General features: G+C 71.4%; 45 protein-coding genes and 1 other RNA gene (2 of these 46 cut by a window edge). 35 read left to right on the forward strand and 11 right to left on the reverse strand.

The window, feature by feature from the left end:
- The 4 genes from AB0K80_RS07120 to AB0K80_RS07135 form a co-directional block, all read left to right on the forward strand.
- A protein-coding gene (locus AB0K80_RS07120) for a serine/threonine-protein kinase (protein WP_365666719.1) crosses the window boundary here: on the forward strand, positions 1 to 1363 show its 3' portion. 320 nt of this gene lie to the left of the window's left edge; 1363 of the gene's 1683 nt are visible here — the last part of the coding sequence; its start codon lies off the left edge, out of view; its stop codon occupies positions 1361 to 1363.
- A gap of 121 nt (positions 1364 to 1484) precedes the next feature.
- Positions 1485 to 2738, forward strand: coding sequence for a serine/threonine-protein kinase (locus AB0K80_RS07125; protein WP_365666721.1), 1254 nt, complete (start codon positions 1485 to 1487; stop codon positions 2736 to 2738).
- 738 nt (positions 2739 to 3476) lie between these two features.
- Positions 3477 to 4583: a peptide chain release factor 2 gene (gene prfB, locus AB0K80_RS07130; protein ID WP_365666723.1), complete on the forward strand. Its 1107-nt coding sequence runs from the start codon at positions 3477 to 3479 to the stop codon at positions 4581 to 4583.
- Positions 4584 to 4863: 280 nt separating this feature from the next.
- Positions 4864 to 5499: a hypothetical protein gene (locus AB0K80_RS07135; RefSeq protein ID WP_365666725.1), complete on the forward strand. Its 636-nt coding sequence runs from the start codon at positions 4864 to 4866 to the stop codon at positions 5497 to 5499.
- A 98-nt stretch (positions 5500 to 5597) separates the two neighbouring features.
- Here the strand turns inward: AB0K80_RS07135 and AB0K80_RS07140 are convergent, their stop codons facing one another.
- Positions 5598 to 5789, reverse strand: a complete 192-nt coding sequence (locus AB0K80_RS07140) for a hypothetical protein (RefSeq protein WP_365666726.1) — start codon at positions 5787 to 5789, stop codon at positions 5598 to 5600.
- Between the two features lie 260 nt (positions 5790 to 6049).
- Here AB0K80_RS07140 and ftsE point away from each other — a divergent pair, with 260 nt between their 5' ends.
- The 5 genes from ftsE to ssrA all read left to right on the forward strand — a co-directional run bounded on the left by ftsE (position 6050) and on the right by ssrA (position 9973).
- Positions 6050 to 6739, forward strand: coding sequence for a cell division ATP-binding protein FtsE (gene ftsE / locus AB0K80_RS07145; RefSeq protein ID WP_190202671.1), 690 nt, complete (start codon positions 6050 to 6052; stop codon positions 6737 to 6739).
- Between the two features lie 39 nt (positions 6740 to 6778).
- Positions 6779 to 7696 carry a permease-like cell division protein FtsX gene (gene ftsX, locus AB0K80_RS07150; RefSeq protein ID WP_365666729.1) on the forward strand — a complete coding sequence of 306 codons (918 nt, stop codon included), beginning with the start codon at positions 6779 to 6781 and terminating at the stop codon, positions 7694 to 7696.
- Between the two features lie 68 nt (positions 7697 to 7764).
- Positions 7765 to 8934, forward strand: coding sequence for a S41 family peptidase (locus tag AB0K80_RS07155; RefSeq protein ID WP_365666731.1), 1170 nt, complete (start codon positions 7765 to 7767; stop codon positions 8932 to 8934).
- A gap of 46 nt (positions 8935 to 8980) precedes the next feature.
- Positions 8981 to 9460, forward strand: a complete 480-nt coding sequence (gene smpB / locus AB0K80_RS07160; protein ID WP_365666733.1) for an SsrA-binding protein SmpB — start codon at positions 8981 to 8983, stop codon at positions 9458 to 9460.
- 111 nt (positions 9461 to 9571) lie between these two features.
- Positions 9572 to 9973: a transfer-messenger RNA gene (gene ssrA / locus AB0K80_RS07165) on the forward strand.
- A gap of 77 nt (positions 9974 to 10050) precedes the next feature.
- Here ssrA and AB0K80_RS07170 read toward each other — a convergent pair.
- From AB0K80_RS07170 to AB0K80_RS07195, 6 genes are all read right to left on the reverse strand, one after another.
- Entirely contained in the window at positions 10051 to 11058 is a 1008-nt protein-coding gene (locus AB0K80_RS07170) for a LacI family DNA-binding transcriptional regulator (protein ID WP_365666734.1), read from the reverse strand.
- Positions 11058 to 13307: an alpha-xylosidase gene (yicI, locus tag AB0K80_RS07175; RefSeq protein ID WP_365666736.1), complete on the reverse strand. Its 2250-nt coding sequence runs from the start codon at positions 13305 to 13307 to the stop codon at positions 11058 to 11060. Before yicI ends, AB0K80_RS07170 begins: the two co-directional genes overlap by 1 nt.
- Positions 13308 to 13317: 10 nt before the next feature.
- Entirely contained in the window at positions 13318 to 14139 is an 822-nt protein-coding gene (locus tag AB0K80_RS07180; protein WP_365666738.1) for a carbohydrate ABC transporter permease, read from the reverse strand.
- Positions 14136 to 15080: a sugar ABC transporter permease gene (locus AB0K80_RS07185; RefSeq protein ID WP_365666740.1), complete on the reverse strand. Its 945-nt coding sequence runs from the start codon at positions 15078 to 15080 to the stop codon at positions 14136 to 14138. The genes AB0K80_RS07180 and AB0K80_RS07185 overlap by 4 nt, the downstream gene beginning before the upstream one ends.
- Positions 15077 to 16369 carry an extracellular solute-binding protein gene (locus tag AB0K80_RS07190; protein WP_365666742.1) on the reverse strand — a complete coding sequence of 431 codons (1293 nt, stop codon included), beginning with the start codon at positions 16367 to 16369 and terminating at the stop codon, positions 15077 to 15079. Before AB0K80_RS07190 ends, AB0K80_RS07185 begins: the two co-directional genes overlap by 4 nt.
- A 121-nt stretch (positions 16370 to 16490) precedes the next feature.
- Positions 16491 to 17849, reverse strand: a complete 1359-nt coding sequence (locus AB0K80_RS07195) for an MFS transporter (protein WP_365666744.1) — start codon at positions 17847 to 17849, stop codon at positions 16491 to 16493.
- Positions 17850 to 17932: 83 nt separating this feature from the next.
- Between AB0K80_RS07195 and AB0K80_RS07200 the strand changes: the two genes are divergently transcribed.
- The 15 genes from AB0K80_RS07200 to AB0K80_RS07270 all read left to right on the forward strand — a co-directional run bounded on the left by AB0K80_RS07200 (position 17933) and on the right by AB0K80_RS07270 (position 39277).
- Positions 17933 to 18898 carry a LysR family transcriptional regulator gene (locus tag AB0K80_RS07200; RefSeq protein ID WP_365666745.1) on the forward strand — a complete coding sequence of 322 codons (966 nt, stop codon included), beginning with the start codon at positions 17933 to 17935 and terminating at the stop codon, positions 18896 to 18898.
- 240 nt (positions 18899 to 19138) lie between these two features.
- On the forward strand, positions 19139 to 21373 hold the full coding sequence (locus AB0K80_RS07205) for a transglycosylase domain-containing protein (protein ID WP_365666747.1): 2235 nt from the start codon (positions 19139 to 19141) through the stop codon (positions 21371 to 21373).
- Between the two features lie 69 nt (positions 21374 to 21442).
- Positions 21443 to 22756 (forward strand): hypothetical protein, encoded by a 1314-nt coding sequence (locus tag AB0K80_RS07210; RefSeq protein ID WP_365666749.1) that lies wholly within the window; start codon positions 21443 to 21445, stop codon positions 22754 to 22756.
- A gap of 115 nt (positions 22757 to 22871) precedes the next feature.
- Complete coding sequence (locus tag AB0K80_RS07215) at positions 22872 to 24050, forward strand: amidase domain-containing protein (RefSeq protein WP_365666751.1); 1179 nt, start codon at positions 22872 to 22874, stop codon at positions 24048 to 24050.
- Between the two features lie 1313 nt (positions 24051 to 25363).
- Positions 25364 to 26326: a hypothetical protein gene (locus tag AB0K80_RS07220; RefSeq protein WP_365666753.1), complete on the forward strand. Its 963-nt coding sequence runs from the start codon at positions 25364 to 25366 to the stop codon at positions 26324 to 26326.
- Complete coding sequence (locus AB0K80_RS07225) at positions 26326 to 28488, forward strand: glycosyltransferase (RefSeq protein ID WP_365666755.1); 2163 nt, start codon at positions 26326 to 26328, stop codon at positions 28486 to 28488. The genes AB0K80_RS07220 and AB0K80_RS07225 overlap by 1 nt, the downstream gene beginning before the upstream one ends.
- Positions 28485 to 28610 carry a hypothetical protein gene (locus AB0K80_RS07230; protein WP_365666756.1) on the forward strand — a complete coding sequence of 42 codons (126 nt, stop codon included), beginning with the start codon at positions 28485 to 28487 and terminating at the stop codon, positions 28608 to 28610. Before AB0K80_RS07225 ends, AB0K80_RS07230 begins: the two co-directional genes overlap by 4 nt.
- Positions 28611 to 28781: 171 nt before the next feature.
- Entirely contained in the window at positions 28782 to 30164 is a 1383-nt protein-coding gene (locus AB0K80_RS07235) for a nitrate/nitrite transporter (protein ID WP_365666758.1), read from the forward strand.
- A 164-nt stretch (positions 30165 to 30328) separates the two neighbouring features.
- Positions 30329 to 31480, forward strand: a complete 1152-nt coding sequence (locus AB0K80_RS07240; protein WP_365666760.1) for a uroporphyrinogen-III synthase — start codon at positions 30329 to 30331, stop codon at positions 31478 to 31480.
- 118 nt (positions 31481 to 31598) lie between these two features.
- Positions 31599 to 32192 (forward strand): CGNR zinc finger domain-containing protein, encoded by a 594-nt coding sequence (locus AB0K80_RS07245; protein ID WP_365666762.1) that lies wholly within the window; start codon positions 31599 to 31601, stop codon positions 32190 to 32192.
- A 568-nt stretch (positions 32193 to 32760) separates the two neighbouring features.
- Positions 32761 to 33282, forward strand: a complete 522-nt coding sequence (locus AB0K80_RS07250; RefSeq protein ID WP_221357382.1) for a sigma-70 family RNA polymerase sigma factor — start codon at positions 32761 to 32763, stop codon at positions 33280 to 33282.
- Complete coding sequence (locus AB0K80_RS07255) at positions 33282 to 34112, forward strand: zf-HC2 domain-containing protein (protein WP_365666764.1); 831 nt, start codon at positions 33282 to 33284, stop codon at positions 34110 to 34112. The genes AB0K80_RS07250 and AB0K80_RS07255 overlap by 1 nt, the downstream gene beginning before the upstream one ends.
- A gap of 64 nt (positions 34113 to 34176) precedes the next feature.
- Positions 34177 to 36495 (forward strand): UvrD-helicase domain-containing protein, encoded by a 2319-nt coding sequence (locus AB0K80_RS07260; protein WP_365666765.1) that lies wholly within the window; start codon positions 34177 to 34179, stop codon positions 36493 to 36495.
- A gap of 303 nt (positions 36496 to 36798) precedes the next feature.
- Entirely contained in the window at positions 36799 to 38226 is a 1428-nt protein-coding gene (locus AB0K80_RS07265) for an NAD-dependent malic enzyme (RefSeq protein ID WP_365666767.1), read from the forward strand.
- 769 nt (positions 38227 to 38995) lie between these two features.
- Positions 38996 to 39277: an HU family DNA-binding protein gene (locus tag AB0K80_RS07270; protein ID WP_003990598.1), complete on the forward strand. Its 282-nt coding sequence runs from the start codon at positions 38996 to 38998 to the stop codon at positions 39275 to 39277.
- Positions 39278 to 39433: 156 nt separating this feature from the next.
- Here the strand turns inward: AB0K80_RS07270 and murA are convergent, their stop codons facing one another.
- Positions 39434 to 40774 carry a UDP-N-acetylglucosamine 1-carboxyvinyltransferase gene (murA, locus tag AB0K80_RS07275; protein WP_365666769.1) on the reverse strand — a complete coding sequence of 447 codons (1341 nt, stop codon included), beginning with the start codon at positions 40772 to 40774 and terminating at the stop codon, positions 39434 to 39436.
- Positions 40775 to 41027: 253 nt separating this feature from the next.
- Between murA and AB0K80_RS07280 the strand changes: the two genes are divergently transcribed.
- The 7 genes from AB0K80_RS07280 to AB0K80_RS07310 all read left to right on the forward strand — a co-directional run bounded on the left by AB0K80_RS07280 (position 41028) and on the right by AB0K80_RS07310 (position 50479).
- Positions 41028 to 41600: a YqgE/AlgH family protein gene (locus AB0K80_RS07280; protein WP_365666771.1), complete on the forward strand. Its 573-nt coding sequence runs from the start codon at positions 41028 to 41030 to the stop codon at positions 41598 to 41600.
- 42 nt (positions 41601 to 41642) lie between these two features.
- Positions 41643 to 41921, forward strand: coding sequence for a DUF3039 domain-containing protein (locus tag AB0K80_RS07285; RefSeq protein WP_365666773.1), 279 nt, complete (start codon positions 41643 to 41645; stop codon positions 41919 to 41921).
- Between the two features lie 126 nt (positions 41922 to 42047).
- The gene (locus tag AB0K80_RS07290; RefSeq protein ID WP_365666775.1) at positions 42048 to 43697 is read left to right on the forward strand and encodes a beta-N-acetylhexosaminidase; all 1650 of its coding nucleotides are present in this window, start codon (positions 42048 to 42050) and stop codon (positions 43695 to 43697) included.
- Between the two features lie 254 nt (positions 43698 to 43951).
- Positions 43952 to 44845 (forward strand): FAD binding domain-containing protein, encoded by an 894-nt coding sequence (locus AB0K80_RS07295; protein WP_365666777.1) that lies wholly within the window; start codon positions 43952 to 43954, stop codon positions 44843 to 44845.
- A complete protein-coding gene (locus AB0K80_RS07300; protein ID WP_365666779.1) occupies positions 44842 to 46839 on the forward strand; it encodes a 2Fe-2S iron-sulfur cluster-binding protein in 1998 nt (665 codons plus the stop codon). The genes AB0K80_RS07295 and AB0K80_RS07300 overlap by 4 nt, the downstream gene beginning before the upstream one ends.
- On the forward strand, positions 46836 to 49145 hold the full coding sequence (locus AB0K80_RS07305) for a molybdopterin cofactor-binding domain-containing protein (protein ID WP_365666781.1): 2310 nt from the start codon (positions 46836 to 46838) through the stop codon (positions 49143 to 49145). The genes AB0K80_RS07300 and AB0K80_RS07305 overlap by 4 nt, the downstream gene beginning before the upstream one ends.
- Before the next feature lie 275 nt (positions 49146 to 49420).
- On the forward strand, positions 49421 to 50479 hold the full coding sequence (locus AB0K80_RS07310) for an SUKH-4 family immunity protein (protein ID WP_365666783.1): 1059 nt from the start codon (positions 49421 to 49423) through the stop codon (positions 50477 to 50479).
- A gap of 64 nt (positions 50480 to 50543) precedes the next feature.
- Here the strand turns inward: AB0K80_RS07310 and AB0K80_RS07315 are convergent, their stop codons facing one another.
- Positions 50544 to 51824, reverse strand: a complete 1281-nt coding sequence (locus AB0K80_RS07315) for a hypothetical protein (protein WP_365666785.1) — start codon at positions 51822 to 51824, stop codon at positions 50544 to 50546.
- A gap of 234 nt (positions 51825 to 52058) precedes the next feature.
- Here AB0K80_RS07315 and AB0K80_RS07320 point away from each other — a divergent pair, with 234 nt between their 5' ends.
- The 4 genes from AB0K80_RS07320 (at position 52059) to AB0K80_RS07335 (ending at position 55905) form a co-directional block, all read left to right on the forward strand.
- Positions 52059 to 52838, forward strand: a complete 780-nt coding sequence (locus tag AB0K80_RS07320) for a hypothetical protein (RefSeq protein ID WP_365666787.1) — start codon at positions 52059 to 52061, stop codon at positions 52836 to 52838.
- A gap of 488 nt (positions 52839 to 53326) precedes the next feature.
- The gene (locus AB0K80_RS07325) at positions 53327 to 54079 is read left to right on the forward strand and encodes a ParB/Srx family N-terminal domain-containing protein (RefSeq protein WP_365666789.1); all 753 of its coding nucleotides are present in this window, start codon (positions 53327 to 53329) and stop codon (positions 54077 to 54079) included.
- A gap of 333 nt (positions 54080 to 54412) precedes the next feature.
- Positions 54413 to 54685, forward strand: a complete 273-nt coding sequence (locus AB0K80_RS07330) for a hypothetical protein (RefSeq protein ID WP_365666791.1) — start codon at positions 54413 to 54415, stop codon at positions 54683 to 54685.
- 140 nt (positions 54686 to 54825) lie between these two features.
- The gene (locus AB0K80_RS07335; RefSeq protein ID WP_365666792.1) at positions 54826 to 55905 is read left to right on the forward strand and encodes a DUF3578 domain-containing protein; all 1080 of its coding nucleotides are present in this window, start codon (positions 54826 to 54828) and stop codon (positions 55903 to 55905) included.
- 305 nt (positions 55906 to 56210) lie between these two features.
- Here AB0K80_RS07335 and AB0K80_RS07340 read toward each other — a convergent pair whose 3' ends face one another.
- Complete coding sequence (locus tag AB0K80_RS07340) at positions 56211 to 57149, reverse strand: S-4TM family putative pore-forming effector (RefSeq protein ID WP_365666794.1); 939 nt, start codon at positions 57147 to 57149, stop codon at positions 56211 to 56213.
- A gap of 38 nt (positions 57150 to 57187) precedes the next feature.
- A protein-coding gene (locus AB0K80_RS07345; protein WP_365666796.1) for a nucleotidyltransferase crosses the window boundary here: on the reverse strand, positions 57188 to 57671 show its 3' portion. 326 nt of this gene lie beyond the right edge of the window; only the last 484 of its 810 coding nucleotides appear in the window; the start codon falls outside the window, past its right edge; it ends in the stop codon at positions 57188 to 57190.

The raw sequence follows: 57671 nt of genomic DNA on the forward strand, positions 1-57671 counted from the left end.
CCTGCGCGAGAACGGGCCCTTCACCCCCGTCGGCGCCGCGCTGCTCACCGCCCAGATCGCCGACGCGCTCGCCGCCAGCCACGCCGACGGCGTGGTGCACCGCGACCTGAAGCCGGCCAACGTGCTGCTGCGGCAGGACGGCGACCAGCTGCACCCGATGCTGACCGACTTCGGCATCGCACGCCTGGCCGACTCCCCGGGCCTGACCCGCACCCACGAGTTCGTCGGCACGCCCGCGTACGTCGCGCCCGAGTCGGCCGAAGGCCGCCCGCAGACCTCCGCGGTCGACATCTACGGCGCCGGCATCCTGCTCTACGAGCTGGTCACCGGCCGCCCGCCGTTCGCCGGCGGCTCCGCCCTGGAAGTGCTGCACCAGCACCTGAGCGCCGAGCCGCGCCGCCCGTCCACGGTGCCCGACCCGCTGTGGACGGTCATCGAGCGCTGCCTGCGCAAGAACCCCGACGAGCGGCCCAGCGCCGTCAGCCTCGCGCGCGCCCTGCGGGTCGTCGCCGAGGGCATCGGGGTGCACGCCACCTCCGCGCAGATCGCCGCCGCCGAGAACGTCGGCGCGCTCCTCGCGCCCGACCCGGCGCCGGCGCCCGTGCCCGGTACGCCGGGTGCTTCCGGGGACGCCGACCCGACGCAGGTCCTGCCGCACGGCGCGGGGGCGTACGACCCCAACGCCGCGACCAGCGTCCTGCCGCACACCTCAGGCGCCGCCGACCCCACCGCCGTGCTGCCCCACCGCGGCGCGGCCGACCCCACGGCCGTCATGCCGCCGGTGCCGCCCGGACAGCCGGGGCAGCCGGGTCAGCCGGGCCAGCAGGAGCCGCACCCCTGGCAGACCCAGCTGCGGGCGGCCCGCGACCGCAACGAGCAGACGCAGATCCAGTACCTCGACCCGAACGAGGACCCGCTGCGCCGCCGCCCCCAGCGCCAGGTCGCCCGGCCCCAGCAGCCGCCGCGCCGGCCGCAGCAGCCGCGCGGTCAGCAGCCCCCGCCGCCCGGTCCCGGCTACGGCCATCCGCAGCAGCAGCACCAGCCACAGCCGTACGCCCCGCCGCGGCCCCAGCAGCCGCAGCCGCAGCGGTACGCCCCGCCCCCGCCGCCGCCCGAGCCGCAACGGCCCGTGCGTGAGCCCCGGCAGCGGCAGCGCAGCGCCAACCCGATGCGGATCCCCGGGCTCGGCTGCCTGAAGGGCTGCCTGTTCACGCTCGTCATCCTGTTCGTCGCGGGCTGGCTGATCTGGGAACTGAGCCCGCTTCAGGAGTGGATCGGCACCGGCAAGGGCTACTGGCAGCAGATCAGCGACTGGTTCGGCCAGGTGAGCGACTGGATCGGGCAGTTGGGCTCGTCGAAGTAGCGGCAGCGGCTGTCGACTCTGGGGATTTGTCGACAACTGGCGGGTGATTTCCGCCTCCTCGGTGAAGGCCGGCTCGCCGGACGCGTAGTTTTGTCGGCAACACGCGTCGGTAGGAGCAGCCTTGGCACGGAAGATCGGCAGCCGGTACACCGCCCACCAGATCCTGGGGCGGGGCAGCGCCGGCACGGTGTGGCTGGGCGAGGGACCCGAGGGCCCGGTCGCCATCAAGCTGCTGCGCGAGGATCTCGCCTCGGACGAGGAACTCGTCGGGCGGTTCGTGCAGGAGCGCACGGCCCTGCTGGGGCTGGAGCACCCCCATGTCGTGTCCGTACGCGACCTCGTCGTCGACGGCAACGACCTGGCGCTGGTGATGGACCTCGTCCGCGGTACGGACCTGCGCACCCGGCTGGAACGGGACCGGCGGCTCGCCCCCGAGGCGGCGGCCGCCATCGTCGCGGACGTCGCGGAGGGGCTGGCGGCGGCGCACGCGGCCGGGGTCGTGCACCGGGACGTCAAGCCGGAGAACATCCTGCTGGACATGCAGGGCCCGCTCGGCCCCGGCGGCTCGCACCGGGCGCTGCTGACGGACTTCGGTGTGGCGAAACTCATCGACACCCCGCGCCGGACACGGGCCACGAAGATCATCGGCACGCCGGACTACCTCGCGCCGGAGATCGTGGAGGGCCTGCCGCCCCGGGCCTCCGTGGACATCTACGCGCTGGCCACGGTCCTGTACGAGCTGCTGGCCGGCTTCACCCCGTTCGGTGGCGGTCACCCCGGCGCGGTGCTGCGCCGCCACGTGACGGAGACGGTCGTTCCGCTGCCCGGCATCCCGGACGAGCTGTGGCAGCTGCTGGTGCAGTGCCTGGCCAAGGCGCCGGCCTCGCGGCTGCGGGCCTCGGAGCTGGCGGCGCGGCTGCGGGAGCTGCTGCCCCTTCTCGCGGGGATGCCGCCGCTGGACGTGGACGAGCCGGACGTGGAGCCCGCCGAGGAGGCCGCGGCCGACCGGCAGGAGACGCCCGCGGGGCCGGCGCCGGCCGGGCGGGCGGTACGGCGGCGCGGCGCGGTACCGCTGGTGCCGGGCGCCAAGCCGGCCGACTCCAACCGTGACACGCATACGTCGATGAGGGTGCCGGCGCCGGACGAGCTGGCCGGCGGCGCCCTGGGGACGGCCCGGGCGCCCCGGGCGGCGGGGGCGCCGCGCCCCGGCTCGGCCCGCAACCGGGCTGCGGCGCGGCGCCGCCGGGTGGCGCTGGGGGCGGGGGCGGTGGCCCTGGTCGCGGCGGTCGGCGTCGGCACCTGGCTGGCCACCTCCGGCGACGACGCCGGCGCGACCCCCCAGAACACCAGCACCTCGGCCCCACCGTCCCCCTGACCCCGGGCCGCTTTCCCACCCACCCGACACGGTCGGCCAGGAGCCCCGGCGGGGGCCCGCCCCCGCCCTTCCCCACCCGCCCACCCGACACGGTCGGCCGAAAGACCAACCCCCGGGGCTCCGCCCCGAACCCCGGCGGCTCCTCCACGCGGTCGGCCGGAAGGCCTGCGTCCGCTGTCCCGCCCCGAGCCGGGACGCTCCGCCCCCTGCGCCCCCGGCGGTCCGCTCGACGCGGTCGGCGGGAGGCGCGGGCCCCGGGGCTCCGCCCCGAACCCCGGCGGGGCTCCGCCCCGAACCCCGGCGGGGGCTTCGCCCCCTGCACCCCCAGCGGTCTGCTCGACGCGGTCGGCCGGGGGCCCAGGCCCCCGGGGCTCGGCCCCGTACCCCGGCGTCCCCTCCACGCGATCGGCCGGGAGGCCCGTGCCCGCTGCCCAGCCCCCAGCCGGGACACTCCGCCCCCTGCACCCCCGGCAGCCCGCTCGACGCGATCGGCCGGGAGGCCCGGCCCCGGGCCCCGCCGCGAAGCCCGTAGGGGGCGCCCAGCGGCCCCCTCCGCACGGTCAACCAGCAGGCCCGGACCCGCCGCCCCCGCCCCCACCCGGGACACCTCGCCCCTGGCACACCGCCCGCCCCCTCCTCACGCTCGGCCAAAAGGCCCGGGCCCCCGGCCCCCTCCTCGCACCCCGCCGGAGGCCCCGGCCCCGCACCCCCGCCTGGCGGAGCCGTTACGCTGGAGGCGTGGCAGTCGTCGATGTATCCGAAGAGCTCAAGTCCCTCTCCTCGACCATGGAGTCGATCGAGGCCGTTCTGGACCTCGACAAGATGAGGGCAGACATCGCCGTGCTCGAGGAGCAGGCGGCCGCGCCGTCCCTGTGGGACAACCCGGACGAGGCGCAGAAGATCACCAGCAAGCTCTCCCACCTCCAGGCGGAGGTGAGGAAGGCCGAGGCCCTGCGCTCGCGGATCGACGATCTCGCCGTGCTGTTCGAGATGGCCGAGGAGGAGGACGACCCGGACACCCGGGCCGAGGCCGAGGCCGAGCTCGTCGCCGTGAAGAAGGCGCTCGACGAGATGGAGGTGCGGACCCTCCTCAGCGGGGAGTACGACGCCCGTGAGGCGCTCGTCAACATCCGCGCCGAGGCCGGCGGCGTCGACGCCGCCGACTTCGCCGAGAAGCTCCAGCGGATGTACCTGCGGTGGGCCGAGCGGCACGGCTACAAGACCGAGGTCTACGAGACGTCGTACGCCGAAGAGGCCGGCATCAAGTCGACCACCTTCGCGGTGCAGGTGCCCTACGCCTACGGCACCCTCTCCGTCGAGCAGGGCACGCACCGCCTCGTGCGGATCTCGCCCTTCGACAACCAGGGGCGGCGCCAGACCTCCTTCGCGGGTGTCGAGGTGCTCCCCGTCGTCGAGCAGTCCGACCACGTCGAGATCGACGAGAGCGACCTGCGCATCGACGTCTACCGGTCCTCCGGGCCCGGCGGCCAGGGCGTCAACACCACCGACTCCGCCGTGCGGATCACCCACCTCCCCACCGGCATCGTCGTCTCCTGCCAGAACGAGCGGTCCCAGATCCAGAACAAGGCCACGGCGATGAACGTCCTGCAGGCCAAGCTGCTCGAGCGGCGCCGGCAGGAGGAGCAGGCCAAGATGGACGCCCTCAAGGGCGACGGCGGCAACTCCTGGGGCAACCAGATGCGTTCGTACGTGCTGCACCCCTACCAGATGGTCAAGGACCTGCGCACCGAGTACGAGGTCGGCAACCCGGAGGCCGTGTTCAACGGCGAGATCGACGGATTCCTCGAGGCTGGAATTCGCTGGCGCAAGCAGCAGCAGAAGTAACTTTGTCGACATCACAACTGCCGCCCCCCGGGCGGCAGTTGTCGTTATGTCTGGGTTTTACATCACACTCACGACCGCCAAGTTCCCGTAAAGCGCCCGTTCATGGACATGGCGCACGCAACGGCCTTGACGTTGCTTTGAAAAATGGGAAGGGTGAAGCGTGGCATGCGTTGTCTCTGGGGCGCATGTGAACCGGGGGGCTTCATCTGCAGCTACCTCCGTCGATCACGGCCCCGAACGCCGCCTCACTGACGATTCAGCTACTGGGGGTAGCAACCACATGACCAGCAAGACGCGTATTCGCGTCGCGCGCATCGCGGCCGGTGCCGTGATAGCCGCCGGTGCCTCGCTGACCGCGGCGGGTGCCGCATCCGCCACGGAGGCGGAGGACTGCCTGTTCGGCGTGCTGTGCGCCAAGGACGACCCGACCACCCCGCCGCCGGTGACGCCGCCGCCGCCCACCGAGCTCCCCACCGACCCGGTCACCCCGCCTCCGGCGACCCCGCCGACCGACGAGCCGACCGAGCCCACGGAGGAGCCCACCGAGCCCACCGAGGACCCGGTTCCCCCGTCCGCCGACCCCACCGCCCCGGGCAACGGCAACGGCCACGGCGGCAACGGGAACGGCCACGGGAACGGCAACGGTTCCGGCCACGGCAACGGTGGCGGCAACGCCGCCGACCCGGACGGCGGCTCCGGCGCCTCCACCCAGGAGCAGGGCTCCTCGGCCCTCACCGACACCGGCTCGGGCAGCACCCCGGCGCCCACCGCCCAGGGCGGCGGTGAGGAGCTCGCCGAGACCGGTGCCGCGCAGACCACGTTCCTGCTGGTCGGCGCCGCCACGATGATCGCCGGCGGAATCGGCTTCCGGGTGCTGCCGCGCATGATGGGCGGCCGCGGCGGGGCCGCTGCCTGACGGTAGCCGCCCGCGTACCCGGCGTACACGGCGAAGGGCCCGGAGCGTCACGCTCCGGGCCCTTCTCGTCGCCTCGGCCGAACCGGCCGCGAGGGGGCCTACGCGGTCTGGTGGGCCAGCAGGGCCACCGCCGCGATCAGCACGACCAGCAGTGCGATCAGCGTCATCGGGTTCAGCCCCGCGAAGAAGTTCTCCTGCTGCAGCCGCTCGCGGTTCGCACGGCACACGGGGCACCGGCCCTCGCTCACGGGCGCCGCGCAGTTCGCGCACACCAGCCGGTCGTACGTCATGCGCTCGCCCTCCTTGCACCGGTTTCCATGTAGCTCAACGCTCGCGGCGGCGCGAACGTTCCCCCTCCACTGTGCCAGGTTCCTCCGGAGGGTGCGCGGGGCGTCCGCGAAGGGGTGGCGGTGCCCGGTCGCGGACCGGACGTCAAAGGAACCCGTACAAAACGGCATATCCGCCGCGCAACCCCAACCGGTGACTGCGGTCCCATACCCGGTTCGCGTATGGTCACGCTCATCTACCCCCGGCTACCCGTGGTGCATCCGTGATCCGATTCGACAACGTCTCCAAGGTCTACCCCAAGCAGAACCGCCCCGCCCTCAGGGATGTCTCCCTGGAGGTCGAGAAGGGCGAGTTCGTGTTCCTCGTGGGGTCCTCCGGCTCCGGAAAGTCCACCTTCCTGCGGCTGATCCTCCGCGAGGAGCGGGCCAGCCACGGGCAGGTGCACGTTCTGGGCAAGGACCTCGCACGCCTGTCCAACTGGAAGGTGCCGCACATGCGCCGCCAGCTGGGGACGGTGTTCCAGGACTTCCGTCTGCTGCCGAACAAGACGGTCGCCGAGAACGTCGCCTTCGCGCAGGAGGTCATCGGCAAGTCGCGCGGCGAGATCCGCAAGTCCGTCCCCCAGGTGCTCGACCTCGTCGGCCTCGGCGGGAAGGAGGACCGGATGCCGGGCGAACTGTCCGGTGGTGAGCAGCAGCGCGTGGCCATCGCGCGGGCCTTCGTCAACCGGCCCAAGCTGCTCATCGCCGACGAGCCCACCGGCAACCTCGACCCGCAGACCTCCGTCGGCATCATGAAGCTGCTGGACCGCATCAACCGGACCGGCACGACCGTGGTGATGGCGACGCACGACCAGAACATCGTGGACCAGATGCGCAAGCGCGTCATCGAGCTGGAGAAGGGCCGCCTCGTCCGCGACCAGGCACGCGGCGTCTACGGCTACCAGCACTGACCCCCGTAGCAGTCCACGGAAAGGCCCGAAGAAGCCGCCATGCGCGCCCAGTTCGTCCTCTCGGAGATCGGCGTCGGTCTCCGCCGCAACCTGACGATGACCTTCGCGGTCATCGTCTCCGTAGCCCTGTCGCTCGCCCTGTTCGGCGGGTCGCTCCTGATGAGCGACCAGGTCAGCACGATGAAGGGCTACTGGTACGACAAGGTCAACGTCTCGATCTTCCTGTGCAACAAGTCCGACGCCGAGTCGGACCCCAACTGCGCCAAGGGCGCGGTGACCGACGACCAGAAGAAGCAGATCGAGGCCGACCTCAAGAAGATGCCGATCGTCCAGACGGTCACCTACGAGTCGCAGGACGAGGCGTACAAGCACTACAAGGAGCAGTTCGGCGACTCCCCGCTGGCCGCGTCCCTGACGCCGGACCAGATGCAGGAGTCGTACCGCATCAAGCTGAAGGACCCGGAGAAGTACCAGGTCGTCGCGACCGCCTTCGACGGGCGGGACGGCGTGCAGTCCGTGCAGGACCAGAAGGGCATCCTGGACAACCTGTTCGGGTTGCTCAACGGCATGAACTGGGCCGCGCGGGCGGTGATGGCGCTGATGCTCGTCGTCGCGCTGATGCTGATCGTCAACACCGTGCGCGTCTCGGCGTTCAGCCGCCGGCGTGAGACCGGGATCATGCGCCTGGTCGGCGCCTCGGGCTTCTACATCCAGGCGCCGTTCATCGCGGAGGCCGCGGTCGCCGGGCTCATCGGCGGCACGCTCGCGTGCGGCTTCCTGCTGCTCGCCCGGTACTTCATCATCGACCACGGCCTGGCGCTGTCCGAGAAGCTGAACCTGATCAACTTCATCGGCTGGGACGCCGTCCTGACGAAGCTGCCGCTCATCCTCGCCACGAGCCTGCTGATGCCCGCGCTGGCCGCGTTCTTCGCGCTGCGCAAGTACTTGAAGGTGTGACGCATGCCAAGAGGGGCCGTGCGGTCAACGGACCGTACGGCCCTTCCGCTTGTCCTAGACTCACCGGCATGTCAGGTCGTGACCTGTTCTGTCAGCCCCGCCGCATGCGCCGCGGGGCCGCCCTGACCTTGGTCTTCGCGAGCGTCCTCGGCGTCGGCGCCGCCACCGGCTCCCTGCCCGGCACGGACCGCGAGACCGCTACGGAGGCGGCCCGTCCGGCCGCTCCCGCCGGGCACCACGCGGACGTCGTCAGGGCGGCCGAGGAGGCGATGGCCGACGGCACGTCCTCCATGGAGGCCGCCCGGCGCGCCGTCAGCCGCAGCGGCGACCGGTGGGCCGCCGTCTACTCCCCGGGCGAGTACGAGGAGTTCGAACAGGCCCTCGACGGGCGGTACACCGGCGTCGGCCTGTGGGCGCGGCGCGAGCGCGACGGCCGTATCGAGGTGACGAAGGTGCGGGCCGGATCGCCCGCGGCCGAGGCCGGCATCCGCCCGGGCGACCGGCTGACGCGCGTGGACGGACACCGCGTCGACGGCCGGCCCGTCACCGAGGTCGTCTCCTTACTGCGCGGCGAGGCCACCGGAGCGGACGCCGGTACGACCGTCCGGCTCGGCCTGCAGCGCGGCACGCGCGTGTGGACCGAGACGCTGCGCCGGGCCCGCCTGTCCACCGACTCCGTCACGGTGCGGCACCTCGCCGGCGGGGCCACCGTCATCAAGGTCGCCGCGTTCACCAAGGGCACCGGCGACCAGGTCCGCGGCGCCGTACGGCGCGCCCCGCACGGCGCCGGGATCGTCTTGGACCTGCGCGGCAACTCCGGCGGCCTGGTCACCGAGGCCGTCACGGCCGCCTCCGCCTTCCTCGACGGCGGTCTGGTCGCCACCTACGACATCGACGGCGAGCAGCGCGCCCTGCACGCCGACGGCGGCGGCGACACCGCCAGGCCCCTGGTCACCGTCGTGGACGGGGGCACGATGAGCGCGGCCGAGCTCCTCACCGGCGCCCTGCAGGACCGCGGGCGGGCCGTGGTCGTCGGCTCCCGCACCTTCGGCAAGGGCTCGGTGCAGATGCCGAGCCGGCTGCCCGGCGGCTCCGTCGCCGAGCTCACGGTCGGGCACTACCGCACCCCGTCCGGCCGCAGCGTCGACGGCCAGGGCATCACTCCCGACCTCGAGGCGGACGAGGGCGCGCTGCGCCAGGCCGAGACGGTGCTGAGCGGCCTGGGCGAGGCGCGGTAATCGGCTTCCCGCCGACCCCCTGCGTAGTGCGAAAATGGGCGGCACTATGGCTAAGGAAAAAGGGCGCAAGCTGATCGCGCAGAACAAGAAGGCGCGGCACGACTACCACATCATCGACACCTACGAGGCCGGACTGGTCCTCACGGGCACCGAGGTGAAGTCGCTGCGCCAGGGGCGCGCGTCGCTGGTCGAGGGCTTCATCCAGGTGGACGGACACGAGGCGTGGCTGCACAACGTGCACGTGCCGGAGTACAGCCAGGGCACCTGGACCAACCACAGCGCCCGCCGCAAGCGGAAGCTGCTGCTGCACCGCGCCGAGATCGACAAGCTGGAGGCGAAGGCGCAGGAGTCCGGCCACACCATCGTGCCGCTGTCCCTGTACTTCAAGGACGGCCGCGCCAAGATCGAGATCGCGCTGGCCAAGGGCAAGAAGGAGTACGACAAGCGCCAGACGCTCCGCGAGAAGCAGGACCGGCGCGAGGCCGAGCGCGTGATGTCCGCCGTGCGCCGCAAGGCCCGGGCCTAGACCGCCGGGAATACGGTGGCATCCAGGGGCGTTGATCTCGTACGATGGCACCTGCACCGCTCAGGCGGTGCGCAGCACCCCTCGCGGGTGCGCACCTTGAGAAATCAACATGGGGATGATCGGTTTCGACAGCGGATGTCGAAGCAGGGGAAGCGTGTCGAGGAAGCGGCCATGATCTCGTAAACCACAGGCCGAAAAAAATAACTGCCAATTCCAAGGCAAAGCTCTCCCAGGGCGAGCTCGCCCTCGCTGCCTGATCTAAGGCCGCGAGCGCAGCTCCCCTACCAAAGGGAGTGTCAGTCCGGGGGTGTTCCCGACCCGGGTCCTGGCATCATCTAGGGAACTAAACCTCGATCCCGGTCACGGGGTGAAGAGGGAAACCACACAGTGACTGGGCCCGTCGGAGACTTGTCCGCGTGATCTCCGGGGCCGAGAAAAGCGAAGCGGACTGCACACGGAGAAGCCCTGGTTCTGCACCGTTGGACGCGGGTTCGATTCCCGCCATCTCCACGAAGACGACAGGCGACGTGTGCCCGCGGACAGCGCGGGCCGCGTCGCCTTCGTCGTTGTCGCGCGGCTTCTCACCCACGTCAGTGTGCCCGGGGTGCGGTGCTCGCCCGTTCCGTCAGGCGCGGCGGGAGCAGGGTCGTGTGCGGGACGGGGGTGCCCGCCAGCTTCTTCATCAGCAGTTCCACCGCCCGCTCACCCATCTCCGCCGCCGGCACGGCCACGGACGTGACCGGGACGCGCACGGATGCGGCGAGGTCGTCGGGGCACAGGGCGATCACCGACACGTCGCCGGGCACCCGCAGGCCGAGGGCCTCGAAGGCGTCGATGAGGGGTTCCAGCAGGGGTTCGTTGTGGACGACGACCCCGGTCAGGGCCGGCTGCTCCCGCAGCAGGTGCTCGGCGATGCGGCGGGCGGCCTCGGGGCCGGGCTCGCAGGGGTGTACGGCGCAGGCCAGCCGGTGCCGGTCGGCGGCGGCTGTGAAGCCCTGCACGAGGCGCTGCGCGAACGCGGTCTGCCGGACGTACACCTCCGGCGGGGAGCCGACCAGCGCCAGCACCCGGTGCCCGAGCCGCACCAGATGCTCCACGCACGCCTCTCCGGCCGCCCTGAAGTCCAGGTCGAGGCAGGTCAGCCCGTCCGGCTCGGCGGGAGCGCCGATCAGCACGCACGGCCGGTCCAGGGACCGCAGCAGCGGCAGACGGGGGTCCTGGAGTTCGACGTCCATGACGAGCAGCGCGTCCACCAGGGCCGTCTCCGCGATCCCGCGCAGCCTCTCCTCGCCGTCCTCCTGGGTGAGCAGCAGCACGTCATGGCCGTACCGGCGGGCCGTGGTCACCGCCGACACCGCGCACCGCATCGCCACCGGCACATGGATGCCGGCCCGTAACGGGAGCACGAGGCCCAGCACGTCCGACGTGCCGCTGGCCAGTGCCCGGGCACCGGCGTGCGGGCGGTAGCCCAGTTCGCGGACGGCCGCCTCGACACGGCGCCGGGTCTCCTCGGAGATGGGTCTCTTGCCGCTCAGCGCGTAGGACACGGTGCTGGGGGAGACCCCGGCGTGCCGTGCCACGTCCGTGATCTTCACCATCAGCCCAGCTCCAGGGAGAGGAAGCCGGTGCCGGCCGCGGCGCGCGCCTCGCGGTCGCCGGCTGCCAGGCCCCAGGGGCGCGACGGGTCGCCGCAGGAGGCGCGCAGGGTGTCGCCTTCCCGTACCACCGTGAAGGTGACGTCCTGGACCACTACCGTCACCTGGTCGCCGCGCTCGAGGCCGTACGCGCGCAGGGTGACGCCGTCGGCGTGGTCGTAGTCGGGGCGGTCGTCCACCGCGCCCACCGGGAGCACCGCACCGGGCCGGACCAGCAGCGGCACGCTCAGGAAACCGTGCTGCTCGCGGACCCAGCGGGGACCGGTGACCGTCTCGCCGGTCAGGAAGTGGGTCCAGGTGCCCTCGGGCACGTAGTAGGTGACGTCCCCCTCGTCGGAGAACACCGGCGCGACCAGCAGGTCCGGCCCGAGCATGTACTGCCGTTCCAGGTGCGCGCAGCCCGGGTCGTCCGGGAACTCCAGCACCATCGCCCGCATCATCGGCACGCCCTCGGCGTGGGCGGTGCGGGCGACGCCGTACAGGTAGGGCATGAGCCGCAGCTTCAGCTTCGTGAACAGCCGCAGGACGTCGACGGCCTCCTCGTCGAACAGCCAGGGGACCCGGTAGGAGGAGCTGCCGTGCAGGCGGCTGTGCGAGGACAGCAGGCCGAAGGCGACCCAGCGCTTGAACAGGGCGGGGGAGGGGGTGCCCTCGAAGCCGCCGATGTCGTGGCTCCAGTAGCCGAAGCCGGACAGGCCCAGCGAGAGGCCTCCCCGGAGCGACTCGGCCATCGACTCGTAGGTGGCCTCGCAGTCGCCGCCCCAGTGCACCGGGAACTTCTGGCTGCCGGCCGTGGCAGAGCGGGCGAAGACGACCGCCTCCTCCTCGCCCCGGTGCTTGCGCAGCACCTCGAAGACGGTCTGGTTGTACAGGTACGTGTAGTAGTTGTGCATGCGCTCCGGGTCGGAGCCGTCCGACCAGGCCACGTCGAGGGGGACCCGCTCGCCGAAGTCGGTCTTGAAGCAGTCCACGCCCTGCGCGAGCAGCGCCTGAAGCTTGGCCGCGTACCAGTCGCGGGCCGCCGGGGAGGTGAAGTCGACCAGGGCCATGCCCGGCTGCCACAGGTCCCACTGCCAGACACTGCCGTCCGGCCGCTTCAGCAGGTGCCCGAGCTCCTTGCCCTCCGCGAACAGCGGGGAGCGCTGGGCGATGTACGGGTTGATCCACACGCACACCCGCAGGCCCCGGGCGTGCAGCCGGGAGAGCATGCCCGCCGGGTCGGGGAACACGCGCGGGTCCCACTGGAAGTCGCACCAGTTGAACTCGCGCATCCAGAAGCAGTCGAAGTGGAAGACGGACAAGGGCAGTTCGCGCTGCCGCATGCCCTCGATGAAGGAGGTGACCGTCTCCTCGTCGTACGAGGTCGTGAAGGACGTCGACAGCCACAGGCCGAACGACCAGGGCGGCGGCAGCGCCGGGCGGCCGGTGAGGGCCGTGTACTTGCGCAGGATGTCCTTCGGGGTGGGGCCGTAGATGACGTAGTACGTGAGCTGCTGTGTCTCCGCGCTGAACTGCACCCGGGAGACCACCTCCGAGCCGACCTCGAAGGACACCTTGCCCGGGTGGTCGACGAAGACGCCGTAGCCCTGGTCGGTGAGGTAGAAGGGGGCGTTCTTGTAGGCCTGTTCGGTGGCCGTGCCGCCGTCGGCGTTCCAGATGTCGACGACCTGGCCGTTCTTCACCAGCGGGCCGAAGCGTTCGCCCAGGCCGTAGACGGACGTGCCGACGCCCAGGTTGAGCTGCTCGCGCAGGTAGTGCCCGCCCGAGGCGTCCCGCATGATGCCCATGCCCTTGGTGGAGCTGGAGGTGAGCGTGCGGCCGTGGGCCAGGAAGTCCACCTGCCAGGGGCCGGTGCGGGCGACCCGGACCGACAGCGCGCCGGAGGTCAGGGTCGCGTGCTCGTCGTCGTACGCCACCTGCGGCGGGACGTCCTCGCGGGTGAGCGCGAACCGCGGGCCGCGCGGCTGCTCGCCGTCGAAGTGGGTGAAGGTGACGCCGATGACGTCCGGCATCGGCGTGTGCGCGCTGATCGTCACGACCGGTCCCTTCAACAGGTCGCCGCGGTGGCGGATGGGCTGGGTCGGCGCGTGGATCTCCAGCGCGCCGTCCTGCGCGGTGACGTCGAGCACCTGGACCGGATAGGCCGCGGTGACGCCCTCGCGCAGCAGCCAGTAACCGTCCGTGAACTTCATGTCGGGGTCCTTACTTGACGGCGCCCACGGCGATACCGCGGGTCAGGGTCCGCTGGAAGACGAGGAAGAAGACGAGGGCGGGCAGCACGCCGAGCAGGGCCGCCGCGTTGGTCATGGTGGCGTCCATCAGGCGCTGGCCCTGCAGGACACCGAGCGCCACCGACACCGTCTGGTTGTCGTTGGAGATCAGCATGACCAGGGGGAGCAGGAACTCGTTCCAGGTCCAGATGAAGAAGAACACCAGCAGCACGCCGAGGGTGGGGCGGCTGACGGGGACCACGATCCGCCACAGCACCTGCCAGGCGTTCGCCCCGTCGATCCGGGCGGCCTCGATGATCTCTCGGGGGAACCGCCCCAGCACCGACGACAGCAGATAGGTGCCGAAGGCCGCCTGGAGCACCGTGAAGACGATGATCACACTGAGTCGGGTGTCGTAGAGGCCGGCCTCCTTGCTCAGGTAGTAGACCGGGTAGACCAGCGCCTCCTGCGGCAGCATGTTCGCCAGCACGAAGAACGCCAGCACCCAGGTGCGCCCCCTGATCCGGCCGATGCCGATGGCGTACGCGTTGAGGATCGACAGGACGGCCGCGCACACCGCCACCGCGCCGCTGATCAGCAGGGAGTTGACCAGCTTCCGGCCGTAGTCCACGCGCTGCCAGAAGTCCTTCAGCCCGTCCAGGTAGAGACCGTCGGGCAGGCTCAGCGGCCCGCTCCGGGCGTACTCGGCCGGGGACTTGACCGCGTTGACCGCCACGATGACGAACGGGACGACCATGAACAGCGCGGCCAGGCACAGGGCCACGAGCACCGGGTAACGGCGTACGGCGGTCATGCGCGCGTCCCCTCCTCGGTGTCCTCGGCCCTGGTCTGGAGCTTCAGCCCGACCAGGGACAGGGCGAGGATGACCACGGTCAGCACGGTGGAGATCGCCGCGCCGTAGCCGACCTGGGTCTTCTCGAAGAACGTGGTGAAGGAGAAGTAGGAGGGCACGTCGGTGGCGCCTCCCGGGCCGCCCTTGGTCAGCACGTACACCGCGCCGAACACCTTCAGGGCGGCGATCGTGCACCAGGTCAGTACGACGTAGGTCTCGGGCCGGATCTGCGGCAGCGTGATGTGCCGGAAGCGGCGCCACCAGCCCGCCCCGTCCAGTTCGGCCGCCTCGTACAGCTGCGGGTCGACGCGCTGCAGGCCCGCCATGAAGACGACCAGGGGGAAGCCGACCTGGACCCAGACCATCACGCCCATGACGCTGTAGAGGGCGAGGTCGGGGTCGCCGAGCCAGTCCTGCTGCCAGGACTTCAGTCCGACCGCCTCCAGCAGGGCGTTGAGGGAGCCGTTGTCGGGGGCGAGGATCCAGCTCCAGACGATGCCGGCGACCGCGATCGGCAGTACCTGCGGGAGGTAGAAGCAGGCGCGCAGGACCGCGACCCACCGGGTGCCGGCGTGCTTGCCGACGTAGTCGAACAGGGCCGCGGCCAGGACCAGGCCGATCGCCGTGGGGACGACGGCCATCGCCACCACCATGAACAGGCTGTGCCGGAAGGACGCCCAGAACTCGCCGTCGGCGAGCAGCTCCCGGTAGTTGGCCAGGCCCGTCCAACTCGGGCTGCCCACGCCCTGCCAGTCGGTGAAGCTCACCGAGGTGTTCATCACCAGCGGCACGACCACGACGGCCAGGAAGGCGAGGACGCCGGGCAGCAGGAACAGGGCGTAGGGGGCGCGGGGGCGGCGGGCCGGGGCCCGGCCGGGGGTCTTCTCGACGGTCACCGTCATCGCCGGGGGGCGCCCTTGTCGTAGGCCTCCTGGAGGGCGTCGAGGTACGCGTCCGGCTGCGTGCTGCCGGTGATCAGCTTCTGGGTCTCGGAGACCAGCACGTCGTAGAAGCCGGGGACGGGCCAGTCGGGGTAGAAGGCCAGGCCGTCCTGCTCCGAGAGGGCGTTGAAGTCGGCGATGAGCGCCTTGGCCCGCGGGTCGGTGATGGCCTTCGGGTCGGCGGCGACCGGGACACCGCCCTTGTTGCCGAGCAGGTTCTGGATCTTCTCCGACATGGTGATGTCGATGAAGTCGTAGGCCAGTTCCTTGTTCTCGGCGCCCTTGGGAACCACCCAGAGGTTGCCGCCGGAGCCGAGAGTCAGGTCCGATCCGGGCCACAGGAAGGTGCCCCAGTCGAACGTCGCCTCCGCCTTGACCCGGCCGAACCACCAGCTGCCGGAGAACATGATCGGCGCCTTGCCCTGCAGGAAGGAGACGCCGGCGTCCTCCGCCTTGGTGCTGGAGGAGGTCTTGGCGAGGTAGCCCTTCTTCACCCAGTCGGCGAAGGTCTCGGCGGCGTAGGTCCAGGCCGCGTCGTGGAAGTCGGTCTTGCCCTTGTACAGCTCGTAGGCGTCGACCCAGGAGCGGTCGGCCTTGGAGAGAGCCAGCTGGTAGAGGTACTGCTGGGCCATGTACTCGGCGCCCGCGTTGGCCAGCGGGGTGACGCCGTCCTTCACGAAGGCGTCCATGGCGGCGGTCAGTTCGGGAAGGGTCTTCGGCTCGGCGACGCCGTGCTTCCTGAACAGGTCCTTGTTGAAGTAGACCAGCGTGTACTCGGCGTAGTTCGGGACGCCGTACCACGCGCCCGAGCCCATTACGCCTTTGCTGTCGTACACGCTCGTGGTGCGCACAGCCGGGCTCAGCTTCCTGTCCCAGCCGCGCTTGGCGGCCTCGGCGGTCAGGTCGGTGAGCAGGCCCTGCCGGGAGAGCAGACCGGCCGTGGCGTTGCCCTTGTTGTACTCCATGAGGTCGGGGGCGTCACCGGAGTTGAGGACCATCGGCGCGGTCTTCTGGATCTGCTCGAAGCCCTTCTCCTCGAACTCGACCCGCACGCCCGGGTGCGTCCTCTCGAACTCCTTGACGGCCTCGTTCCAGGCCGCGCCCATCGCGCTGTCCGGGCCCTCGTAGTGCCAGAGCCGCAGCGTCCTGCCGTCGGAGGAGCCGCCGTCCGAGCCACCGCAGGAGGCCAGGAGCAGGGCCCCCGCGAGCGCCACCGCCGTCGCCATCACGTGCCGTCGTGCCGTCAACATCCTGTGCCTCCAAAAGGGAGCCGGACGGGCGGGTCAGGGCGCCCCGACAGCGTTGTCGAATGGTTCGACCCGCTGTCGAAGCGCTTCGACGGGCGACGCTATGTGGGGCCTGTTCGTGGCGTCAATGGGTTGTACCGGGATTGGTGAAGCGATTCGACGACCGGCCCAGGGCCAGACTCATCACCAGGGCTGCGGCGGCCGCCGTGACCGGCACCGCGTACCCGGCCGTGACCGGCCCGTGCTCCACCAGCCGGCCACCTGCCGCGCTGCCCGCGGCGACGCCGCAGAGCAGGCCGGTCACCGCGAGGGTCATGCCCTCGTTGAGCCGGTCCTCCCCGGTGCGCTGCTGGACCAGCGTCATGGTGGTGACCATCGTCGGGGCGATCGCCAGGCCCGCGAGCAGCAGCGCGCCCGCCAGGAGCGGCAGGGAGCCGGTGCGGGCGGCGAGCAGGGGCAGGGCGAGCAGGGCCGTCATGACCGCGAGGCACCGGGACAGGCGTACGGTGGCGGACCCGCCCGGCCGGAGCGCGCCGTACAGCACGCCCGCCGCGCAGGACCCGGCCGCCTGAAGGGCGAGCAGGACACCCGCCGCCGACCGGTGCCCCTGTGCGTCTGCGAACGCTACGGTGACGACGTCCGTCGCGCCGAACACGCCGCCGGTCGCGAGGCAGACGGCCAGCAGCGGGCCCAGCGCGCGGAACGGGGGCCCGGTGTGCGCCCGTGCCCGCACGGGGGGCTCCGTGGAGCGCTGCGCGGCGAAGAGCAGGACGCCGGTCATCAGCAGCAGCGCGCCGGCGAGCGTGCCCGCCTCCGGGAAGAACGTCCCGCACAGGAAGGCCGCGAGCACCGGTCCGAGCATGAAGCACAGCTCGTCCGCCGCCTGCTCGAAGGAGTTCGCGGTGTGCAGGGCCTCGGGGTCGTCCCGCAGCAGGTGGGCCCAGCGGGCGCGGGACATGCCGCCGGTGTTGGGGGTGGTGGCGGTGGCGGCGTAGGAGGCGAACAGGGTCCAGTCGGGGGCGTCGTACCGCACGCACAGCAGCAGCGCGAGGGAGCCGAGCGCGGCGACGGCCGCGGCGGGCACGGCGACGCGGGCCTGCCCGTACCGGTCGACCAGCCGCGCGACCCACGGCCCGGCCACCGCGGTCGCCGCCAGTCCCGTGCCGGTGACGGCGCCGGCGAGGGCGTACGAGCCCCGCGAGCCGGCGATCATCATCACCGCGCTCAGGCCGAACATGCCCATCGGGAGGCGGGCCGTCAGATTCCCGAGTGTGAAGGCGAGGGTGCCGGGGCGGGCGAACAGGCGGCGGTACGGGCCGGGCGGCTGCTTCCGTGACTGCCCGCGCGGCTGTTCCGGGGGCTTCCCGCGCCGCTGCTCGCGTGGCTCGGGGCGGGCGCGGGTGCGCGGGCGGAAGTCGGCGATGACGAGCGTGTCGGAGGTGAGGGTGTACAGCAGGGCGTCTTCGGCAGGGGGCTGCGGCATGCCCTCACCGTCGCCCCGGGCCGGTCGAGGGGTCCAACACCTGCTCCGTACCGATTCACGCACCCCTGTTGTAAGTTCACCGGGTGCCCGCCCCTCTCGACCCCCGCCTCCTGCGCGCCTTCGTCGCCGTCGCCGAGGAGTTGCACTTCACGCGCGCCGCGGCCCGCCTGTACGTCGCCCAGCAGGCGCTCAGCCGGGACGTCCGGCGCCTGGAACGGCAGCTGGGCACCGAACTGTTCGTACGGACCACCCGGCAGGTGACGCCGACCGCCGACGGTGAGCGGCTGCTGCCGTACGCCCGGCGGGTGCTCCAGGCGCTGGACGACCTGCTCGCCGCCTTCGGGCAGGCCCGCCCGCTGCTGGTGGACCTCAACTCGCCGGGCCTGGTCACCCCGCGCCGCGTGCTGCACCGGGCCCGGGAACTCGCCCCCGAGCAGGAGCTGATGGCCCGCTTCGAAAGCGGCCTGACCGGGGCCGCGGGGGAACTGCTCGCGGGCCGGCTGGACGCGTCGTTCGGGCGGTTCGCCGGGCTGCCCCCGGGGCTGCGGGCCGGCCTGGACCACCAGCCGGTGCGCTGCGAGCCGATGGCCGTCGTGCTGCCCGAGGACCACCGGCTGGCGTCCCTGGCCGAGGTGCCGCTGGACGCCCTGGCCGGTGAGGCCGTCTACGCCGGTGCGGGCAATGACCGGACCCCGGAGTGGACCGGCCTCGCGCGGCTGCTGTTCGAGGGGCGGGGCATCGAGGTCGCGCCGCCCGCTCCGCTGGCCGTCGGGGACGAGGAGTTCCAGCGGCTCATGGCCCGCACCCGCCACCCCGTCCTCGCCGTGGTGGACTTCCCGCCGCTGCCCGCCACTGTGGTGCGGCCCCTGGTCGATCCGGTGCCGCTGTCACCGGTGTCGCTGGTCTGGCGCAAGGGGCTGGCGCATCCCGCGTTGGACGCGCTGCGCCGGGCCGCGGCCCGGCTGACGGCCGAGGAGGGGTGGCTGCGGCGGCCCGCGGGGGCGTGGCTCCCGCCGGCCGACGCCGCCGTGCTGGGCCTGCGAGACTGACCCGCCACGCGCCGCGGCACACGCTGTTGTGGGTGAGTTCACGTGTGGAGGCGTTGTGAAGGGAACTGCTAATTTGTAGATTCGTTCGAGCTGCGGGGTCGGTAGTCGGTTTGCAGCCGCATCAACCACAAGGGTCTGACTCTTTTGTCCGTCAGCCCGCGCGATCGATGCCGGATGCTAGGGGGAGATGTCGTGGCGGAAACGGGGCGCGGAGGGGGGCCTTCGGAGTCGGACGCGACCATGCAGCTGAAGGTGCCCGGCTCAATACGGCCGGACGAGACCATGCAGTTGCGCGTCCCGCCACCGCACATATCCGGGTCCGCGAAAGAACATTCGAGGCATTCCGAAATAACCCCCCCGTCATCGGAGGAGGCGCCGAGTCGCGAACGCCAGGCCCCGGCCGGCCGGCCGCGGCAGCGCGGCAGCCGTAACCCCCGCAAGGCCCCCCGCCCCTCCCTCCGCTCCCGCCTCCTCGCCCTGCCGTACGTGGCCCCCGTGCTGGGCGTCCTCGCCGTGTGGACCGCCCGCCTGCTGCCCTACGTCCGCCGGATGCGGCCGCAGTACCCCCGGCCCGGACGCACCGGCTGGCGCCGGTGGATGCCCTCCTGGCGGCAGTGGCTCGGCGGCTCGCTCGCCGCCGTGGGCCTCGGCGGTCTCTCCCTCGTCGCCGCCTACGCGGCCACCGACATCCCGGACGACCTCAACTCGTACGCCACCCAGCAGGACAACGTGTTCTTCTGGTCCGACGGGACGCCGATGGCCCGCACCGGCTGGGTGCAGCGGCAGGCGATGCCGCTCAAGGACATCCCCGAGGACGTCCGGTGGGCGGTGCTGGCCGCGGAGAACGAGAGCTTCTACAGCGACCCCGGCATCTCCCTCAAGGGCGTCACCCGTGCCCTGTTCCGCACCCTCGGCCAAGGCGACACCCAGGGCGGCTCGACCATCACCCAGCAATACGTGAAGAACGTCTACCTCAACCAGGACCAGACGGTCACCCGCAAATTCACCGAGGCGCTCATCGCCCTCAAGCTCGACAACAAGATGAGCAAGGACGAGATCCTCGAGAGCTACCTCAACACCAGCTGGTTCGGCCGCGGCACGTACGGCATCCAGCGCGCCGCCCAGGCCTACTACGGCAAGGACGTCAGCGAACTCAACGCCAGCGAGGCCGCGTTCCTGGCCTCCCTGCTCAAGGGCGCCGGCCTGTACGACCCGACCCTCAACAGCGCCAACCGCGCCCGGGCCGTGGAACGCTGGTCCTGGACGCTCGACCGGATGGTCGAGATCGGCAAGCTCTCCAAGGCCGAGCGGGCCAGGTACCGCACGTTCCCCGAACCGCTGAAGCGCAACCCGCTGTACGACACCGGTGAGCAGAGCGACTACCTCGTCGAACTCGCCTCCCAGTACGCCAAGAAGGCCGCGAAGATCTCCGACCAGGACTTCGACCTCGGCGGCTACCAGATCTACACGACCTTCGACAAGAAGCGGGAGGCCCAGCTCGTCGAGGCCGTCACCAAGGCGCGCGACAAGGCCCTGAAGGACCACCCGAAGACCGCGAGGACCGCGCACTACGGGGCGGCCTCGGTGGCCGCCGACGGCCGGATACTCGCCGTCTACGGCGGCCCCGACCACCGCAAGCAGGGCTACAACGAGTCGAACGCCACCACCGTCCCGGCCGGCTCCGCGTTCCAGCCGTTCGTGTACGCGGCCGGCCTGGAACACGGCGTCCGCAAGACCCGCGACGGGGCGGCGACCCCGATCACCGGGGAGTCGGTCTACAACGGCGACGACGACGTGCCGGTGACCACGCCGGAGGGGCCGTACTGGGACCGCAGCGGCCGCAAGGTGACCACCGACAACGACGGGGACCGGTCCTACGGGCCGATCTCCCTGCACCGGGCGCTGAAACTGTCGGTGAACGCGCCGTTCATGCAGCTCGGCATGGACACCGGACTGGACAAGGTGCGCGCCACCGCCGTGGCCTCGGGCCTGCTGCCCTCCAGCATCGGCGACCAGGTGCCCGCGCTGGCGCTGGGCAGCTCCACGCCCAGCGCCATACGCATGGCCGGCGGCTACGCCACCTTCGCGGCGGCCGGCAAGCACACCGAGCCGTACTCGGTGCGCCGGATCACCCACAACGGCACCAAGGTCGCCCTGAACCTGCCCAGCCCGCGCCGGGCGGTCGGCGCCGACGTGGCCGAGGAGGTCACCTCCGCGCTCCGGGACGCCTTCCGCGCCGCGCACCCCACCGACGCGCCCGCCACCGCCGACGTGGCCGGGAAGGCCGGGACGACGCAGGACGACACCGCCGCCTGGTACGTCGGCACGCACAGAACCGTCTCCACGGCGGTCGTCGTCTACCGCATGGACCTGGCCGAGAGCCTCGAGCCACTGCCCCTGAAGGGGATCGCCGGCACCACGGCCGACAGCGTCCCCTACGGCATCTGGTCCCGCGCCGTGAGACCGCTCGGCTGAGCACCGAACGGCCACCGTGGCGCGGTACCCACCGCACCACCCCATCCCTCGCAGAATGAGCCGCCGCCCATGCCTCCGACCTCCGGCCACCACCGCAAAGCCCGCGCATCCCGTCGCCGACCAGCCGAGTCCCGGCTCTTCGTGCCCCTGGGAGCACTGACGGTGGCCGGCCTCCTCTTCGCCCTGCTGATACCCGTGGCCTACGACAGCCTGACCGGCTCGGACAGCACCACACCGACCGTGTCCGCCGGCGACACCAGCGGCGCGGGCTCGACGACCTCGCCCTCCAGGAAGCCCGAGGAGCCCGAGTGGGACGGCAAGACCGAGGTGCTCGGCGACGGCTCGACCTCGTACACCGGGCCGCGCAAGAACACGTTGAAGCCGAAGCCGCTCAAACCCGGTGAGAAACCCCCTCAGTTCGTCGTCTTCTCCTGGGACGGTGCCCTCGCGGGCGACGACCAGCTCTTCGCGCACTACCGGGAGCTGGCCAAGAAGTACGACGCCCACATGACGTTCTTCCTGACCGGGATCTACCTGCTGCCCAAGGACAAGGCGAAGCTGTACGCCCCGCCGCAGCACGACCGGGGGTCCGCGGCGATCAGCTACCCCACCGACGAGCACATCCGCACCACGCTGGAGCAGCTCGGCAAGGCGTGGAAGGAAGGGCACGAGATCGGCTCGCACTTCAACGGCCACTTCTGCGGCGTCCGCGGCGGCGGCTACTGGAGCGTCGACGAGTGGAAGAGCGAGATCAGGCAGTTCTACACGTTCCTGCAGAACTGGAAGACCAACACCGGCTACAAGGACCTGCCTCCCCTGCCGTTCGACCCCGAGCGCGAGATCACGGGCGGCCGCGCGCCCTGCCTGGAGGGGCAGAAGAACCTGCTCGAAGCCGTCAAGACCTTCGGCTGGCGCTACGACGCGAGTTCGCCCGGCGACTTCCAGGTCTGGCCGGCCAAGAAGAACGGCCTGTGGGACTTCCCCCTGCAGATGCTCCCGTACGAGGGGGGCAAGTACCAGGGGCTCTCCATGGACTTCAACTTCCTCTACAACCAGTCCGAGGGCGAGACCCAGGGCGATCCGGCGCAGTACCCCCGGTGGGAACAGCAGACCGTCGACGCGTACATGGCCGGCTTCCACCGCGTGTACTACGGCAGCCGGGCGCCCCTGTTCATCGGCAACCACTTCGAGAACTGGAACGGCGGCATCTACATGAAGGCCGTCGACCGGGTCGTCGAGAACGTGTGCACCAAGAAGGACGTCCGCTGCGTCTCCTTCCGGGAACTGGCCGACTGGATGGACGCGCAGAAACCCGCGACGCTGCAGCGGCTGCGCGCCCTCGACCCGGCCCAGTCGCCGGACTGGTCCACCGTGGTGCAATGACGTTTCCGTAACGTCCTGGGCCCGACGGGCACCCCTCTTCACAACAACCACACATGCCATGCGAGGATGCCCTGCCCCGGTATCTCTCCCCACCGGGACAAGAGGGGAATCCACAGTGAAATCAAGGAAATTGAGCCGTACGCGGCGTCGCGCGACCATACTCGGGGCGGCCGCCGCCTCGGTCGTCGCCGGAGCGGCGCTGCTGCCCAACTGGAACGCCGGCGCAGCCGTGGTCGACGACCCCACGGTGGACGCCAGGACCAAGGCCACCTTCCAGCGGCTGGCGGACGCGGTCTTCACCGACCGTACGGACGCGCTGGTCGAGGGCGGGCGGACCGGCCGGGAGAAGCCGCTGACCGACCGCTTCTCCGGGGACGTCCGGCTGTCCGGCGGCGTGGCCCGCAAGGAGGACGCCTCGGTGGCCGCGCTGCGTCAGCGCCGGGAAAAGCTCTCCGAGTTGGGCGAGACGTACAGCAAGGCCAGCACGTCCGTCACCCTGGACGCCACGCGCGTGACGGGCCGCACGGCCAAGGTCGCGGTCACGGAGACCACGACCCTCACGTACGCGGGGGCGAGCGGCGGCGAACCGAGGACCACCGGTTTCCAGGCCCACCACGAGCTGACGTTCAGCGCCGACCGGCGGGGTGACTGGCGGCTGACCGGGATCCGCGCCACGGACGAGGGCGACCTCGCGGTGAACCAGACCTCCAGGCCGGCCGCCGCACCGATGACCGCGAAGGTCACCAGCACCACGCCGTCGGCGCCCCGGGCGTCGACCTCGTTCCCGGGCCCGGCCAGTCCGAAGAACTTCACCGCCAGCGGGCTCGACTACAAGGCCATGGCGGCCTACGCGAAGCAGTACTGGTCCAACTACAACCCGGACTACCCGAACTACAACGGGCAGGGCGCGGGCGGCGACTGCACCAACTTCGTCAGCCAGGCCCTGAAGGCGGGCGGCTGGAAGCACGTGCCCGGATACGTGACCGACTACACCAAGTGGTTCGGCAACGCCGACATCCAGTCGCACTCGTTCGTCGGCGTCAACGAGTGGTCCTGGTTCGCCCAGAACTCCAAGCGGACGACCAGCCTCGCCAACGTCTACCAGCTCGACGTCGGTGATGTGCTCCAGGTCGACTTCGACCGGGACGGTTCCAAGGACCACACCATGATCGTCACCTCGCGCAGCAACGGCGTGCCGTACGTGACGTACCACTCCAACAACACCTACAGCAGGTCGGTGGCGAGCATCGTCGCGTCGTACCCGAACGCCTGGTACTACGCCTACCGCACCTGAGGACACACCGACCCCCGGGCCCGGTGATCTCACCGGGCCCGACGCTCGGCAGGGTACGGCTCCGGCCGTCCAGGCCCGACAGGCCGGTCCGACGCAGAGCCGCCCGGACACGTACCCCACCCGCCGCCGAGGCCGACCCCGCGAAGAACCGCCCCGCGTGAAGGCCCGGCCCCGTGCAGAGCTGGGGCCGGCACAGAGACCCGCCCTGGCGTAGAGGTCCGCCCGCGCGCAGAGCCGTATCCCCGCGGGGACCCGCCCGGTGCAGAGACCCCGCCCGCGCGTGAACCCATCCCCGCAGGGGACCCGCACTGCGTGAGTTCCGCTCCCGCGTGGGGCGCCGTGGCGTGAGTCCCGCTCCCGCGTGGTCGCCCCCCCCGCGCGTATCGGCTCACCCGCGCGCAGGGACCTATCCGCATGGGAACCCACCCCCGTGAAGGTCCGCCCTCGCGCGCAGCCGCATCCCTGAGTGGGGGCCCGCCCGGTGCAGACGCCCCGCCCGCGCATAGCCCCATCCCCGCATGGAGGGTCCGCCCTGGCGTAGGAACTCATCCCGCATGGGGCCCCGCCCCGCGCCGAGAGTCCGCCTGCGTACAGACCCGACCTCGCATGAGGGCTCGCCCTGGCGTCGGGTCTCAACCGCACGGGGCCTGCCCCCGCATGGGTCCCGCCCCGGGTAGAGGCCCGCCTGCGCGCAGAGCCGCATCGCTGCGTGGGAACCCGCTCGCGCGTGGGGCCCGCCCCGTGCGGAGAGTCCGCCCGCGCACAGACCCGACCTCGCATGAGGGCTCGCCCTGGCGTCGGGTCCCAACTGCACGGGGGCTGCCCCCGCACGCAGCCGTATCCCCGCATGGGCCCGCCCCGCGCGGCGGTCCGCCCGCGTGCGGAAACGCATCCCTGCATGGGCCCTCGGTCCGGAGACCCCGCCCCCGCGCACAACTCCCCGCGCAGACACGCATCCCGGCGTGCTGACGCCGTCGGCTGGCTGCCGCCCCCGACTGCCGTGCAAGCGGCCCGCGCACCTCTGCCTGCCCGGGTCTCCGGCTGCCCGCGGGTGTCCGTCAACGTGCCGTTCGTCCTGCCCTGTGACGGTCCAGCTCCCGCCCCTGGTCGGGGATTTCAGCCACAGCCCCGTGTGTGCGGTGTCTCACGACTGACACAAAAACCTGCACGGGATACACGCAATCTCCACGTGCGCTACATTCAGATATCCGAGCACACTGTGACAAACAGGGCGATCGAACAGGCTGGAGTTCCGGTTCGGCGGCGGATGCTCGGGTCGCATCGCACCCGTTACATCCCGTGGGGGGAAGCACGTGCACGTCAGCAAGTGGCGAGAAAACACCCAACCGGAATGGCCTCAGGCGGCATCCGCCACCGAGAAGCCTCTCGGTGAGAACGAGGAGGGGGCCTCAGGAGTCACGCAGCACTTCCCGGACGGCACGACCGACGCACCGCTGCTGCGCGCCATCCCCCGGCAGAAGGAGGCCGGGCCCGACAGTGGCGAGAGCCTCGCCGCCCGCGACCCCTGGCAGCAGCAGCCCGACGCCGGCCGGCCCGCCCAGGACCCGGACGAGGTGACCGTCCAGCTCGACCCCGTGCAGGCCGGCGCCGCTCCGGAAGGCACGTGCGACGGGCCCGTCTTCGTCGACGAGTCCGGCCGGCGCGGCCGCCGCTTCCGCAGGGCCGGCATGGCCGTCGGCCTGGCCTGCGCGGGCTACGCCGCCGTCATCGCCGCCACCGTGCTGTCGGGCAACTCCGACGCGCCCTGGCTCCCCGTCCCCGGGCAGCAGAAGGACGAGCCCGCCGGCCAGGTGGAGACCTCACCGCGGCCCGCCGAGCCGCTGCCGCCCGCCGGCGCTCCCGCCACCGCCCCGGGCGCGGGCGCGGGCAGCGCACCGACGGCCGACCAGGTCACGGCCCCGTCGCGCGGCTCCGGCGCCGGCACGCCCGGTGCCGCCACCCGCCCCGAGCGGCCGAAGGCCTCCGCCGACCCGACGGTCACGCCGACCCGGCAGGTGCCGAAGCCGCCGGGCACCGGTGTGGCCGTCCCGTCCCCGACGCAGCCGACGACCGAGCCCGCCACGCAGGCGCCCGACCCGACCCCGACGGACCAGCCCACGACCGGCCCGACCGAGTCCCCGGACGGCGGCGGGGCGGGCGGCACCGGCACGGTCGCCGACGGCCCGGCCACCGCCCAGCCCGTCGCCGACCACCCCGCCGAGCAGCCGGACCCGTCCTCCTCGCCCACCGCACCGTCCTCGGAGTACGTCGTCTGATGGCACCGCGCACTTCCCGGCGCCGCCGCCTGCCGTTGCGCATGCTGCTGCCGGCGCTCGTCCTGTTCGCCCTGATGGCGATGCTGATGCTGCGCGGCTACGTGCACAGCGAGATCCTGGCCGACCACCGGATCCGGCAGCCCACCTCCGCCGACCGGGTACCGAGGGAGATCCGCGAGGGCGGCCCGGTCATCGACACCCGCGGCGGCCGTGCCCAGACCCTGCGCGTGCCGGACCACCACGTCGTCCTCACCTTCGACGACGGCCCGGACCCGACCTGGACGCCGAAGGTCCTGGACGTGCTGAAGAAGCATCAGGCGCACGCGGTGTTCTTCGTCACCGGCACCATGACCTCCCGCTACCCGGACCTGGTCCGGCGCATGGTCGAGGAGGGTCACGAGGTAGGCCTGCACACCTTCAACCACCCCGACCTGTCCTACCAGTCGAAGAAGCGCATCGACTGGGAGCTGTCCCAGAACCAGCTCGCGATCACGGGCGCGGCCGGGGTCCGCAGCTCGCTGTTCCGGCCGCCGTACTCCGTCTTCGCCTCCGCGATGGACAACAGGTCCTGGCCGGTGACCGAGTACATCGGCGGCAAGGGCTACATCACCGTCGTCAACACCACCGACAGCGACGACTGGCGCAAGCCCGGGGTCGAGAGAATCATCCGCAAGTCCACACCCCGGGACGGCGAGGGCGCGATCGTCCTGATGCACGACTCCGGCGGCGACCGCCGCCAGACGGTGGCGGCGCTGGACCGGTTCCTGCCCGACCTCAAGGCCCGGGGCTACGAGTTCGACAACCTCACCGAGGCACTGGACGCCCCGAGCGCGCACACCCCGGTCACCGGCCCGGAGCTGTGGAAGGCCCGGGCGTGGATCATCCTGGTGCAGGCCTCCGACCAGGTCACCGACGTGCTGGCCGTGGGCCTGGCGATCGTCGGCAGCCTCGTCATCGCCCGCTTCCTGCTGATGCTGGTGCTTGCCTGGGCCCACGCCCGCCGGGTGCGCCGCCGCGACTTCCGCTGGGGTCCGCCGGTCACCGAACCGGTCTCGGTGCTGGTCCCGGCGTACAACGAGGCCAAGTGCATCGAGAACACCGTGCGTTCGCTCGCCGCCAGCGACCACCCCATCGAGGTCCTCGTCATCGACGACGGCTCCTCCGACGGCACGGCCCGTATCGTCGAGTCGATGGGGCTCCCCGACGTCAGGGTGATCCGGCAGCTCAACGCGGGCAAGCCGGCCGCGCTCAACCGCGGTGTGGCCAACGCCCGTCACGACCTGATCGTGATGATGGACGGCGACACGGTCTTCGAGCCGTCCACGGTCCGGGAGCTGGTGCAGCCGTTCGCCGACCCGCGTGTCGGCGCGGTCGCGGGCAACGCCAAGGTCGGCAACAAGAACCGCCTGATCGGCGCCTGGCAGCACATCGAGTACGTGATGGGCTTCAACCTCGACCGCCGTATGTACGACATCCTGCGCTGCATGCCGACGATCCCGGGCGCGGTCGGAGCGTTCCGCAGGTCCGCCCTGCAGCGGGTCGGCGGCATGAGCGAGGACACCCTCGCCGAGGACACCGACATCACGATGGCGCTGCACCGCGACGGCTGGCGGGTGGTGTACGCGGAGAACGCCCGGGCCTGGACCGAGGCCCCGGAGACGGTCAGGCAGCTGTGGTCACAGCGCTACCGCTGGTCGTACGGCACCATGCAGGCGATCTGGAAGCACCGCAGGGCGCTGGTCGAACGCGGGCCGTCGGGCCGCTTCGGCCGGGTCGGCCTGCCGCTGGTGTCCCTCTTCACGGTCGTGGGCCCGCTGCTGGCCCCCCTGATCGACGTGTTCCTCGTCTACGGCCTGGTCTTCGGCCCGGCGCGGAAGACGATGCTGGCCTGGCTGGGCGTCCTGACGATCCAGGCGGTCTGCGCCGCGTTCGCCTTCCGCCTCGACCGGGAACGCATGACCCACCTGCTCTCGCTGCCCCTCCAGCAGATCCTCTACCGGCAGCTCATGTACGTCGTCCTGCTCCAGTCCTGGATCACGGCCCTGACCGGTGGCCGCCTGCGCTGGCAGAAACTGCGGCGCACCGGGGTCGTCGAGGCCCCCGGCGGTGCGCTGCCGCGGCAGCGGGTCCGCAGCGGCGACGACCGCAGGCCGGTGGGGTGAGGCTCGTTCCGGACGCCTTCGCACTCCGCGCCGGCGGCGGGTCCTCCGACCTCGTCGCCGGGGTGGTGTGGCTGGTCCTCATGGCCCCCGGGGGCCGGCTGCCCCACGCCCCGCAGACCTGATCGGCGCGCCGCCCCGCGCGCGGAACCTCTCATCCCCTCTCTGCCCGAGGTGAGAGCAAAGTTCCTTTCCGGTCACCCGGTGCCACAGACCGGAAACGCGCCCTCCCTACCTTCGGGACTCATCACCGCTCATTCACTGAACCACCGAGCCCCGAGCACCGTGGAGGCGTCATGACAGCCCCGAGCACAGCCCCCGCACCCCCGAGCAGGGGCGGTCGCTGGATCCGGCACTGGGATCCGGAGAACGAGACCTTCTGGAACGAGACGGGCGAGAAGATCGCCCGGCGGAACCTCTTCTTCTCCGTGCTGTCGGAGCACATCGGGTTCTCGGTGTGGACCCTGTGGTCGGTGCTGGTGCTGTTCATGGGCCCGGAGTACGGGCTGACGCCGGCCGACAAGTTCATGCTGACGTCGATGGTCACGCTGGTCGGAGCCGTGGTCCGGGTGCCCTACACGTTCGCCGTCGCGATCTTCGGCGGGCGCAACTGGACGGTCATCTCCGCCAGCCTGCTGCTCATCCCGACCATCGCCGCGTTCACGGTGATGGAGCCGGGCACCTCCTTCTCCACGTTCCTGCTGATCGGCCTGCTGGCCGGCGTGGGCGGCGGCAACTTCGCCTCCTCGATGACCAACATCAACGCCTTCTTCCCGCTGCGCAAGAAGGGCTGGGCGCTCGGCCTCAACGCCGGCGGCGGCAACATCGGCGTGCCCGTCATCCAGCTGATCGCGCTGGCGATCATCGGCGCCGGCGGCGGGCCGCGCCTGCTGCTCGGCATCTACATCCCGCTCATCGTGGTCGCCGCCGCGCTCGCCTGGCTGTTCATGGACAACCTCGAGAACGTCAAGAACGACACCGGTGCCGCCAGGGACGCCGCGAAGGACGCCCACACCTGGATCATGTCCTTCCTCTACATCGGGACGTTCGGCTCGTTCATCGGCTACAGCTTCGCCTTCGGCCAGGTCCTGACGAACCAGTTCGGCCGTACGCCGCTCCAGGCCGCGTACGTCACCTTCATCGGCCCGCTGCTCGGCTCGCTGATCCGTCCCGTGGGCGGCTGGCTCGCCGACAGGTACGGCGGCGCGCGGATCAGCCTGTGGAACTACGTCGGCATGGGCGTGGCCACCGCGGTCCTGATCGGTGCCTCCATGCAGAAGTCGCTGGCCCTGTTCACCGTGGCGTTCGTGGTGCTGTTCGTGCTCAGCGGCCTCGGCAACGGTTCGACGTTCAAGATGATCCCCGGCATCTTCCAGGCCAAGGCCCGCGCCAAGGGCCTCACCGGTGAGGCGGCGGCCTCCTACGGACGCCGGCTGTCCGGCGCCTCCATGGGGCTCATCGGCGCGGTCGGCGCGCTCGGCGGGGTCGGGATCAACCTGGCCTTCCGGCAATCGTTCCTCTCCTACGGTTCCGGCACCGGCGCGTTCGTCGCCTTCCTCGCCTACTACGGCGTCTGCTTCACCGTCACCTGGGCCGTATACCTTCGCCGCTCGGCCGCCCGCAGCCAGGTGGTGGCCAGCGCGGAGGCGAAGCCGCAGCTCAGCTACGCCGAGGTGTGACGTAACACCGACGACACGAAGACGAACCGAGCCTGTCACGCACCGTTGACAGGCTCGGTCGGCGTGCCGGTACCGCCGTATGTGTCCGCCGTCGTGTGGCACTCGGGACGGCGGACGGCACGCAGGTACGACGACTCGAGTGCGGGACGAGAGCGACGACAGCCATGGACGAGCAAGAACAGCGACCAGACCACGGTCCCCTCGCGGGGTTCACCGTGGGCGTGACCGCCGCGCGCCGGGCCGACGAGCTGGGGGCGCTGTTGCAGCGGCGCGGCGCCGCCGTCCTGCACGCCCCGGCTCTGCGCATCGTGCCGCTCGCCGACGACAGCGAGCTGCTGGCCGCCACCAAGGAGATCCTCCGGCAGGTGCCGGACATCGTCGTCGCCACCACCGCGATCGGTTTCCGGGGGTGGGTCGAGGCCGCCGACGGCTGGGGGCTCGGCGAGGAGCTGCTGGCCCGGCTGCGCACGGTGCGGATCCTCGCCCGCGGGCCGAAGGTGAAGGGCGCGATCCGGGCGGCCGGGCTGACGGAGGAGTGGTCGCCGTCGTCCGAGTCGATGGCGGAGGTGCTCGACCGGATGCTGGAGGAGGGCGTCGAGGGCCGCCGTATCGCCATCCAGCTGCACGGCGAGCCGCTGCCCGGGTTCGTGGAGGCGCTGCGGGAGGGCGGGGCCGAGGTGGTGGGCGTGCCCGTCTACCGGTGGATGCCGCCGGAGGACCTCGGGCCGGTGGACCGGCTGCTGGACGCCGTGGTCGCGCGCGGGCTCGACGCGCTCACCTTCACCAGCGCGCCCGCCGCCGCCTCCCTGCTGTCCCGGGCCGAGGACCGCGGGCTGCTGCCCGAGGTGCTGGCCGCCCTCGGCCACGACGTGCTGCCCGCCTGCGTCGGGCCGGTCACCGCGCTGCCGTTGCAGGCCCGCGGGCTCGACACGGTCCAGCCCGAACGCTTCCGGCTCGGGCCGCTCGTCCAGCTGCTGTGCCAGGAACTGCCCGCCCGGGCGCGGTCGCTGCCGATCGCCGGGCACCGGGTGGAGATTCGGGGGCACGCGGTGCTGGTGGACGGCGCGCTCAAACCCGTCCCCCCGGCCGGGATGTCGCTGCTGCGCGCCCTGTCCCGGCGCCCCGGCTGGGTGGTGCCGCGCGCCGAGCTGCTGCGGGCGCTGCCGGGCGCCGGGCGGGACGAGCACGCGGTGGAGACCGCGATGGCCCGGCTGCGTACGGCTCTGGGGGCGCCGAAGCTGATCCAGACGGTGGTGAAGCGGGGGTACCGGCTGGCGCTGGATCCGGCGGCGGACAGCAAGTACGCCGACGCCTGAGGCCGCGGGGACGACAAGGGCGGGGCCCAAGGGGTTCCGGGCGGGTCGGCGGGGAGGCACTGTGGGGGGAGAACGTTTTTCCCCTCCCAGCCAGGTGACCCTAGGCGGTGACAGGCACATGGCACTGGGTACGGCCACGGCGCCCTGCGCGTTCCGGTTCGACGCCGGGCGCGTCTGTCTGGACCTCCTCGCGACCTCCCACCCCGTGGAACGGCTCGGCTCCGTCGAGCTGTTGTGCGCCTGGATCACCGGCTCCGGGCTGGTCCCGGCGGGCACCCCGCTGGCCCACGCCGACCCGACCTGGCTGGCCGGCTTCCGCGAACTGCGCGGCCAGGTCGACCGGTTGGTGCGCGGCCGGCCGGCGCCCGGGGCACGGCCGTACGACCTCGCGCTGAGCCGCGTCAACGAGTTCGCCCGCACCGCGCCCCCGGCCCCGCGCGCGGAGCGCGGCGACGACGGCAGCCTCGTACGGCGCCTGGACGCCCCTCCCGACCGCGCCGCCCTGCTCGGGGCCGTCGCCCGGGACGCCGTCGACCTGCTCACCGACCCCGCCGCCCGCTCCTGCCTGCGCCAGTGCGCGGGCGACAACTGCCCCATCGTGTACCTCGACACGTCCCGGGGCCGCAGAAGGCGCTGGTGCTCCAGCGAGGTGTGCGGCAACAGGGAACGCGTGGCCCGCCACCGCCGCCGCACGGCCGTGACCCGCGCGTAGCGGCCGCGCCGAACCGCCGCCCCGGTCCCGCGGTGCGCTGCGCGCTCGGGTGCTCGGGGTCGGGGCGCTGTCTGTGGGACGTGTACCGCGCCCGCCGTCAGGAGTGGGATGCGGCGTCGGCCGGCGCTGTGCGTCGCACGTCCGCGCGGCGGGCCCCCATCCCGCCCCGCAGAGATGGTCTTTGACACTCCGTCGGGCGCGCCGCGCGCTCTCGGGCGTGTTTGAATGTGCTCTACAGGCGTCGCATATGCGGCTTCTGTGGGGTCGTCAGGTTCCCGCCGTGGACGTGATTTCGATTACATCCCGTTTACCTACGGTCCCGTAGGGGCAGCCCCCGGGGTCGTGCCGCCTGTGTCGGAAATGTAAAGAACGCGCGGTGGGAATGTGCTCGCATGTCCCGCTCGTCACGTCATCCGGAAGAAAACTGTCGCCTCGCTTTGAACACGCGACGCCCCTTCTCCGTACCGGTGGACGAGCGACCGACTGGGGGAACCCCCGGACATCGGAGGTGGGCGTGCGCAAGGATTCCGTCGTGGCCAATGAACGTGCACCGAGGGCCCGACATCGCATGTCCCAGCCCTCGGAACCCGACGAGGAGCTGATGCGTGCGCTCTATCGCGAACACGCCGGACCTCTCCTGGCGTATGTCCTGCGCCTGGTCGCCGGAGACCGGCAGCGCGCCGAGGACGTCGTGCAGGAGACGCTCATCCGTGCCTGGAAGAACGCCGGTCAGCTCAACAGGGCGACCGGATCGGTACGCCCCTGGCTGGTGACGGTCGCCCGGCGCATCGTCATCGACGGCCACCGCAGCCGGCAGGCCCGGCCGCAGGAGGTCGATCCGTCGCCGCTGGAGGTCATCCCCGCGGAGGACGAGATCGACAAGGCGCTGTGGCTGATGACGTTGTCGGACGCACTCGAGGACCTCACCCCGGCCCACCGGGAGGTGCTCGTCGAGACGTACTTCAAGGGGCGCACGGTCAACGAGGCCGCCGAAACCCTGGGCATACCCAGCGGAACCGTTCGTTCCCGGGTCTTCTACGCTCTGCGTTCGATGAAGCTGGCTCTGGAGGAGCGGGGGGTGACGGCGTGATGAGCGGGTACGGGGGATATCAGGGATTCGGAACGGGCGGTACGGGTATGTCTGGTCCCATGCAGGGATCACCGGTACCGAACGAGCACGAGACCGTCGGTGCCTATGCCCTCGGTCTCCTCGACGACGCCGAGGCCACCGCCTTCGAGGCCCACCTCGCGACCTGCGAGTGGTGCGCCCAGCAGCTGGACGAGCTCGCCGGGATGGAGCCGATGCTCGCCGCGCTCGCGGACCTGCCCGGCACCGGCACCCCCGCGATCGGCGATTCGCTGTCGGCCAAGCCCAGCCCGCGCCTGGTGGAGAAGCTCGTCGACGAGGTCGCCGAGCGCCGCGCCCAGAAGCGCCGCCGCAGCTTCTACATGGTGGCCGCCGCCGGCGCGCTGATCATCGGCGGCCCGTTCGTCGCCGTGGCCACCAACTCAGGCGGTGACGGCGGGGGCCCGAAGACCGGCCAGACGCTGGCCGCCAGCCCCGCGAAGGACGCCTTCGAACACATCCCCGACAAGATCACGGCCACCGACCCGACGACCAAGGTCACCGCGAGCGTCGCCGTCCAGCCGAGGGACTGGGGCACCTTCGGGGTGCTGGAGCTGAAGAACGTCAAGGGACCGCTCAAGTGCTCCCTGATCGCCGTCGGCAAGAACGGCGAGCGCGAGACCCTGGCCTCCTGGTCCGTGCCCAAGTGGGGATACGGCATCCCGGACGCCCAGGTCGACAAGGCCAAGGAGCCCCTGTACGTGCAGGGCAGCGCCGCGTTCGAGCGCAACGACATCGACCACTTCGAGGTCGTGAGCTTCGACGGAAAGAAGCTGGTCGAGCTCGACGCGTAACTTCCGCCCACGGGTCCCCTTCGCGTACGGTTGACGGCTGCCCAGCACGTCAGAAGGGGGCCCGGTGGCCGCTCAGGCTCAACAGGAATCCGCGGTCGACTCGGTACACGACAGCGTGCACGCCGCGCACGACTCCGTTCGGGACCGGGAGATCAGCGCCGAACAGGAACACCTGGACCGGGTGTACCGCCGCCTCGAGGAGAAGATCCACGAGGCCGAGTTCCTCATGCACGACGCGGCCCGGCGCGGCCAGGTCGGCACGCCCGGCGCGCTCGCCGAGCGGGACGCGCAGGTCTTCCGCGCGGGCGTCCACCTCAGCCGGCTGAACAACGAGTTCGAGGACTTCCTCTTCGGCCGGATCGACCTGCTGCCCGGCAAGCACGGCAAGAAGGGGCCCGACGGGGCGTACACCGCCGTCGAGCCGGCGGAGGGCGCCGTACGCCCCGACAACACCGCCGACATCGCCGAGACCCTGCACATCGGCCGCATCGGCGTCCTCGACGAGGACTACGCCCCGCTGGTCATCGACTGGCGGGCGCCGGCCGCCGCGCCCTTCTACCGCTCCACCCCGGTCGACCCCGGCCGGGTCGTGCGGCGCCGGGTCATCCGCTCCAAGGGCCGCAAGGTGCTCGGCGTCGAGGACGACCTGATGCGCCCCGAGCTGAAGGCGTTCCTGCACGGTCACGAACTGCCCGTGATCGGCGACGGCGCCCTGATGGCCGCGCTCGGCCGGGCCCGCGGCCACACCATGCGGGACATCGTCGCCTCCATCCAGGCCGAGCAGGACCTGGTCATCCGCGCCCCCGCTGCCTCCGTCACGTACGTGGAGGGCGGCCCCGGCACCGGCAAGACCGCGGTCGCCCTGCACCGGGCGGCCTACCTGCTCTACCAGGACCGGCGCCGCTACGCGGGCGGCATCCTGATCGTCTCGCCGACCCCGCTGCTGGTCGCGTACACCGAGGGCGTGCTGCCCTCCCTCGGCGAGGAGGGCCAGGTCGCCATCCGTGCCATCGGCTCGCTGGTCGAGGGCGCCGAGGCGACCCTGTACGACTCCCCGTCCACGGCCCGCGCCAAGGGCTCCTCCCGGATGCTCAAGGTGCTGCGCAAGGCGGCCCGGGGCGCGCTGGAGCTCGGCGAGGCACCGGCCCGGCTGCGGGTCGTCGCCTTCGGCCGCCGCCTGGAGCTGGAGGCGGAGGAACTGGACCGGATCCGCCGTAGCGCGCTGGGCGGTACGGCCCCCGTGAACCTGCTGCGCCCGCGCGCCCGCAAGCTGCTGCTGGACGCCCTGTGGGAGAAGTCGGGCGCGGCCGGCCGGCACACCGACCCGGAGCTGGCCGCCGAACTGCGCTCCTCCTTCGACGAGGACATCACCTCCGAGGACGACTTCCTGGCCTTCCTCGACGCCTGGTGGCCGGAGCTGACCCCGCGGGACGTGCTGCGCGCCATGGCGGACGAGAGACGGCTGGGCCGCTGGGCCCGCCGCGTCCTCAACCCGGGGGAGGTCCGCAAGGTCGCCCGTTCCCTGAAGCGGGAGGGCTGGTCGGTGCACGACATCGCCCTGCTCGACGAGCTCCAGGCGATCCTCGGCACCCCGGCCCGCCCCCGCAGGAAGCGCGAGATCGACCCGCTCGACCAGCTCACCGGCCTGGAGGAACTGATGCCGGTGCGCGAGGAGACCCAGCGCGAGCGCGCCGAGCGCCTCGCGCAGGAGCGGGTGGAGTACGCCCACGTCATCGTCGACGAGGCGCAGGACCTTACGCCCATGCAGTGGCGCATGGTCGGCCGGCGCGGCCGGCACGCCACCTGGACGGTCGTCGGCGACCCGGCGCAGTCCTCCTGGTCCGACCCGGACGAGGCCGCCGAGGCCCGCGACGAGGCCCTCGGCACCCGCCCCCGCCGCCGCTTCCAGCTCACCGTCAACTACCGCAACCCCGCCGAGATCGCCGACCTGGCCGCCAAGGTGCTCGCCCTGGCCATGCCCGGCTCCCAGGCGCCCAGGGCGGTGCGCTCCACGGGCGTACAGCCGCGCTTCACGGTCGTACGGGACTCCCTCGCCGGCACCGTGCGCGCGGAGGCCGCCCGGCTGCTGGACCAGGTGGACGGCACGGTGGGCGTGGTCGTCGCCATGCGGCGCCGCGAGGAGGCCCGGCGGTGGCTCGACGGACTCGGCGACCGGGTGGTGGCGCTGGGCAGCCTGGAGGCCAAGGGCCTGGAGTACGACGCGACGGTCGTGGTCTCGCCCGCCGAGATCGCCGACGAGTCCCCGGCGGGCCTGCGGGTGCTGTACGTCGCCCTGACCCGGGCCACCCAGCAGCTGACGGTCGTCTCGGGGGAGCGGGACGAGCCGGACGCGCGGGGGGTGCCGGACCTGCTCAGGGACTGAGCGGACTGAGCGTGCGCCGGGGGAATGGCCTTACGGCATCCGTTTGTTAGCCTGGGTGTGGCACCGGCCCGATCCAAGCCCCCGGGCCCAACCTTCGTCGCTACGAGCGACCACTTGCCGCGAGGCGAGCATGGCGGGTCGGTGCCACTGAACGGTCGAGAGGTCCACGTCACGTTGTGACGTGGACCTCTTTCGTTGAGAACAAAACGTTCGCAATCCGGAGCGGCTAACAGCTACTCGGCGGTAGGTGCGACGATCGGACGGCACATCTTCGCGAAACCGTGAAAGCAGAGGAAGTCGGCCATGGCAACGGCGCCCAGCGTCTCCTACTCGATGACCGTCCGGCTGGAGGTGCCCGCGAGCGGAACCGCCGTCTCGCAGCTCACCACCGCCGTGGAGTCCTCCGGAGGCTCGGTGACCGGCCTTGACGTCACCGCGTCCGGCCACGAGAAGCTCCGTATCGACGTCACGATCGCGGCCACCTCGACCGCGCACGCCGACGAGATCGTGGAGAAGCTGCGTGGCATCGAGGGCGTCACGCTGGGCAAGGTCTCGGACCGTACGTTCCTCATGCACCTCGGCGGCAAGATCGAGATGCAGTCCAAGCACCCCATCCGCAACCGTGACGACCTGTCCATGGTCTACACGCCGGGTGTGGCGCGCGTCTGCATGGCGATCGCCGAGAACCCCGAGGACGCCCGCCGCCTGACCATCAAGCGCAACTCCGTCGCGGTCGTGACGGACGGCTCCGCCGTGCTGGGCCTGGGCAACATCGGCCCGAAGGCCGCGCTGCCGGTCATGGAGGGCAAGGCGGCTCTGTTCAAGCGGTTCGCCGGGATCGACGCCTGGCCGATCTGCCTGGACACCCAGGACACCGACGCGATCGTGGAGATCGTCAAGGCGATCGCCCCGGGCTTCGCGGGCATCAACCTCGAGGACATCTCCGCCCCGCGCTGCTTCGAGATCGAGGCCCGGCTGCGCGAGGCCCTCGACATCCCCGTCTTCCACGACGACCAGCACGGCACCGCGATCGTGGTGCTGGCGGCGCTGACCAACGCCCTGCGGGTCGTCGGCAAGGCCATCGAGGACGTCCGGGTCGTGATGTCCGGCGCCGGCGCGGCCGGTACGGCCATCCTGAAGCTGCTGCTCGCCGCGGGCGTGAAGAACGCCGTCGTCGCCGACATCCACGGTGTCGTGCACGCCGGCCGCGAGGACCTGGTCGACGCCGCCCCCGGCTCGGCGCTGCGCTGGATCGCCGACAACACCAACCCCGAGGGCCTGGCGGGCACCCTGAAGGAGGCCGTGCGCGGCGCCGACGTCTTCATCGGCGTCTCCGCCCCTAACGTCCTGGACGGCGAGGACGTCGCCGCCATGGCCGACGGCGCGATCGTGTTCGCGCTCGCGAACCCGGACCCCGAGGTGGACCCGGCGATCGCCCGCCAGACGGCCGCAGTGGTGGCCACGGGCCGTTCCGACTTCCCGAACCAGATCAACAACGTGCTGGTCTTCCCGGGCGTCTTCCGCGGCCTGCTGGACGCCCAGTCGCGCACGGTCAACACGGAGATGATGCTCGCGGCCGCGAAGGCCCTGGCCGACGTGGTGACCGAGGACGAGCTGAACCCGAACTACATCGTCCCGAGCGTCTTCAACGACAAGGTCGCGGGCGCGGTGGCCGGAGCGGTGAGGGACGCCGCGAAGGCGGCGGGCGCCTCGGCCACGGCCTCCGCCTGACGGGGGCTTCCCCTGCGGGGGCCGGTTCGTCCGGCGGTGGCGTCGGCTTGTCGGCCTGAGGCTGTCGGCGGTGGCGTCGGCTTGACGGGGCCCGGCCTGTCCAGCGGTGGCGCGGAGCTGCCGGCGCGGGCTTGCCGGCGGCGGCGTCGGCTTGTCGCCTGGGCTTGTCGGGCCGTGATGTCTGCCTGACGCGGGGGCCTGTCCTGCGGGGTCCGGTTTGTCGGCGGTGGCGGCGGCCGGGCGAACCGGCCGCGGCCGGGCGTGCCAGACGTACGCCTGCGGCAACGCCGCCGCCCTCGCCGCAGGCAGGCACAGTCGGCGCACGACGCCGGGGAAGAGGCCTCCGCACCGCTGTCAGGGCGGCCGCGGGGCGGCACGGGCCCGGCAGGGATGACCGGCGCCGGGGCGGCGACGTACGTGCTCCCCGCCCTCCGTGCGTCCGCCCAGGGCGGCTGCATCCCCCCTCGGGGCCGGCAGGGCGTGGACGTGAGGCTCGCCACGCCCGCGGGAAACCGGCGCGTCGCAAAACCGCCTGTCAGCGGCGGAGCCCTATCGTGGCGGCCAGGCTCAGGCCGTCTCTTCGTGTGACTCCCAAGGGTGTTCCCACGACTCCTGCGGGTGCCGGATTGGCTTTCCCGCCGCAGGTAGAGGCAGGATGCGTCCCTGGGCGCGAGGGTCTGACGACGGACCCGGGTCCGGGGACTCACCGAGGACCCTGGCAGCATCGGCTTCGACGCCTCAACGGCAAGATGAACACGGGAGTAACAACATGAACCGCAGTGAGCTGGTGGCCGCGCTGGCCGACCGCGCCGAGGTGACCCGCAAGGACGCCGACGCCGTGCTGGCCGCGTTCGCCGACGTGGTCGGCGACATCGTCTCCAAGGGGGACGAGAAGGTCACCATCCCCGGCTTCCTGACCTTCGAGCGCACCCACCGTGCCGCTCGCACCGCGCGCAACCCGCAGACCGGCGAGCCCATCCAGATCCCGGCCGGCTACAGCGTGAAGGTCTCCGCGGGCTCCAAGCTGAAGGAAGCGGCCAAGGGCAAGTAAGCGCTCCGGTGTGAGTGCCGCGGGGCGCTGCGGGCCGTCGGTGACGGGCCGCGCGGCTCCCCGCGCCCCTTTGGGCGCGTCCGCCTGGGCGCACACATGCGAAGGGGCGGTCACCCGAGTCCGGGTGACCGCCCCTTCGGTGCGCGTACGGCGCTGTCAGCCGAGCGCCTTGCCCGGCAGCTCGACCTTCGCGCCGAGCTCCACGAGCTTCTCCATGAAGTTCTCGTAGCCCCGGTTGATCAGGCCGATGCCGTGCACCCGGGAGGTGCCCTGGGCCGCCAGGGCGGCGATCAGGTACGAGAAACCGCCGCGCAGGTCGGGGATGACCAGGTCGGCGCCCTGCAGCTTGGTGGGGCCGGACACGACGGCCGAGTGCAGGAAGTTGCGCTGGCCGAAGCGGCAGTCGGAGCCGCCCAGGCACTCGCGGTAGAGCTGGATGTGGGCGCCCATCTGGTTCAGGGCGGAGGTGAAGCCCAGCCGGGACTCGTACACCGTCTCGTGGATGATCGACAGGCCCGTGGCCTGCGTGAGGGCGACGACCAGCGGCTGCTGCCAGTCGGTCTGGAAGCCCGGGTGCACGTCCGTCTCCAGCGCGATGGACTTCAGCTGGCCGCCGGGGTGCCAGAAGCGGATGCCCTCGTCGTCGATGCGGAAGGCACCGCCGACCTTGCGGTAGGTGTTGAGGAACGTCATCATCGAGCGCTGCTGGGCGCCGTGGACGTATATGTCGCCCTCGGTCGCCAGCGCCGCCGACGCCCAGGACGCGGCCTCCAGGCGGTCCGGGAGGGCGCGGTGGGTGTAGCCGTCGAGTGTGTCCACACCGGTGATGCGGATGGTGCGGTCGGTGTCCATCGCGATGATCGCGCCCATCTTCTGCAGGACGCAGATCAGGTCCTCGATCTCCGGCTCGACGGCCGCGTTCGACAGCTCGGTGACGCCCTCCGCGAGGACGGCCGTCAGCAGCACCTGCTCGGTCGCGCCGACGGACGGGTAGGGCAGCCGGATCTTCGTACCGCGCAGCCGCTGCGGCGCCTCCAGGTACTGCCCGTCCGCCCGCTTCTCGATCTTCGCGCCGAACTGCCGCAGCACGTCGAAGTGGAAGTCGATGGGCCGGCCGCCGATGTCGCAGCCGCCGAGACCGGGGATGAACGCGTGACCGAGGCGGTGCAGCAGAGGGCCGCAGAAGAGGATCGGGATCCGGGACGAACCGGCGTGGGCATCGATGTCGGCGACGTTCGCGCTCTCCACCCGGGTCGGGTCGAGCACCAGTTCGCCGGGCTCCTCGCCGGGGCGCACCGACACCCCGTGCAGCTGGAGCAGACCGCGTACGACGCGCACGTCACGGATGTCCGGAACGTTGCGCAGCCGACTTGGCGCACTGCCCAGCAGGGCGGCGACCATGGCCTTCGGTACGAGGTTCTTCGCACCGCGGACACGGATCTCGCCCTCCAGCGGGGTTCCGCCGTGGACAAGGAGGACATCGTCGTTGACGGTCATGAATCTCGCGTTCCGTGGAGTGGGGCAGGGGCCGAAGAGACAGAGTAATGGCCGCCGACCCCCCTCAAGTAAGCCTGAGGACGGGCCATCCACGTCATAGCTGTGTCACAACACGAACCGTTCCACAGCGGGCACATGGGGTCACGAACGCCGTGGCGCGCGAAGGGCGCCCCGCGCGTACTCCGACCTGCGTTCACTCCCGCGCCCCGGATTGCCTCCCCACAGGACGGGAAGATGCGGGATCATGTCTGGCATGACCGAGGTGTCCTCGCTCACAGGGCGGCTGCTCGTGGCCACGCCCGCCCTGGCGGACCCGAACTTCGACCGTGCGGTGGTGCTGCTCCTCGACCACGACGAGGAGGGCTCCCTCGGTGTCGTCCTCAACCGCCCGACCCCCGTGGGCGTGGGCGACATCCTGGAGGGCTGGGCGGACCTCGCCGGGGAGCCCGGCGTCGTCTTCCAGGGCGGCCCGGTCTCGCTGGACTCGGCCCTCGGAGTCGCCGTCGTCCCCGGCGGGGCCGCCGGTGAGGCCGCCCCGCTGGGCTGGCGCCGGGTGCACGGCGCGATCGGTCTGGTCGACCTGGAGGCCCCGCCCGAGCTGCTCGCCTCCGCCCTCGGCTCCCTGCGGATCTTCGCCGGGTACGCGGGCTGGGGCCCCGGTCAGCTGGAGGACGAGCTGGTCGACGGGGCGTGGTACGTCGTCGAGTCCGAGCCCGGCGACGTCTCCTCCCCGGCGCCCGAGAGACTGTGGCGCGAAGTGCTGCGCCGGCAGCGCAACGAACTGGCGATGGTGGCCACCTACCCGGACGACCCTTCGCTCAACTGAGGGGCTCAGCCGTCGCGGGTGGGCTTCAGTACTCTTGGGCGTATGAGCACTCTCGAGCCCGAGCGCGGGACTGGTACGGGGACCCTCGTAGAGCCGACGCCGCAGGTGTCCCACGGCGACGGCGACCACGAGCGCTTCGCCCACTACGTCCAGAAGGACAAGATCATGGCGAGCGCCCTCGACGGGACCCCCGTCGTGGCGCTGTGCGGCAAGGTGTGGGTGCCGGGCCGCGACCCGAAGAAGTACCCCGTGTGCCCCATGTGCAAGGAGATCTACGACTCCATGGGCTCCGGCGACGACGAGGGCGACGGCGACAAGTAGCCGCACCGGTCCGTCAGGCGCAGGCCCCCGGGCGCGCGGCCGGGCGTTCCGGGGGCTCGGTGCTGCTCACGCGGTGTCTTTCCGCGGCCGCGGGTCCCCGGACCGGCCCCGGGGTAGAGCACTCGGGTGACGTCATCCACGGACCTGATTCCCGCGCCCCGCACCGTCGAAGGCCCCGGGGGGCACGGTGTCCCGCTGACCGAGGACACCACCGTGTGGGCCGCGCCCGGCACCGGCGGCACCGAACGCTGGCTGCGCGGCACCCTGGGCCCCGCCCTGGGGCTGCCGCTGCGGCCCGGGCCCGAGGACGCCCCTGACGGCCTGCGGCTGCGCCTGGATGCCCGTCTGGAGCCCGAGGCGTACCGGCTCGCCGCCACCGCCGGCCGGGGCATCGAGATCACCGGCGGCAGCGCGGCCGGGGTGTTCTGGGGTGCCCAGACCCTGCGTCAGCTGCTCGGCCCGGACGCCTTCCGCAAGGCGCCCGTGCGGCCGGGCACGCGGTACGGCGTCGCGCACCAGGTGATCGAGGACGCACCCCGGTTCCGCTGGCGCGGGTTCCTGCTGGACGTCGCCCGGCACTTCACGCCCAAGGACGGTGTGCTGCGCTGCCTGGACCTGCTGGCGGCGCACAAACTCAACGTCCTGCACCTGCACTTGACGGACGACCAGGGCTGGCGCATCGAGATCGAGCGGTACCCGCGGCTGACGCAGGTGGCCTCCTGGCGGGCACGCACCAGAATCGGCCATGGGGCCTCGCCCCTGTGGGACGCCAGACCGCACGGCGGCTACTACACCCAGGACGACATCCGGGAGATCGTCGCCTACGCCGCCGAGCGGCATATCTCGGTGGTCCCCGAGATCGACGTGCCGGGACACTCGCAGGCGGCCATCGCCGCGTACCCGGAACTCGGCAACACCGACGTCATCGACACCACCGCCCTGTCCGTCTGGGACACCTGGGGAATCAATCCCAACGTACTCGCCCCCACTGACACCACCCTGCGCTTCTACGAGGGCGTGCTCGAGGAGGTGCTCGGGCTCTTCCCCGCGGACGCCGCCGCGTTCTCGGCGTTCGTGCACATCGGCGGCGACGAGTGCCCCAAGGAGCAGTGGAGGCGGTCGGCGGTCGCCCAGGCGCGCATCGCGGAACTCGGGCTGGGCGGCGAGGACGAACTGCAGGCCTGGTTCATCGGCCACTTCGACCGGTGGCTCGCCGCGCGCGGCCGCCGGCTGATCGGCTGGGACGAGATCCTCGAGGGCGGCCTGGCCGACGGTGCCGCCGTGTCCTCCTGGCGCGGCTACGCCGGCGGGGTCGCCGCCGCCCGGGCCGGGCACGACGTCGTCATGTGCCCCGAGCAGCAGGTGTACCTGGACCATCGTCAGGCCCCGGGCGACGACGAGCCGGTGCCGATCGGGTACGTGCGCACCCTGGAGGACGTCTACCGGTTCGAGCCCGTGCCGCCGGAGCTGACGCCCGAGGAGGCCCGGCACGTGCTGGGCACCCAGGCCAACATGTGGACCGAGGTGACGGAGGACCACGCGCGCGTGGACTACCAGACGTTCCCCCGGCTCGCCGCGTTCGCCGAGGTGGCCTGGAGCGACCTGCCCGCCCCCGCCGAGCGGGACTACGCCGGCTTCGAGCGGCGGATGGCCGCCCACTACCGGCGACTTGACGCCCTGGGCGTCGCCTACCGGCCGCCGGCCGGGCCGTTGCCCTGGCAGCGGCGCCCGGGCGTCCTGGGGCGCCCCGTCGACGGCCCCCCGCCCCACCGCTAGCACGCGCGCGTGCCGTGGCCCGAACACATCACGGATAAAGCACGCAAGGGTCACCGAAGAGTGCCAATCGCATCGCACCGGTGAAGCGTGCGAAAAGGGACCATCTCCTGGGTGAGGTGGGCGAATGCCTCCTAGCGGACCCGTGTCCTCGGCCGTCGCGAAGATGTGCCAGAGTTGCCACGTCCGCCCTGTCAGCACGTACCGTACGGCAACACAGGTGGGACCAGGTGGGGCAGCGGGAAGGGGCAGCCGGTTTGACCACGCACGCACCGCAGGCGGCGCAGGCCGTGACGCTGCCCACGACGCTGGACGAGGCCGTGGGCGCACTGGCCGCCATGCCCGCCGCCGTGCCCGTCGCGGGCGGCACCGACCTGATGGCGGCCGTCAACTCCGGGCAGCTCAGGCCCGCCGCCCTGGTGGGTCTCAACAGGATCAGCGAGATCCGCGGCTGGCAGTACCAGGACGGCCACGCGCTGCTCGGCGCGGGCCTCACGCACGCGCGTATGGGGCGCCCCGACTTCGCCGCCCTCATCCCGGCGCTCGCCGCCGCCGCGCGCGCCGCGGGCCCGCCGCACATCCGCAACGCGGGCACCCTGGGCGGCAACATCGCCTCGGCCGCCCCCACGGGTGACGCGCTGCCGGTCCTGGCGGCACTGGAGGCGACGCTGATCATCGCGGGCCCGGGCGGAGCCCGCCGGGAGATCCCGGTGTCGCACCTGCTGGCCGGGATGGACATGCTGCGCGCCGGTGAACTCATCGGCTACGTGCGCGTGCCGCTGCTGCACGCCCCGCAGGTCTTCCTGAAGGCCACCGGCCGCACCGGCCCGGGGCGCGCGGTCGCCTCCGTCGCGCTGGTCCTGGACCCCGCCCGGCGCGGTGTCCGCTGCGCGGTGGGCGCCATAGCGCCGATGCCGCTGCGGCCCCTGGAGGCCGAGCACTGGGTCGCCCAGCTCATCGACTGGGACAACAACCGCGCGATCGTGCCCGAGGCGCTCAACGCCTTCGGCGAGTACGTCGCGGCGGCGTGCATCCCCGACCCGGTCCCGGCCGAGGACGGCTCCGTGACCCCGCTTCCGCCCGCCGTACTGCACCTGCGGCGCACCGTCGCCGCGCTGGCCCGACGAGCACTGGGGAGGGCGCTGTCGTGACCGACGACCAGCACGGAGAGGGCACGCCCCAGGGCGGCGGTCGCTGGGACCCGCTGCCCCAGGGCGACTACGACGACGGCGCCACCGCCTTCGTCAAGCTCCCCGAGGGAGGCGTCGACGCCCTGCTGGCCGGCGGCGACAGTCCGCTCGCCGCGCCCGGCCACGGCTATGTGCCCCCGCAGATAACGGTCACGCCGGGCACCGCCGGCACCGACCCGGCCGCGACCGGCACCTGGCCGGTGCCCGGCGCCCCCGTCGACGGGGCCCAGTGGCACGACCCCCAGGCCGCGCACCAGCAGCGGCACGCGGGACAGCACGGCGGGCACGAGCAGCACCACTACGGCGAGCACGGGGACCCTCAGCAGCACCGGGACCCTCAGCAGCACGGCGGCCACCCGCAGCACGGGGACCAGCAGCAGCACGGTGGTCACCCGCAGCACGCCGGTCACGGCGACCACCAGCAGCACGACCCGGCCGCGGCGCAGCAGCACGCCGCGCACGACCGGTTCACGTACCACCCGGGTGCCACCGGGCAGTGGACCTTCGAGGACGCCACGGCGCCGCAGGCACCGGCGCCCGGCCACGACGTGACCGGGCAGTGGTCCATTCCCGTCGCCGACGGCGATCTGCCGGACGAGTCGGGCGAGTTCACCACCTCCTCGCTGGTCGAGCAGTGGGGCGGCACCCCGCCGGCCACCCTGCCGGGCGGCGCGCCCGCGCCCTGGGCCACGCAGGCCCCGGGGGAGCCCTGGGGCCAGCAGGCGGCGCAGCAGGCCGCCGGCGCCCACGCGACCGAGCACGAGCAGGGGTTGGCCGGCCCCGAGCACGCGGCGGCCTCCTACGCTCCCGAGCCCGCCGCGGAGGCCGGCCACGGCCACGAGGGCTACCCGCACGAGCCGTCCCCGACCGCCGGGCACGGTCCGGAGCACCCGACGGCCCCTCAGGCCCCCGGAGAGCCGGACCCCGACGGCCCGGACGGGACGCCGACGGCTCCCCCCGAGTCGTACGCGGAGCCCGCGGGCGCCGAGGCGGCCGGACCGGAGCCGCAGGTGCACGCGGAGGCCCCGCACAGCGCCCAGGAGGCCGCTGAAGCCCCGCAGGCCGCCGAGGAGGCCCCTGAAGCCCCTGAGGGCTCACAGCCCGTCCAGGGCGGCGGTGAGGCCCACGAGGACGCCGAAGGGGCCGCGGAGGCCGCTGAGGCCCCCGCTGAGCCGCCCGCCGACCCGGAGCCGGCCAGGGAGCCGGAGCCCGCGCCGGAGGCCGCCGGCGCACCCGCGACGGACGCCGCCCCCGACGACCAGGTCCCCGGCGAGGCGGCCGAGACGGCCGCGCCCCCGCAGGACGAGCCCCCCGCGCCGTCCGGCGAGGAGCACCCCCTGGCGTCGTACGTGCTGCGCGTCAACGGCGCCGACCGGCCCGTCACCGACGCGTGGATCGGCGAGTCGCTGCTGTACGTGCTGCGGGAGCGGCTCGGGCTCGCGGGTGCCAAGGACGGCTGCTCGCAGGGCGAGTGCGGCGCCTGCAACGTGCAGGTCGACGGCCGGCTCGTCGCCTCCTGCCTGGTCCCGGCCGTGACCGCGGCGGGCAGCGAGGTCCGTACCGTCGAGGGCCTGGCCGTCGACGGGCAGCCCTCGGACGTGCAGCGGGCGCTCGCCCGGTGCGGCGCGGTGCAGTGCGGCTTCTGCGTGCCCGGCATGGCGATGACCGTGCACGACCTGCTGGAGGGCAATCCGGCGCCGACCGAGCTGGAGACCCGCCAGGCCCTGTGCGGCAACCTGTGCCGCTGCTCCGGCTACCGGGGGGTCGTGCAGGCCGTCAAGGAGGTCGTCGCCGAACGCGAGGCGCACACCGGCGCCGACGCGGCTGAGCGGGCCGACGGCGAGGCCCGTATCCCTCACCAGGCGGGCCCGGGCGCCGGCGGCGTCCACCCCGAGGGGTTCCCGCCCCCTGGAGCGCATGACCAGCCCTACGGCCAGGACGGAGGCCACGCGTGAGCAACGAAGCAGCCACCGCGCAGGCCGTGGAGGCCGCCGCCCCGGAGCCCGAGCCGATCCCGCACGGCCTCGGCTCCTCCCTGCCGGCCTCCGACGCGCGCGCGAAGACGGAGGGCACCTTCCCGTACGCCGCCGACCTGTGGGCCGAGGGCCTGCTGTGGGGGGCGGTGCTGCGCTCGCCGCACGCGCGTGCGCGCATCCTGTCCATCGACACCTCCCACGCGCGCGAGATGCCCGGTGTCCGGGCCGTCGTCACGCACGAGGACGTCCCCGGCAACCCGCTGCACGGCCGTGGCAGGGCCGACCGCCCCGTCTTCGCCTCCGAGGTCGTGCGATACCACGGCGAACCCATCGCCGCCGTCGCCGCCGACCACCCCGACACCGCGCGGATGGCCGCCGCCGCCGTCATCGTCGAGTACGAGGTGCTCGACCCGGTCATCGACCCGGAGCAGGCCTTCGAGGCCGAACCGCTGCACCCCGACGGCAACCTGATCCGGCACATCCCGCTGCGCCACGGCGACCCGGAGGCGCACGGCGAGGTCGTCGTCGAGGGCCTGTACCGCATCGGCCGCCAGGACCCGGCGCCCATCGGCGCCGAGGCGGGTCTCGCGGTGCCCCGTCCCGACGGCGGCGTGGAGCTGTACACCGCCTCCACCGACCCGCACGCCGACCGGGACACCCTCGCCGCCTGCTACGGCCTGGAGCCCGAACGGGTGAAGATCGTCGTCACCGGCGTTCCCGGCGCCACCGCCGACCGCGAGGACCAGGGCTTCCAGCTCCCGCTCGGCCTGCTCGCCCTCACGACCGGCTGCCCGGTGAAACTCACCGCGACGCGCGAGGAGTCCTTCCTCGGCCACGCCCACCGCCACCCGACCCTGTTGCGCTACCGCCACCACGCGGACGCCGAGGGCAAGCTCGTCAAGGTCGAGGCACAGATCCTGCTGGACGCGGGCGCGTACGCCGACACCTCCTCCGACGCCCTGGCCGCCGCGGTCGCCTTCGCCTGCGGCCCGTACGTCGTCCCCAACGCCTTCATCGAGGGCTGGGCCGTACGCACCAACAATCCGCCCTCCGGCCACGTACGCGGTGAGGGCGCCATGCAGGTGTGCGCCGCGTACGAGGCGCAGATGGACAAGCTGGCGAAGAAGCTGGGCCTGGATCCGGCCGAACTGCGCCTGCGGAACGTGATGGCCACCGGGGACGTGCTCCCGACGGGCCAGACGGTGACGTGCCCGGCCCCGGTCGCGGAGCTGCTCCAGGCCGTGCGGGACCACCCCCTGCCCCCGCTGCCCAAGGACACCCCCGAGGAGGAGTGGCTGCTGCCCGGCGGCCCCGAGGGCGCGGGCGAACCGGGCGCGGTGCGCCGGGGCGTGGGCTACGGCCTGGGCATGGTGCACATGCTCGGCGCGGAGGGCGCCGACGAGGTGTCCACGGCGACCGTGAAGGTCCAGGACGGCGTGGCGACGGTGCTGTGCGCGGCCGTCGAGACCGGCCAGGGCTTCACCACCCTCGCCCGGCAGATCGTCCAGGAGACACTGGGCGTCGACGAGGTGCACGTGGCGCCCGTGGACACCGACCAGCCCCCGGCCGGCGCGGGCTGCCGCGGCCGGCACACCTGGGTGTCGGGCGGCGCGGTGGAGCGCGCGGCGAAGATGGTCCGCACCCAGCTCCTGCAGCCCCTGGCGCACAAGTTCGGGATGTCCACGGAGCTGCTCCAGATCACCGACGGCAAGATCACCTCGTACGACGGTGTGCTCTCCACGACCGTCACCGAGGCGCTGGACGGCAAGGAACTGTGGGCGACGGCCCAGTGCCGGCCGCACCCCACCGAGCCGTTGGACGAGTCCGGCCAGGGCGACGCCTTCGTGGGCATCTCCTTCTGCGCGATCCGCGCGGTCGTCGACGTCGACATCGAGATCGGCTCCGTACGCGTCGTGGAACTCGCCGTCGCCCAGGACGTGGGGCGGGTGCTGAACCCGGCCCAGCTGGAGGCCCGGATCGAGGCGGGTGTCACCCAGGGGGTGGGCATCGCGCTCACCGAGAACCTGCGCACCCCGCGCGGCCTGATCCGCCACCCCGACCTGACGGGCTACGCGCTGCCGACCGCCCTCGACGCGCCGGACATCCGGATCGTCAAACTCGTCGAGGAGCGGGACGTGGTCGCGCCCTTCGGGGCGAAGGCGGTCAGCGCGGTGCCGGTGGTGACCTCCCCGGCGGCCATCGCCTCCGCGGTACGCGCGGCCACCGGCCGCCCCGTGAACCGCCTCCCGATCCGGCCGCAGGCCGCGGTGGTCACCGGTCAGTGACCGGCGTCTGACGGAGGGGGCCGTCCTCGTCACTCGATCACCTGCCGGGTGAGGCAACGCGCAGGGGTGGTTCCGGCGTCTAGGGGTGTGGGGCGTCAGGCCGAGCCGAGCGGCCCCGGTTCCGGGGGCGTTGTCAGTGGTGGCGCGTAGTGTTCTGAGCAGTGGGGGACGGTTGCCGGGCCCGGGGACGGGCGGGCCTGTCCTGCCCGGACGGGGGATGCCCGCACGGGGGCTGTGAGGCACGGGGAGCGGAACACGTGAGCGCGGGGGCCATCATGAGCACGACCGACACCGGCGGGGCGACGATCACACTGACCGAGGACGAGCTGGGTGCGTACGTCACGCACACGCCGACGCGCCACTGGCCGACCGGCCCCGGACTGCCCGGCGACCTGGTGGGCCCGGCCGGTCCGGAGACGGAGTGGGGCTTGCTCGACGGCGCGGCCGGCGAGGTGCCGACCCCCTACTTCTTCCACGACCGGCCCGACCTGATGGACCGCCGCCCGCTCGCCCCGTCCCTGCTGACGCTGGTGCGGTTCGCCACGGCCACCGACGAACTGGCGGGGCTGCGCGGCCAGTTCGCCGCCTGCGCGGGCCGGTACGGGACCAAGGCGGTGGCCCAGGCGGCACGGCAGCTGCTGGCGCTGTTCGAGGAGGGCACGGACGGCGAGGTGCCGCCGTTCGGGCGGATGGCGGCGCTGATCCGCCCGCTGTCCCTGGTGGCCGGCCCCGGCACCCGGTCGGGGCTCGCCCTTGACCTGCCGCCCCGCCTGCTGGACCAGGAGTTCGGCCACGGCAGAGTGGCGCGTTTCGAGGACGTCGACTTCCCCGCGACGCTCACGCACGAGCCGACCCGCCGTTTCCTGCGCGAGACGGGCCTGCCGGAGGACGGCTTCCTGTTCCACCTCGACCCGGACGAGCCGCTGCGCACCCTGGCGGAGTACTACGAGGACGAGCGCCCCGGCGAGTTCCCCGCCGACCGGCTTCCCCACCGGGCCGCCCACCTGATACGCCTCGGCCACCTGGTGGAGGACAACAGCCTGGTGGTGGACGGCGCCACGGGCGCGGTCCTGCACTGGAGCGAGCCCGACGCCGCCCTGTACCCGCTGAACACGGACATCTCCACCCTCGCCTTCACCCTCTGGCTGCTGCACCGTGAGCACGCCCTCGACGAGGAGTCCGGTCACGCGCTGACCACCGACACCTACGACCAGGTGGCGATGACCATGCTCCAGGTGCTGTCCGCCGTCGACCCGACCGGGCCGACGACCGGCCCGGGCGGCCGGCACCACGGGACGGAGCTGTTCCAGGACGAGGCGGGCGGCGTGCTGTGAGCCCACCGGGCCGGACCTCGGCGGTCCGGCCCGGCAGGGGGCGACGTGACGGCTGGACCGGGATTCAGGACCCCGCGCCCGCCGCACGGCGACGGCGTACGGCCAAGACCAGCAGCGCGCCGAGCCCCGCGGCGGCCCCCGCGGCACCGGCCAGCAGCGGGGTGCTGCCGGAGCCCGTGGCGGCGAGGTTGCCGCCGGTGGACCCGGTGGAGTCCGCGGCCGAGGCGCCGGCCGTGCCGTCCGAGCCCGTGGTGCCCGAGCCGCCGGCGGCCTGCCCCTGCGGGGCGTTGCCGCCGCCCGTGCCCGAACCACCGTCGGCGGACCCGCCGTTGGCGGAGCCGCCACCGCCGGCGGTGCCTTGGGACGGGCTCGGGACCGGGTCCTCCTCGTTGTCGCTCGGCAGGTCGATGCGGATGCGGGCCGTGTTGTTGCCGGGCCGGGTGTCGTACGCCGGCGCGATGCCGTACACGGAGGTCGCCTTCACCTCGCCCTCCGGGTCGTGCGCGTCGGCGGCGATACGGACCAGGAAGGTGTACTCCAGCGACTGGCCGACCTCCAGGGTGCCGTCGGCGGGCCAGCACACGTAGGCGGGCTTGCCGGGCGTCCCCTGCGGTCCGCTGGGGCCGTCGACGCCGAACGGCGCGCACGCCTTGGGCACTTCGACGGCGGTGGTGCCGGCCGGGATGCGCACCAGCAGGGCCGGGACGTCGTCGCTGTCCTGGTCCTGCACCCAGCCGGGCCCGTCGTTGCGCAGCCGCACCGTGAACGACTGGCTGTCGCCCGCGAGCCCCTCGGTCTCCTCGCCGACCGCGACCAGGTCGGCCGTATTGTGCGCGGTCAGCGTCAGCCGCCGGTAGCTGTCGGAGAAGCCCTCGCCCGGGGCCTCACCGGCGGGCCCGGTGCCGTACTCGACGGCCTCCATCAGCGCCTTGGGCAGGGCCTTGAACCGTACGGGCGTGGTGACGGAGGCCCCCGGCTCGATGACCGTGTCCAGCTCGCACAGCGCCTGCCTGACCTGGTGCTCCAGGGTCGAGTAGGTGCAGCCGGCGACGGGCTCGGGGAAGTCCAGCCCACGGGTCAGCCGCACCCGGAAGGTGACACCGTCCACGGCCGCCGTGCCCTTGTTGGTGAGGGTGACGGCCTCCTCGTACACCTCGCCGGGCTCGGGCGTGATCTGCGGCAGGCTCGAGACCACCAGGGCGGGTCCGCCCCCCTCGGCGTGCGCCACCGGCGCGGCGAGCGCGGGAACGGCGGCGCCGGCCGCGACAGCGGCCACGACGGCCGCGCAGGCGCGCAGGCGGGGACGGATGCGTGGTCGGTTGTGCGGTCGGATGTGCTGACGCACAGTGGCTCTCCTCGTCGGACCAACGGACACGGCGACCGGAAGCTCGCCCACCGGTCATGTCCTGGACACGTGAGGGGTGCCGAGGGTTGTGCTGCTGTCCAGGGCATCAGGGCTGCTCCCGACGAACCTGGCCAGTTCGACGCCGTGGTGATCACATCGTTATCGCGCGGTGCACAACCGAGTTCAGGCATCCCCTGTCCCACAGTCAACTACTGGGAAAGGACGGGCTTGTCGGTGGGGAAGACGACGTGGAGTGCGGTGGTGGCCGGTGGAGCGGCGGTCGTGCTCACCGGGGTGGCGGCGGTGCCGGCCGGTGCGGCGGAGGGCGGGGTCTCCTTCTCCCGGGTCAAGGTGAACGGCGGGAAGCCGATCGTGATCGGGGTCAAGGAGGAAGTCGAGGTGCCCGCGGTCTTCCGGATGACGACCACGCTCGCTTACGACTACGGGCCGACGGTGTTTCCCTACCGGGGGAAGCCCGACTCGGGAGACACGGTGCACAGCGCTGTCATGACCAGCGACTGCGAGGTCGTGGACAGGGTGAAGGGCATCTGCGACTTCAAGGAATGGCTGTACATCGACCCGCGGCACCTTGACTTCGGCAACGAGGACGCCGGCACCTGGAAGACCGCCGCGCGGGTCTTTCTCGCCGGTGACGCCCACGACACTGACGACCTGAACCTGCCGTTGCAGATCAAGCGGGCCACACGCGTGACCGTCAACGCCTCGCCCGAGCCGGTCACGGCTGGAAAGACGATCACGGTGACCGGGCGGGTCACCCGGGCGAACTGGGACACGCACACGTACCAGGGGTATGCGGGCCGCACGGTGAGCCTGCAGTTCAAGGCGGCGGGTGCTTCCTCGTACACGACGGTCAAGAAGGCGACGTCGAGCAGGACGGGGGCGCTCAGGACCACGGTGAAGGCCACCGAGTCGGGCACCTGGCGGTGGACGTACTACGGGAACTCCACCTCCGGGGCGAAGTCGTCGACCGGGGATTACGTCGCCGTCAGGTAGGCGACGCGTGCGCGACGGAGGACCCGTGAGGCGGCACCCCTTCCGGGGTGCCGCCTCACAGCATGCCTGGGTTCAGGCAGCTGGAGGCCGTGGCGGGAATCGAACCCACGTAACTCGCTTTGCAGTTTTGTCCGTACTGGTCACGGCGCGATGCGGATGTGTTCGACGGCGTTCAGTCTCGTACGCATGCGGTCCCCTCCAGGGCGGTGTTTACGGCTTTGAACGGCCGCGCACCGAGGTGAATGAGACGGAAACTGAGACGGACCACGGATGGTTGATCTCGACTCACACCCGCGGGTCGAACAGCACGCCGACCAGGCCGACTTGTGCATAAGTAGTGCCGTGTGATTGGCTCTGGGACGCGCCGTATCCCCATATCCCGGCTTTTGCCGAAACATCCCCCTAACGCGGCGCCGAAGGGCAGAGCTATGCCTAAGGCTCGGTACACGTTTGACCTCCCCACCCACAAGGTGGACTACGGGGTTGAGGTGTACATCAAGGACCTCAAGATCGACCCGCAGGCGCAGCGGACCCTCAATGAGAGGCGCGCTCAGAACATCGCGGACAACATCGTCCGCGAGGCCGTGGGGTCGATCATTGTGTCGGAGCGCGCCGACGGTGACTACTACATCATTGACGGCCAGCACCGGGCACGCGCGTGCACCCTGGCCGGTTTTGAGACCATCACCTGCGAGGTACACCACGACCTGACGCAGGCGCAGGAAGCCATGCTCTTCCTGCTTAAGAACCGGGAGTCCCACAAGCCGCGACCCATCGATGAGTACCACGTGGGGCTCACGGGTGGAGTTTCTCTCTTCGTCGACACGCAGAAAATCCTGGACAAGCACGGTCTGACCCTCGGTTCGACGTCCACGAACGGGGTGGGTGCGGTTTCCGGCGTCCTGCAGATCACCGATCGATACGGAGCCACGGTCTTCGACCGTACGTTGGCGGTCGCCGAGAACGCCTGGGGACGCTCACCCGAGACCTGGGACGGAATGCTTCTCGGTGGCATCGGAATGTTCTTGGGACGGTTCGGCGATCTTGTCAATGACGAGGAACTGGCCAGGAAGATCCAGGACATGGGCACCGCGGCCAAGTGGCGGTCCGAGATCCTGAGCCAGTCGTCCCGCGGCGGCTTCAACCACAGCGGTACGGGCTCCCGCGTGACCACCGCCTTCCGCATCGTCGTGAATGCGTGGAACAAGGGGCGTAGGGCTTCGAACCGCATCGAGCCATAGTTTGACGACGAGCCGGCGCCTTCCGCTCTCACGAGAAGGCAAAGTCCACCGGCTTGACCTGAGCGAGCACCGCTTTGAGCTTGTGCCCGTCGACTATGTCGCGTTGTTATAGCTGGAGCGGTGCCCTGCGTCACGGGCATTTTCAGGTCCGTCCATACGGCGACTGACGCATCCCGTTTTTCACAGGCGTCGAGCTACCTCGCTCTCATGCGCGGGGCTTCCGATGCGCTCTCGTCTTGCCGACCGCAGCGAAGAGGTCAGCAAATCGTGTTTCTTCAACTTCTCGATGGTGCGCCCGCATGGGCGGTCATCCCAGTAGTCACCATCGGTCTTGTGCTCGCCCTGGCCCGGGTTGTCAAGAACCTCCCGACCAGTGCGATTAACAAGTTCTTCGAGCACCGCACGACCAAGTACCAGATCATCGCGAGCGACTCCAAGGGGCGGGTGGCCGTGATGCAGAAGCAGCGACTCACGTTCTTCGGCTTCGTCTTCACGTGCGTCGTCGTGGTCGCGCTCGTTTTCATCGGTTCGATGAAGAGAGACGCTGAGGTTCCTGCACACAGCCCGGTGCCGTCAGCCAGTACGACGGCGCCTCGGCTTCCCTAGACACCGCAGCCGGCGAAGGGCTCCGAGAAGCGCACGGACAGAGGCGGTGTGCGACGACGCCGCCTCTGTTCGGGGGCTTGCAAGAGGGCGAGCTCTGGCTGGGCGATCCACTGTCAGTGGGTGCGCCTACCCTGCTCAGCATGACACTGCGGGAGTACTTGCATGAAGTCGCTTCTACGTACGACCGGACTGCCGGAACCGGGTCCCCGGCTGCGAAGCTGCTGAGGTCGGCACCATCTGTCTTCGGGCCCTACATTCCGGCGAGTTACCTCATCAAGGGGAGCGCGGGGAACGGCGCTGGAGCGTTCTGCCCGTGGGTGTCGTTCTTCGACCCGGACGAGACAACCACTGCCACGCGAGGCATGTATCTCGTCTACCTCTTCGCGGAGGACATGAGGACGGTTTCACTGAGTCTCAATCAGGGTGTCACCGAGCTTCGTGAGACGTTCGGAGCCCGCGAGGCAGAGGTGCGCCTCCGAGGTGAAGCTGCAGCCATCCGAGGCGCGTTCTCGGGCGACATCGTCGAGGAACTGAACGACGTCGTCGACTTGGGCGGAAGAGCCGGCCTTCCGCGGGCGTACGAGGCGGGGAACATCCTTGCCTGCGTTTATGAAACCGACTCCCTGCCGACCGAGGAGACACTGAGAACCGATCTCCGCAGGATGATCCAGCTGTACCAGGACGCCTTGGTCCTGCGTGAAGACCTGCGAAGCACTACGCGAGACCTGATCACCACGATCAAGCCGAAGGAGAGCGGTGGCCAGGATCCGCTCCTCTACTTCGCTCCTAAGAGTGACGACGAGTACGTTCAAAAGATCACCGCGCGTGAGATCAGGAAGAGCCGCAAGCACGAAACCCTGGTCAAGCGCTACGGAGCATTCCTCGCTGAGGCGGGGTTCGCCGCCGGGACGAACGTTTACCCCCGTGACCTTGTAGCCAGACGCAACGGGGATGACTGGCTGATTGAAGCGAAGGTGGTCCGCCGCGGCAACGTCAGCCACGCTGTTCGGGAGGCGATCGGCCAACTCGCCACATACGCCTTCCTGCTCTACCCAGCGGATGCACAGCCTCACCGCATGGCGCTCTTCACCGAAGCTATAGGTGACGTGTATGTGCGCCTACTCAGCCACCAGGGAATCGCGTCGGTCTGGCCCACGGAGGACGGCTGGGCTGGATCACCGGAGGCCGTGAGTGCCGGCCTTGCCCAGAAGGAGGTGTAGACCGGAACGCACAGGGTGACGCCACCGGAGCGATCGGGCCTCCTGAGTTGGCGGAGCATGCGAGATCGAACTCGTGAGGGGTTGCCCCCAACACGCTTTCCGCCTGTCCGCGTGACTGTACCGGGGCGTCCGTGGGGGTTCACGCGGCAGGTCAGGTGGGGTGCGCGCACGTCGGCGAACGGTGGCGGCCGTCGGCGCACTGGACAAATACCAGGACAAACGGCGCTGCTGCCGAGGTCTTACCTCACGTGTAGGGGACGACGCCGACGACGTGGGCATCGCGTGCCTGGACTTGCTACCTACGCTCAGGTGTCGCTCTCGGATCTTCTTGCTTGCTGACGGAGCTGTGACGCGGCAGTCTTCATCGCGCGCTCATTAACCGCACGCCGCAACTTGTAAATAGCGTCCGGAACAAGGGGTGTTGAGCGGCGGAGATCGTACAAACTCTCTTGCCAGACGAGCAGATCGTTCCCATCAACCGACTCGCCAGCGGCGCGCATTCGACTCTCGATTGAACGAGTTAGATCGCCTCGATCGCGTGCCGCACGCCGAATTCCGAAGATATATCGAAGGACATCAAGGAATGATGGCAAGACCGGAAGTAGGACACCGACTAGAAACGTAGTGAGTGATAGCCTCACCCAAACGCTTGCTGCAATTAGCGCCAATACCCAAACTACGGTTACCGTCGTCCAAGTGATCGCCGTGGAACGCAAGAGCCTATCCGAATATGCTGCGTTAGCCCGCTGCGATATAGCCACTGTGATGACCCCTGGGGTGCCCGCATCGATCGGATACCAGTCCAAGAGTTTCTGATCATCAGCGATACGCCTGAGTTCCGAATCGGGACCAGCAATCGCAGCGATCTCCTCCATCGCTGGCAGGGTTGACCTTTCGACGCTGCCTGGCATCCCGAATACGTAAAAGTCAAACTGCTCTTGGACTGCTGCGGCCCTGGCGACCATAGTGGACTGAGCGTTGATCAGGACGCTCTGTCCCAAAAAGAGCCACAGCCCTGCAACCGCCCCGGAGACAACGGCAAGGTCCGGCAGTACAACGGAAACTACGGGTGCGCCGAGCCCGATAACCAGCATGCCGAACCAGCGAAGTGCCAGCCACCTCTTTGCTTTTGAGTAAAGTCGGCGTTGCGCAATGAGCAGCCGCAGCGCATCGTCTTCGTTTTGTCGAGCAGCCATATGTGCGCTAGACGGCGGCTCGTAGTCTGCTTGAAGGGCTGGGCTCATGTGGGCAACCGTCTCTCGTTGCGTCTGTGCGGATTGATCTATCGGTTGAAAAGCAACTTGAGCTGTTCGATAGCCTTCTCGTTGTCGCCACTGTGGTAGAAGTCTTTGGCCTTTCGTGCGCGAGTGACGGCGGTGCTAAGTTTCGACAGCGCGTCTTGACGATTCGATTCCGAAGAACATGAGCCGAATCGCGACCCTAGTCCTGTGGGGTCGTTCATCGCTGCAAGGCCAGCATCATGCATCTTGCTGAGCGTGAGATATAGATCCCAGAGCGCGGAATATGTTGTCTCCCCATCGAGATGCTTGGCCGAACGCATCTCCAGATAGCAAGAGGACACTGGTACGTTACGCAGATACTTCCAAATTTTGAGCTGACGGGCGAGCCGTTTAGCTGCCCCGTTGTGCTTCTTGTTGATGTCGTTTACGTACTGGTTGTGATCCTTCGGGTATGTTTTCATCCAGCCATCTGAAGGATTGGCGATCCAGTAGCCGGAGGTGTCCGGGTAAGCAGGTACGACTTCC

Origin of the sequence: Streptomyces sp. NPDC052682, from assembly GCF_040678435.1 — a bacterium.
GTDB lineage: Bacteria > Actinomycetota > Actinomycetes > Streptomycetales > Streptomycetaceae > Streptomyces.

Excerpts from the sequence above, each read along its gene's own strand:
- AB0K80_RS07235 (WP_365666758.1), top strand. The coding sequence starts at position 28,782 with ATGACAGCCCCGAGCACAGCCCCCGCACCCCCGAGCAGGGGCGGTCGC.
- AB0K80_RS07310 (WP_365666783.1), top strand. The coding sequence starts at position 49,421 with ATGAGCACGACCGACACCGGCGGGGCGACGATCACACTGACCGAGGAC.
- AB0K80_RS07190 (WP_365666742.1), bottom strand. The coding sequence starts at position 16,369 with ATGTTGACGGCACGACGGCACGTGATGGCGACGGCGGTGGCGCTCGCG.
- murA (WP_365666769.1), bottom strand. The coding sequence starts at position 40,774 with ATGACCGTCAACGACGATGTCCTCCTTGTCCACGGCGGAACCCCGCTG.
- AB0K80_RS07140 (WP_365666726.1), bottom strand. The coding sequence starts at position 5,789 with ATGACGTACGACCGGCTGGTGTGCGCGAACTGCGCGGCGCCCGTGAGC.
- smpB (WP_365666733.1), top strand. The coding sequence starts at position 8,981 with ATGGCTAAGGAAAAAGGGCGCAAGCTGATCGCGCAGAACAAGAAGGCG.
- AB0K80_RS07185 (WP_365666740.1), bottom strand. The coding sequence starts at position 15,080 with ATGACGGTGACCGTCGAGAAGACCCCCGGCCGGGCCCCGGCCCGCCGC.
- AB0K80_RS07135 (WP_365666725.1), top strand. The coding sequence starts at position 4,864 with ATGACCAGCAAGACGCGTATTCGCGTCGCGCGCATCGCGGCCGGTGCC.
- AB0K80_RS07340 (WP_365666794.1), bottom strand. The coding sequence starts at position 57,149 with ATGAGCCCAGCCCTTCAAGCAGACTACGAGCCGCCGTCTAGCGCACAT.
- AB0K80_RS07265 (WP_365666767.1), top strand. The coding sequence starts at position 36,799 with ATGGCAACGGCGCCCAGCGTCTCCTACTCGATGACCGTCCGGCTGGAG.
- AB0K80_RS07335 (WP_365666792.1), top strand. The coding sequence starts at position 54,826 with ATGACACTGCGGGAGTACTTGCATGAAGTCGCTTCTACGTACGACCGG.
- AB0K80_RS07225 (WP_365666755.1), top strand. The coding sequence starts at position 26,326 with ATGGCACCGCGCACTTCCCGGCGCCGCCGCCTGCCGTTGCGCATGCTG.
- AB0K80_RS07210 (WP_365666749.1), top strand. The coding sequence starts at position 21,443 with ATGCCTCCGACCTCCGGCCACCACCGCAAAGCCCGCGCATCCCGTCGC.
- AB0K80_RS07245 (WP_365666762.1), top strand. The coding sequence starts at position 31,599 with ATGGCACTGGGTACGGCCACGGCGCCCTGCGCGTTCCGGTTCGACGCC.
- AB0K80_RS07255 (WP_365666764.1), top strand. The coding sequence starts at position 33,282 with ATGAGCGGGTACGGGGGATATCAGGGATTCGGAACGGGCGGTACGGGT.
- ftsX (WP_365666729.1), top strand. The coding sequence starts at position 6,779 with ATGCGCGCCCAGTTCGTCCTCTCGGAGATCGGCGTCGGTCTCCGCCGC.
- AB0K80_RS07270 (WP_003990598.1), top strand. The coding sequence starts at position 38,996 with ATGAACCGCAGTGAGCTGGTGGCCGCGCTGGCCGACCGCGCCGAGGTG.
- AB0K80_RS07240 (WP_365666760.1), top strand. The coding sequence starts at position 30,329 with ATGGACGAGCAAGAACAGCGACCAGACCACGGTCCCCTCGCGGGGTTC.
- AB0K80_RS07250 (WP_221357382.1), top strand. The coding sequence starts at position 32,761 with ATGTCCCAGCCCTCGGAACCCGACGAGGAGCTGATGCGTGCGCTCTAT.
- AB0K80_RS07170 (WP_365666734.1), bottom strand. The coding sequence starts at position 11,058 with ATGGTGAAGATCACGGACGTGGCACGGCACGCCGGGGTCTCCCCCAGC.
- AB0K80_RS07195 (WP_365666744.1), bottom strand. The coding sequence starts at position 17,849 with ATGCCGCAGCCCCCTGCCGAAGACGCCCTGCTGTACACCCTCACCTCC.
- yicI (WP_365666736.1), bottom strand. The coding sequence starts at position 13,307 with ATGAAGTTCACGGACGGTTACTGGCTGCTGCGCGAGGGCGTCACCGCG.
- AB0K80_RS07205 (WP_365666747.1), top strand. The coding sequence starts at position 19,139 with ATGCAGCTGAAGGTGCCCGGCTCAATACGGCCGGACGAGACCATGCAG.
- AB0K80_RS07285 (WP_365666773.1), top strand. The coding sequence starts at position 41,643 with ATGAGCACTCTCGAGCCCGAGCGCGGGACTGGTACGGGGACCCTCGTA.
- AB0K80_RS07155 (WP_365666731.1), top strand. The coding sequence starts at position 7,765 with ATGTCAGGTCGTGACCTGTTCTGTCAGCCCCGCCGCATGCGCCGCGGG.
- AB0K80_RS07180 (WP_365666738.1), bottom strand. The coding sequence starts at position 14,139 with ATGACCGCCGTACGCCGTTACCCGGTGCTCGTGGCCCTGTGCCTGGCC.
- AB0K80_RS07280 (WP_365666771.1), top strand. The coding sequence starts at position 41,028 with ATGACCGAGGTGTCCTCGCTCACAGGGCGGCTGCTCGTGGCCACGCCC.